This is a genomic window from Halomonas denitrificans (genome assembly GCA_019800895.1).
In the GTDB taxonomy this organism is placed as follows: Bacteria; Pseudomonadota; Gammaproteobacteria; order Xanthomonadales; family Wenzhouxiangellaceae.
Window position 1 is genome coordinate 690,801 of record JAHVKF010000002.1, and the last position, 57,226, is coordinate 748,026.

The 57,226-nt window shown below is 68.2% G+C and carries 51 protein-coding genes; 28 read left to right on the forward strand and 23 right to left on the reverse strand.

Features of this window, described 5'->3' with window-relative positions:
• Positions 1–141 precede the first annotated feature (141 nt).
• The 16 genes from KUV67_07070 to KUV67_07145 all read left to right on the forward strand — a co-directional run bounded on the left by KUV67_07070 (position 142) and on the right by KUV67_07145 (position 16,991).
• Positions 142–504, forward strand: a complete 363-nt coding sequence (locus tag KUV67_07070) for a GxxExxY protein (GenBank protein MBY6204638.1) — start codon at positions 142–144, stop codon at positions 502–504.
• 118 nt (positions 505–622) lie between these two features.
• On the forward strand, positions 623–1,546 hold the full coding sequence (gene oppB, locus KUV67_07075) for an oligopeptide ABC transporter permease OppB (protein MBY6204639.1): 924 nt from the start codon (positions 623–625) through the stop codon (positions 1,544–1,546).
• Between the two features lie 111 nt (positions 1,547–1,657).
• Entirely contained in the window at positions 1,658–2,524 is an 867-nt protein-coding gene (locus KUV67_07080; GenBank protein ID MBY6204640.1) for an ABC transporter permease subunit, read from the forward strand.
• Positions 2,525–2,684: 160 nt separating this feature from the next.
• Positions 2,685–3,686, forward strand: a complete 1,002-nt coding sequence (locus KUV67_07085) for an ABC transporter ATP-binding protein (protein MBY6204641.1) — start codon at positions 2,685–2,687, stop codon at positions 3,684–3,686.
• Complete coding sequence (locus KUV67_07090; protein MBY6204642.1) at positions 3,683–4,723, forward strand: ATP-binding cassette domain-containing protein; 1,041 nt, start codon at positions 3,683–3,685, stop codon at positions 4,721–4,723. The genes KUV67_07085 and KUV67_07090 overlap by 4 nt, the downstream gene beginning before the upstream one ends.
• A 79-nt stretch (positions 4,724–4,802) precedes the next feature.
• Complete coding sequence (locus KUV67_07095) at positions 4,803–5,381, forward strand: hypothetical protein (protein ID MBY6204643.1); 579 nt, start codon at positions 4,803–4,805, stop codon at positions 5,379–5,381.
• 95 nt (positions 5,382–5,476) lie between these two features.
• Complete coding sequence (locus tag KUV67_07100) at positions 5,477–6,292, forward strand: dienelactone hydrolase family protein (GenBank protein ID MBY6204644.1); 816 nt, start codon at positions 5,477–5,479, stop codon at positions 6,290–6,292.
• A gap of 89 nt (positions 6,293–6,381) precedes the next feature.
• Positions 6,382–6,711, forward strand: coding sequence for an antibiotic biosynthesis monooxygenase (locus tag KUV67_07105; GenBank protein MBY6204645.1), 330 nt, complete (start codon positions 6,382–6,384; stop codon positions 6,709–6,711).
• A gap of 64 nt (positions 6,712–6,775) precedes the next feature.
• On the forward strand, positions 6,776–7,780 hold the full coding sequence (locus tag KUV67_07110; GenBank protein MBY6204646.1) for a lyase: 1,005 nt from the start codon (positions 6,776–6,778) through the stop codon (positions 7,778–7,780).
• 138 nt (positions 7,781–7,918) lie between these two features.
• The gene (locus KUV67_07115) at positions 7,919–11,209 is read left to right on the forward strand and encodes a PDZ domain-containing protein (GenBank protein ID MBY6204647.1); all 3,291 of its coding nucleotides are present in this window, start codon (positions 7,919–7,921) and stop codon (positions 11,207–11,209) included.
• Between the two features lie 259 nt (positions 11,210–11,468).
• Positions 11,469–13,958, forward strand: coding sequence for an FG-GAP repeat protein (locus KUV67_07120; protein ID MBY6204648.1), 2,490 nt, complete (start codon positions 11,469–11,471; stop codon positions 13,956–13,958).
• Between the two features lie 471 nt (positions 13,959–14,429).
• On the forward strand, positions 14,430–14,651 hold the full coding sequence (locus tag KUV67_07125; protein MBY6204649.1) for a hypothetical protein: 222 nt from the start codon (positions 14,430–14,432) through the stop codon (positions 14,649–14,651).
• Positions 14,648–15,070: a type II toxin-antitoxin system VapC family toxin gene (locus KUV67_07130; GenBank protein ID MBY6204650.1), complete on the forward strand. Its 423-nt coding sequence runs from the start codon at positions 14,648–14,650 to the stop codon at positions 15,068–15,070. Before KUV67_07125 ends, KUV67_07130 begins: the two co-directional genes overlap by 4 nt.
• Complete coding sequence (gene yjjX / locus KUV67_07135; protein MBY6204651.1) at positions 15,067–15,633, forward strand: inosine/xanthosine triphosphatase; 567 nt, start codon at positions 15,067–15,069, stop codon at positions 15,631–15,633. The genes KUV67_07130 and yjjX overlap by 4 nt, the downstream gene beginning before the upstream one ends.
• A 59-nt stretch (positions 15,634–15,692) precedes the next feature.
• On the forward strand, positions 15,693–16,166 hold the full coding sequence (locus tag KUV67_07140) for a DUF4442 domain-containing protein (GenBank protein MBY6204652.1): 474 nt from the start codon (positions 15,693–15,695) through the stop codon (positions 16,164–16,166).
• A 6-nt stretch (positions 16,167–16,172) separates the two neighbouring features.
• The gene (locus KUV67_07145; protein ID MBY6204653.1) at positions 16,173–16,991 is read left to right on the forward strand and encodes a glucose 1-dehydrogenase; all 819 of its coding nucleotides are present in this window, start codon (positions 16,173–16,175) and stop codon (positions 16,989–16,991) included.
• 18 nt (positions 16,992–17,009) lie between these two features.
• Here KUV67_07145 and KUV67_07150 read toward each other — a convergent pair whose 3' ends face one another.
• Positions 17,010–18,344: an acyl-CoA thioesterase/BAAT N-terminal domain-containing protein gene (locus KUV67_07150; protein ID MBY6204654.1), complete on the reverse strand. Its 1,335-nt coding sequence runs from the start codon at positions 18,342–18,344 to the stop codon at positions 17,010–17,012.
• A gap of 189 nt (positions 18,345–18,533) precedes the next feature.
• On the opposite strand from KUV67_07150, the gene KUV67_07155 reads away from it, so the two are divergent.
• The 3 genes from KUV67_07155 (at position 18,534) to hflC (ending at position 23,972) form a co-directional block, all read left to right on the forward strand.
• Positions 18,534–21,833 carry a hypothetical protein gene (locus KUV67_07155; GenBank protein ID MBY6204655.1) on the forward strand — a complete coding sequence of 1,100 codons (3,300 nt, stop codon included), beginning with the start codon at positions 18,534–18,536 and terminating at the stop codon, positions 21,831–21,833.
• Positions 21,834–21,972: 139 nt separating this feature from the next.
• Positions 21,973–23,034, forward strand: coding sequence for an FtsH protease activity modulator HflK (hflK, locus tag KUV67_07160; protein MBY6204656.1), 1,062 nt, complete (start codon positions 21,973–21,975; stop codon positions 23,032–23,034).
• On the forward strand, positions 23,031–23,972 hold the full coding sequence (gene hflC / locus KUV67_07165) for a protease modulator HflC (protein ID MBY6204657.1): 942 nt from the start codon (positions 23,031–23,033) through the stop codon (positions 23,970–23,972). The genes hflK and hflC overlap by 4 nt, the downstream gene beginning before the upstream one ends.
• 52 nt (positions 23,973–24,024) lie before the next feature.
• On the opposite strand, the gene KUV67_07170 is transcribed toward hflC, so the two are convergent.
• Together KUV67_07170 and KUV67_07175 are read right to left on the reverse strand one after the other, a co-directional pair.
• Entirely contained in the window at positions 24,025–25,245 is a 1,221-nt protein-coding gene (locus KUV67_07170; GenBank protein MBY6204658.1) for a DUF418 domain-containing protein, read from the reverse strand.
• Positions 25,246–25,255: 10 nt separating this feature from the next.
• Positions 25,256–26,698: a M20 family metallopeptidase gene (locus KUV67_07175; protein MBY6204659.1), complete on the reverse strand. Its 1,443-nt coding sequence runs from the start codon at positions 26,696–26,698 to the stop codon at positions 25,256–25,258.
• Positions 26,699–26,759: 61 nt separating this feature from the next.
• On the opposite strand from KUV67_07175, the gene KUV67_07180 reads away from it, so the two are divergent.
• The 3 genes from KUV67_07180 (at position 26,760) to KUV67_07190 (ending at position 29,492) form a co-directional block, all read left to right on the forward strand.
• Positions 26,760–27,845, forward strand: a complete 1,086-nt coding sequence (locus KUV67_07180) for a hypothetical protein (GenBank protein MBY6204660.1) — start codon at positions 26,760–26,762, stop codon at positions 27,843–27,845.
• Between the two features lie 207 nt (positions 27,846–28,052).
• Positions 28,053–28,823 carry an EAL domain-containing protein gene (locus KUV67_07185; protein MBY6204661.1) on the forward strand — a complete coding sequence of 257 codons (771 nt, stop codon included), beginning with the start codon at positions 28,053–28,055 and terminating at the stop codon, positions 28,821–28,823.
• A gap of 114 nt (positions 28,824–28,937) precedes the next feature.
• On the forward strand, positions 28,938–29,492 hold the full coding sequence (locus tag KUV67_07190) for a phosphatase PAP2 family protein (GenBank protein MBY6204662.1): 555 nt from the start codon (positions 28,938–28,940) through the stop codon (positions 29,490–29,492).
• A 7-nt stretch (positions 29,493–29,499) separates the two neighbouring features.
• Here KUV67_07190 and KUV67_07195 read toward each other — a convergent pair whose 3' ends face one another.
• Genes KUV67_07195 through hisH form a run of 5 tightly spaced genes read right to left on the reverse strand, consistent with a single transcriptional unit; the run spans position 29,500 to position 33,265 of the window.
• A complete protein-coding gene (locus KUV67_07195; GenBank protein MBY6204663.1) occupies positions 29,500–30,120 on the reverse strand; it encodes a bifunctional phosphoribosyl-AMP cyclohydrolase/phosphoribosyl-ATP diphosphatase HisIE in 621 nt (206 codons plus the stop codon).
• Between the two features lie 48 nt (positions 30,121–30,168).
• Positions 30,169–31,128 carry an arsenosugar biosynthesis radical SAM protein ArsS gene (gene arsS, locus KUV67_07200; GenBank protein ID MBY6204664.1) on the reverse strand — a complete coding sequence of 320 codons (960 nt, stop codon included), beginning with the start codon at positions 31,126–31,128 and terminating at the stop codon, positions 30,169–30,171.
• 18 nt (positions 31,129–31,146) lie between these two features.
• Complete coding sequence (hisF, locus tag KUV67_07205; GenBank protein MBY6204665.1) at positions 31,147–31,923, reverse strand: imidazole glycerol phosphate synthase subunit HisF; 777 nt, start codon at positions 31,921–31,923, stop codon at positions 31,147–31,149.
• A 5-nt stretch (positions 31,924–31,928) separates the two neighbouring features.
• Positions 31,929–32,675, reverse strand: a complete 747-nt coding sequence (locus KUV67_07210; protein MBY6204666.1) for a 1-(5-phosphoribosyl)-5-((5-phosphoribosylamino)methylideneamino)imidazole-4-carboxamide isomerase — start codon at positions 32,673–32,675, stop codon at positions 31,929–31,931.
• Complete coding sequence (gene hisH / locus KUV67_07215) at positions 32,672–33,265, reverse strand: imidazole glycerol phosphate synthase subunit HisH (protein ID MBY6204667.1); 594 nt, start codon at positions 33,263–33,265, stop codon at positions 32,672–32,674. Before hisH ends, KUV67_07210 begins: the two co-directional genes overlap by 4 nt.
• An 80-nt stretch (positions 33,266–33,345) precedes the next feature.
• On the opposite strand from hisH, the gene KUV67_07220 reads away from it, so the two are divergent.
• Complete coding sequence (locus tag KUV67_07220; GenBank protein MBY6204668.1) at positions 33,346–33,504, forward strand: hypothetical protein; 159 nt, start codon at positions 33,346–33,348, stop codon at positions 33,502–33,504.
• A 164-nt stretch (positions 33,505–33,668) separates the two neighbouring features.
• Here the strand turns inward: KUV67_07220 and hisB are convergent, their stop codons facing one another.
• The 5 genes from hisB to KUV67_07245 are packed head-to-tail and all read right to left on the reverse strand — an operon-like array spanning position 33,669 to position 38,374.
• Positions 33,669–34,736: a bifunctional histidinol-phosphatase/imidazoleglycerol-phosphate dehydratase HisB gene (gene hisB / locus KUV67_07225; GenBank protein ID MBY6204669.1), complete on the reverse strand. Its 1,068-nt coding sequence runs from the start codon at positions 34,734–34,736 to the stop codon at positions 33,669–33,671.
• A complete protein-coding gene (hisC, locus tag KUV67_07230) occupies positions 34,733–35,827 on the reverse strand; it encodes a histidinol-phosphate transaminase (protein MBY6204670.1) in 1,095 nt (364 codons plus the stop codon). The genes hisB and hisC overlap by 4 nt, the downstream gene beginning before the upstream one ends.
• The gene (gene hisD / locus KUV67_07235) at positions 35,824–37,134 is read right to left on the reverse strand and encodes a histidinol dehydrogenase (protein MBY6204671.1); all 1,311 of its coding nucleotides are present in this window, start codon (positions 37,132–37,134) and stop codon (positions 35,824–35,826) included. Before hisD ends, hisC begins: the two co-directional genes overlap by 4 nt.
• Positions 37,131–38,030: an ATP phosphoribosyltransferase gene (gene hisG / locus KUV67_07240; protein ID MBY6204672.1), complete on the reverse strand. Its 900-nt coding sequence runs from the start codon at positions 38,028–38,030 to the stop codon at positions 37,131–37,133. The genes hisD and hisG overlap by 4 nt, the downstream gene beginning before the upstream one ends.
• Positions 38,027–38,374, reverse strand: a complete 348-nt coding sequence (locus KUV67_07245) for a trp operon repressor (GenBank protein MBY6204673.1) — start codon at positions 38,372–38,374, stop codon at positions 38,027–38,029. Before KUV67_07245 ends, hisG begins: the two co-directional genes overlap by 4 nt.
• A 321-nt stretch (positions 38,375–38,695) precedes the next feature.
• Here KUV67_07245 and KUV67_07250 point away from each other — a divergent pair, with 321 nt between their 5' ends.
• Positions 38,696–40,729 carry a sodium-translocating pyrophosphatase gene (locus KUV67_07250; GenBank protein MBY6204674.1) on the forward strand — a complete coding sequence of 678 codons (2,034 nt, stop codon included), beginning with the start codon at positions 38,696–38,698 and terminating at the stop codon, positions 40,727–40,729.
• Positions 40,730–41,118: 389 nt separating this feature from the next.
• Here the strand turns inward: KUV67_07250 and KUV67_07255 are convergent, their stop codons facing one another.
• From KUV67_07255 to KUV67_07270, 4 genes are all read right to left on the reverse strand, one after another.
• Entirely contained in the window at positions 41,119–41,712 is a 594-nt protein-coding gene (locus KUV67_07255; GenBank protein ID MBY6204675.1) for a TetR/AcrR family transcriptional regulator, read from the reverse strand.
• Positions 41,713–41,812: 100 nt separating this feature from the next.
• Entirely contained in the window at positions 41,813–44,377 is a 2,565-nt protein-coding gene (plsB, locus tag KUV67_07260; GenBank protein ID MBY6204676.1) for a glycerol-3-phosphate 1-O-acyltransferase PlsB, read from the reverse strand.
• 255 nt (positions 44,378–44,632) lie between these two features.
• Complete coding sequence (gene pyrF, locus KUV67_07265; protein ID MBY6204677.1) at positions 44,633–45,352, reverse strand: orotidine-5'-phosphate decarboxylase; 720 nt, start codon at positions 45,350–45,352, stop codon at positions 44,633–44,635.
• The gene (locus tag KUV67_07270; GenBank protein ID MBY6204678.1) at positions 45,330–46,205 is read right to left on the reverse strand and encodes an alpha/beta hydrolase; all 876 of its coding nucleotides are present in this window, start codon (positions 46,203–46,205) and stop codon (positions 45,330–45,332) included. Before KUV67_07270 ends, pyrF begins: the two co-directional genes overlap by 23 nt.
• 125 nt (positions 46,206–46,330) lie before the next feature.
• On the opposite strand from KUV67_07270, the gene KUV67_07275 reads away from it, so the two are divergent.
• Positions 46,331–46,729, forward strand: a complete 399-nt coding sequence (locus KUV67_07275) for a hypothetical protein (GenBank protein MBY6204679.1) — start codon at positions 46,331–46,333, stop codon at positions 46,727–46,729.
• A gap of 13 nt (positions 46,730–46,742) precedes the next feature.
• Here KUV67_07275 and uvrD read toward each other — a convergent pair whose 3' ends face one another.
• The 3 genes from uvrD to tyrS all read right to left on the reverse strand — a co-directional run bounded on the left by uvrD (position 46,743) and on the right by tyrS (position 51,989).
• The gene (uvrD, locus tag KUV67_07280) at positions 46,743–48,899 is read right to left on the reverse strand and encodes a DNA helicase II (protein ID MBY6204680.1); all 2,157 of its coding nucleotides are present in this window, start codon (positions 48,897–48,899) and stop codon (positions 46,743–46,745) included.
• A 355-nt stretch (positions 48,900–49,254) separates the two neighbouring features.
• A complete protein-coding gene (purD, locus tag KUV67_07285; GenBank protein ID MBY6204681.1) occupies positions 49,255–50,544 on the reverse strand; it encodes a phosphoribosylamine--glycine ligase in 1,290 nt (429 codons plus the stop codon).
• Between the two features lie 209 nt (positions 50,545–50,753).
• On the reverse strand, positions 50,754–51,989 hold the full coding sequence (tyrS, locus tag KUV67_07290) for a tyrosine--tRNA ligase (protein MBY6204682.1): 1,236 nt from the start codon (positions 51,987–51,989) through the stop codon (positions 50,754–50,756).
• Positions 51,990–52,144: 155 nt separating this feature from the next.
• Here tyrS and KUV67_07295 point away from each other — a divergent pair, with 155 nt between their 5' ends.
• Together KUV67_07295 and KUV67_07300 are read left to right on the forward strand one after the other, a co-directional pair.
• The gene (locus KUV67_07295) at positions 52,145–53,704 is read left to right on the forward strand and encodes a peptidoglycan DD-metalloendopeptidase family protein (GenBank protein MBY6204683.1); all 1,560 of its coding nucleotides are present in this window, start codon (positions 52,145–52,147) and stop codon (positions 53,702–53,704) included.
• A 38-nt stretch (positions 53,705–53,742) separates the two neighbouring features.
• Positions 53,743–54,825: an anhydro-N-acetylmuramic acid kinase gene (locus tag KUV67_07300; protein ID MBY6204684.1), complete on the forward strand. Its 1,083-nt coding sequence runs from the start codon at positions 53,743–53,745 to the stop codon at positions 54,823–54,825.
• 42 nt (positions 54,826–54,867) lie between these two features.
• Here KUV67_07300 and folK read toward each other — a convergent pair whose 3' ends face one another.
• Genes folK through tsaD form a run of 3 tightly spaced genes read right to left on the reverse strand, consistent with a single transcriptional unit; the run spans position 54,868 to position 56,780 of the window.
• The gene (gene folK / locus KUV67_07305) at positions 54,868–55,362 is read right to left on the reverse strand and encodes a 2-amino-4-hydroxy-6-hydroxymethyldihydropteridine diphosphokinase (protein ID MBY6204685.1); all 495 of its coding nucleotides are present in this window, start codon (positions 55,360–55,362) and stop codon (positions 54,868–54,870) included.
• Between the two features lie 33 nt (positions 55,363–55,395).
• Positions 55,396–55,755, reverse strand: coding sequence for a dihydroneopterin aldolase (folB, locus tag KUV67_07310; protein ID MBY6204686.1), 360 nt, complete (start codon positions 55,753–55,755; stop codon positions 55,396–55,398).
• Positions 55,756–55,769: 14 nt separating this feature from the next.
• Positions 55,770–56,780 carry a tRNA (adenosine(37)-N6)-threonylcarbamoyltransferase complex transferase subunit TsaD gene (gene tsaD, locus KUV67_07315; GenBank protein MBY6204687.1) on the reverse strand — a complete coding sequence of 337 codons (1,011 nt, stop codon included), beginning with the start codon at positions 56,778–56,780 and terminating at the stop codon, positions 55,770–55,772.
• Between the two features lie 63 nt (positions 56,781–56,843).
• Here tsaD and rpsU point away from each other — a divergent pair, with 63 nt between their 5' ends.
• Positions 56,844–57,059, forward strand: a complete 216-nt coding sequence (gene rpsU, locus KUV67_07320; protein ID MBY6204688.1) for a 30S ribosomal protein S21 — start codon at positions 56,844–56,846, stop codon at positions 57,057–57,059.
• Positions 57,060–57,226 lie beyond the last annotated feature (167 nt).

Here is a 57,226-nt window from a genome sequence, read left to right on the forward strand (position 1 = left end):
CGGCGTTTTCCTACGGGAAAAGTGGGAGATTTACGGATGCGGGGAAAGGCGGCCCTCGCGAAACTCGATCCGAATCAAGTCAACCCACCGAGTCATGCAATGGATGGGATGCCGTGAAGGCAGATCGAGCAATTGGCGGCTGTGATCCTGGACGAATCGCTGAAGCTCCACAGGGAATTGGGGCCAGGTCTACTGGAATCGATCTACGAAGTGCTGCTTGCAGATGCACTGAACGCTCGTGGCCTCGAGGTCGCCCGACAGAAAAGCATCGGCCTTTGTCACCGTGGCCGAAAGTTCAACGAGGCGTTCAGGGCGGATCTGATCGTGCAGCGCGCGATAATACTCGAGATCAAATCGATCGATGTGGTGCTGCCGACTCACAAAAAACAGTTGTTGACGTACCTGCGGTTGAGTCGACTCCAATTGGGGTTTCTTCTCAACTTCGGTGCAGCCTGGATGAGGGAGGGGATCACTCGTGTGGTCAACGGTCTTCCCGAGAGTTGACTGGAGTATTCTGGTTTAACAGCTCTGGTCTTTCTTCGCGCCTCTTTGCCCCATTGCGGCTTCGCGTCTATCCTCTGGAGGAACCCGGCATCCCGCCCGCACGGAGCGTCAGAAGTCGATGCTGAATTATTCGCTCAAGCGACTGGCCTCGGCGGTGCCGACGTTGCTGTTGCTGATCACGGCGGCGTTCTTCCTGATCCGGATCGCGCCGGGCGGGCCGTTCGATTCGGAGAAGGCGCTGCCGGCGGAGATCCAGGCGAATCTCGAGGCCAAGTACCAGCTCGACGATCCGCTGGTCATCCAGTACTTCCGCTATCTCGGCGACATCCTGCTGCTCGACTTCGGGCCGTCGTTCCACTACCGCGACTGGACGGTCAACGAGCTCATCGCCCAGGGCGCGCCCGTGTCGTTCACGCTCGGCGCGATCGCGCTTGTGCTCGCGGTGCTGTTCGGCACCACGATCGGGGTCTGGGCGGCGATGAAACAGAACTCCGCGGCCGACTACCTGACCATGTCGGTCGCGATGATCGGGATCTCCGTGCCCAACTTCGTGATGGCGCCGCTGCTGGTGCTCGCCTTCGCGATCGGCCTCGGCTGGCTGCCGGCCGGCGGCTGGGATGGAAGCCTGTCGCGCATGGTGCTGCCGTCGATCGCGCTCGCCCTGCCGATGATCGCCTACATCGCCCGGATAACGCGCGGCTCGATGATCGAAGTGCTCCATTCCGATTTCATCCGCACGGCGCGCGCCAAGGGACTGCCCGAGGGTGAAGTGCTGATCCGGCACGCGCTCAAGCCGGCGCTGCTGCCGGTCATCTCCTACCTCGGCCCGGCCGCGGCCGCGATCCTGACCGGCTCGGTGGTCATCGAGCGCATCTTCACCATCCCGGGCATCGGCAGCCATTTCGTCCAGGGCGCGCTGAACCGCGACTACACCCTGGTCATGGGCGTGGTGATCTTCTACGGCGTGCTGATCATCCTCCTGAACTACCTGGTCGACCTGGTCTACGCCTGGCTCGACCCGCGCATCCGCTACGACACCTGAACGGTGAGTGACTCGATGAGCGATGCGATGAACGATTCGATCTCCAGGAAGCGATCCGGCGCCGACCAGCCGAAGACGGCAACCGCCGAACCGGATGCCTTCGAGCAGGCGATGGACCGCCGCCCGGTCAAGGGCCGCTCGCTGTGGGTGGACGCCTGGCACCGCCTGAAGCGCAACAAGGCGGCGCTGGCCGGCGCGATCATCCTGGTCCTGATCGTGGTGCTCGTCACCGTCGGGCCGATGCTCAATCCCTGGGATCACGAGATTCCCGACTGGGACCACTACTCGACACCGCCGTCGCTGGAAACGGGCCACGTGATGGGCACCGATGCACTCGGGCGCGACCTGTTCGAGCGGGTCATGGTCGGCGGCCGGATCTCCCTGCTGGTCGGACTGGTCGCGACCCTGGTCTCGCTGCTGATCGGCGTGGCCTACGGCGCCACGGCGGGCTATCTCGGCGGGCGCGTCGACAACTGGATGATGCGCGCGGTCGATGCGATCTACGCATTGCCGTTCATGTTCTTCGTCATCCTCCTGATGGTGGTCTTCGGCCGCAACATCTTCCTGATCTTCGTTGCCATCGGCGCGGTCAACTGGCTGGACATGGCCCGGATCGTGCGCGGCCAGACGCTGAGCCTGAAGAACAAGGACTTCATCGAAGCCGCGCGCGCATCCGGCGCCACCGAGCGGCAGATCATCGTCAAGCACATCGTGCCCAACCTCCTCGGCGTGGTCGCGGTGTACGTGTCGCTGACCATCCCGCAGGTGATCCTGGTCGAGTCGTTCCTCAGCTTCCTCGGTCTCGGTGTGCAGGAGCCCCTGACCAGCTGGGGCGCGCTGGTCAACGAAGGAGCGCAGGAGCTCGAGACGGCGCCGTGGTCGCTGCTGTTCCCGGCCGCCTTCCTGGCCGCCACGCTGTTCGCCTTCAACTTCCTCGGGGATGGGCTGCGCGACGCCCTCGACCCGCGCGACCGATGAGGACGCTACTGCGCGAACGGCTGGCGGCGTCCGGCGGTAGTCGGATTGCTCCTGTGCACGCACGCACACTCCGGATCCTGCGTACAGCCCGCCCCGGACTCCGATCCGGGGGCGGCCACCGCCATCCGTCCGCTCCTCACGCGTCCCGGGGAGAGCAATAGTGGCGTTGCTCGAAGTCCGCGACCTGACCGTGTCCTTCGACACGCCCGATGGCGTCGTGCACGCCGTCAACGGGCTCAGCTTCGACCTGGAGCCGGGCCAGACCCTGGGCATCGTCGGCGAGTCCGGCTCGGGCAAGACCCAGACCGCGATGGCGATGATGGGCCTGCTGGCCGACAACGGTCATGCCTCCGGCTCCGTGAAGTTCCGAGGCCAGGAGCTGCTCGGCCTGTCGAAGTCCGAACAGACGCGCATCCGCGGCTCGAAGATCTCGATGATCTTCCAGGACCCGGTCAGCGCGCTGAACCCGTACATGTCGATCGGCGAGCAGCTGATCGAGGTGTTGACCCACCACCGCAACCTGAAGCGCAGGCCGGCTCGCGAACGCGCGGTCGAGATGCTGCGGCAGGTGCGGATCAGCGATCCGGAACGGCGCATGCGCCAGTTTCCGCACCAGCTTTCGGGCGGCATGTGCCAGCGCATCATGATCGCGATGGGCCTGCTCTGCCAGCCCGACCTGCTGATTGCCGACGAGCCGACCACCGCGCTCGACGTGACCGTCCAGTCGCAGATCAACCTGATGATGGGTGAGCTGACCGAAAAATCGTCCACCGCCATCGTCCTGATCACTCACGACCTGGGCGTCGTGGCCGGGCTGTGCGACAAGGTGCTGGTGATGTATGCCGGCGAGGTGATGGAGATGGCCGATGTCGAGCCGCTGTTCGCCGACCCGGCGCATCCCTACACCCAGGGCCTGCTGAATTCCGTGCCGCGCTTGGACCGCGAGGATTCGGGCATCCTGCGCGCCATCCCCGGCAACCCGCCGGACCTGGTCGACCTGCCGACCGGGTGCCCGTTCCGCGCCCGCTGCGACTTCGAATTCGATGCCTGCACCGAGCATCCACCGCTGGAATCGTTCGAGGACGACCGCTGGAAGCGGTGTTTCCTGAAGTATCGGCCGGTTCCGATCCGGGCAGCCGCCGAAGAGGAGGGTTCCGCATGAGCCGTGCGCCGGTCCTCCGCGTCGAAAACCTCGCGGTCCGCTTCGAAGTGTCCACCGGGACGGGGTGGTTCCGGCGCGAGACCGAGACCGTTCGCGCCGTCGACGGCGTCAGCTTCGATCTCGGCCCGGCCGAGACCCTGGGCATCGTCGGCGAGAGCGGTTGCGGAAAGTCGACGCTGGCCCGGGCCATTCTCGGCCTGGTCAAGCCGGCGGGTGGCCGCGTGCTGTGGCTGGGCGACAACCTGGTCGGCCTGGACGAGGACTCGATGCGCCGGAAGCGCCGGGAACTTCAGCTGATCTTCCAGGACCCGGCGGGTTCGCTGGACCCGCGCATGACGGTGGGCCAGATCGTCGGCGAACCCTTGCGCAACTTCTTCCCGTCGATGTCGCCGCTGCAGGTCCGGGAACGGGTCGCCGGCATCCTCAAGATGGTCGGCATCGCCCCAGAGCTGATCAACCGCTACTCGCACGAGTTCTCCGGCGGCCAGTGCCAGCGCATCGGCATTGCCCGCGCGCTGGTGGTCAACCCGCGCCTGGTGGTCTGCGACGAGCCGGTCTCCGCCCTGGACGTCTCGATCCAGGCCCAGATCGTGAACCTGCTGAAGGAACTGCAGAAGAAGTTGCAGCTGTCGCTGATCTTCATCGCCCACGACCTGTCCGTGGTCCAGCACGTGTCGGACCGGGTGCTGGTCATGTACCTCGGCAAGGTCATGGAAGTGGCCTCGCGCGAGCGCCTGTACCGGAACCCGCGTCACCCCTACACCCGCGCCCTGATCGAATCGGTGCCGATCCCCGACCCGGTGGCCGAGCGCGCGCGCCAGCGGCGGTCGCTCGGCGGCGAGGTGCCGTCGCCGACCGACCCGCCGTCGGGCTGCGTGTTCCGCACCCGCTGCCCCTACGCCACCGACGAATGCGCGAAGACCGAGCCGCCGCTGGAGACGCTGGACGACGGCAGCCAGGTCGCGTGCATCCGCCGCGACGTCGTGCCGACCGGCCGGGTCCTGCCGAAGCCGCCGGGCGACGACTGCGTCCGGTAGACCGAAGCCGCGGTGTCGGCTTTCCGGGCGACTTTCCGTATCGATCCTTGAAACCGAACGATCGACCCGGGAGGATTCCATGCTTCGCAGTACGAAATTGCGCACGACCCTGATCGCGGCCGCCGCTGCATCGACGCTGGCCGCTGCGCCGTTGACCGCCGACGAGTTCACGGAAACGCTCGACGCGGCGCTCGAGGCCTACGAGGCCGAGGACATCAACGCCGCGGCCGAGGAACTGGCCTACGCCTCCAGCCTCCTGCAGACGATGAAGGGCGAAGCCTTCGCCGAGCTGCTGCCCGATCCCCTGGACGGCTGGAGTCGCGAGATCGACATGGACGCCAACGCGGCGGCCGGCATGTTCGGCGGCGGCGTGAGCGCCACCGGCACCTATACGGGCGGTTCCGGCGAGGTCCGCATCCAGATGATGGCCGACAACCCGAGCGTGATGACCATGGCCGGCATGTACGCGAACCCGCAGATGCTGGCCAACATGGGTGAAGTGGTCCGCGTGAACCGCCAGAGCTTCGTCAACCAGAACGGCGAGCTGACCGGCGTGGTCGGCGGCCGGGTGCTGATCACCGTGGCCGGCAACGCCAGCCTGGACGACAAGAAGGCCTACCTCGAGGCGATGGACTTCCGAGCGATCGCGGGCCGCTGACTTCACGTCGATCGACGAACGGGGCCGGGCGGATCGCTGCCCGGCGCTCACGGGCCGGTCCTAGACTCGGAACGATCCCGCCACGAGGCCTGCCCATGAACGCCATCCGATCCTTCGCGTCCACCGTCACCGCGCTGCTCCTGCTCGCCTTCTCGTCGCCCCTTCACGCGCAGGAAGGCCGGCACGACGCGATGATGCGGGCGATCACCGGCAATGCCCCGCCGCCCGCCGGCGAGACCGTGAATTACTTTCCCGACGACCCGGCCACTGCCGGATACCTGGCTCTGCCGGACGGCGAAGGTCCGTTCCCGGCGGTGCTCCTGATCCACGAATGGAACGGCCTGGTGGACCGCGTGCGGCAGACCGCCGACGCGTTCGCCGACCAGGGGTACATCGCCCTGGCCGCCGACCTGTACTCGGGACGCACCGGCAGCGATCGCGAGGAGAACATGGAGCTGGTCCGCGAGGTGCGCGCGGCCGAGGCCACGATGGTGGCCAACCTCGACGCGGCGGTCGACTGGATCGAGGCCAACACGCCCGCGACCGGCAGGGTGGCCACGATCGGCTGGTGCTTCGGCGGCGGTATGGCGCTGTCCTATGCACTCGGCGGCGACGAACACGAGGGCACGGCGATCTTCTACGGCTCGCTGATCGACGACCCGGAGCAGATGAAGCACATCGGCCACGAGGTCTACGGCACCTTCGCCGCCAACGACCGCGGCATCCCGGTCGACGAGGTCGACGCCTTCGTCGATGCGTTGCGCGAGGCGGGCATCGACAGCGATGTGCACATCTACGACGAAGTCCGGCACGGCTTCTGGCTGCACGTGGACCGCGACCCGGAGACCAACCGCGAGCCGGCCGAGCACGCCTGGGAACGCTTGAAGGACTATCTCGGTCGCGTTCTCTGACGACGGTTCCCGTCCGCTTCCGGGCGGTCGTTCGCCGGCCGCAGGCACGGCGACCGGAACACCGGCCGCGAGGCGCGGTCGGAGGGTTCATGATGGCCGTTCTGATCGAGTTCCGCGTCCGGCCCGGGCAGGACGACGCGTTCCGCGCCGCCTGGACCGAGACCACCGATTACATCCGGGTCCACTTCGGCAGCCTGGGGTCGCGCCTGCACCGCGCCGGTGACCATCGTTACGTCGCCTACGCGCTGTGGCCCGACCGCGAGACCTACGATCGTGACCACGCGTGGAGCGAGTCCGGCCGCGCGATCCGCCAGCGCATGGCCGATACGCTGATCGACGGCCGGGGAACGGTGCTCGACCACCTCGACGTCGTCGTCGACCGGCTGGCCCCGATCGAACGCGGGGAACACGCCCACTGACCCGGCTCGATTCCGACGCCGCACGATCGACTGCAACGAACATCATCCGACAAGGAGGCACACGATGCGATTGATCCTGACCGCCGCACTGGCGGCCCTGGTGCCGGCCGCGGCCCTCGCCGACGAGCACGGTGACGTAGAGGGCCGGCACGCCGGCCTGCAGATCGAGGAATGGTCCGTCGAGTGGCAGAACACGCGGCCGCGCGATCCGTCCGTCACCGCCGACGGCAAGGTGTGGTTCGTCGGCCAGTCGGGCCATTACGCCGCCCGCTTCGACCCCGAGACCGAGACCTTCGAGCGCTTCGACCTGCCCGACGGTGCCGGGCCGCACACCATCTACGTGACCGACGACCAGGAAGTCTGGTACGCCGGCAACCGCGATGCCCACCTCGGGCGCATCGATCCGGAGACCGGCGGGATCACGCGCGTGGAGATGCCCGAGGAACTGAAGGACCCGCACACCATCGTCGAGGACGCCGAGGGGCGCCTGTGGTTCACGTCCCAGTGGGCGAACCACGTCGGCCGCTACGACCGGGATACGGGCGAGATCGCGCACGTGGCCGTGCCGACGGAAAACGCGCGGCCCTACGGCATCGACGTGGCCGACGACGGCACCGTCTGGGTCGTGCTGCTCGGCACCCATGCGCTGGCGAAGATCGATCCAGAGACGATGGCGATCGAGGAGATCGAGCTGCCTCGCGACGACGCCCGCCTGCGCCGGATCGCGATCACCGATCGCGGCGTCTGGTATTCGGATTACGCGCGCGGCTTCATCGGCGTGTACGACCCGGCCACCGGCGGGTTCGAGGAATGGCGGACCGATCTCGAGCACCGCGCCGGTCCGTACGCGTTGATCGCCGACGGCCAGGGCCGGATCTGGTACGTCGAGACCCATCCGGAACCGAACCGCTTCGTCGGCTTCGATCCGGCGACCGGGACCTTCATCGTCAACGAGCCCGTGCCCAGCGGCGGCGGCGCGGTGCGCCACATGGTCTTCGACGCCGACCGCAACGCCATCTGGTTCGGCACCGACACCAACAATCTCGGCCGGGCCGACCTGCCGGAGTAGGCGCGGCACCCGGCCTTCTGGCACATCCGGCAACGACGCTCCGGGCGTATTCTCGGAGCGTTTTTCGTTTTTCAGTAGAAACCACCGTTTCGAACGCCCGGTGATCGCCGGGGTCCGGGACGCCAACCGGAGAAACCGATGCGACGCTTCACCGCACGCGCCGGCGCCGTCGCGCTGGCCCTGGCCGCGCTTCCGCTGGCCGTCCAATCCAACGCCGAGCCGACCCGCCTGCTGCGCGCGCCGGACCTGTCCGACGACCACCTCGTGTTCATGTACGCCGGCGACCTGTGGCTGGCCGACCGCGACGGCACCGACCCGCGACGCCTGACCACGCACCCGGCCGAGGAAACCCGCCCCCGCTTCTCCCCGGACGGCTCGAAGATCGCTTTCCAGGCCGAGTACGACGGCCAGGTCGATGTCTACGTCATCGACACCGCCGGCGGCCAGCCGAAGCGCCTGACCTGGCACCCGGCCGACGACGAGCTCGTCGACTGGGCGCCGGACGGCTCGGCGGTGGCCTTCGTCTCGGACCGCGAGACCGACCACGGCCGCTCCGGCCAGCTGTACCACGTGTCGATCGACGGCGGCTTCCCGGTCAAGCAGATGGAGGCGCGGTTCTTCCGCGGCGCCTACGACGCATCCGGCGAGCGCCTGGCCTACATCGACCACGGCGCGGGCTACAACGGCCTGTTCGGCGGCACCGCCGGCTGGCAGGGCTACCGCGGCGGCACGACGCCGTCGATCCGGATCCTGGACATCGACGAGCAGCGCGTCGTCGACATCCCCGGCGACCGCGTGACCGACTTCGACCCGATGTGGATCGACGGCGACGTGTTCTTCGTCTCCGACCGCGAGGACGAGCGCTTCAACGTGTTCCGCTTCGACCCGGATTCCGCCCGGGTCTCGCAGGTCACCTTCGAATCGACCTGGGACGTCCGCGCCGCGAATGCCCACGACGGCACGCTGGTCTACGAGGCCGGCGGCGAGCTCCGCACCCTGGAAGTCGGTTCCGGCGAATCGACCACCCTGGCGATCGCGCTGAACCCGGACCTGCCGCAGCTCCGAGGCGGCTGGACTTCCGTGGCCGGCACGATCCAGGGCATCGACATTTCGCCGACGGGCCAGCGCGCCATCATCACCGCGCGCGGCGATGTCTTCACGATTCCCGCCGACAAGGGCCCGACGCGCAACCTGACGGCCTCCCAGGGCCAGCGCGAGTATCCGGGCCTGTGGTCACCGGACGGCAAGCAGGTCGCCTGGATCGTCGAGTCGCTCGACGGGCAGACGCTGGTGGTTGCCGACCAGTTCGGCGAGAACGCCGCCGAATACGCGCTCGGCCCGGACTACTACACGCTGCAGGCCTGGCACGCCGAAAGCGGACGGATCGTGTTCAGCGACAACCACCTCGGCCTGCACGCGATCGACCTGGACGGCGGCGCCATCACCCGGATCGCCACCAACGAGCGACGCGCCGGCTACGACGTCGCGTTCTCGCCCGACGGCCGCTGGCTGGCCCACACGCTGGAGCAGCCGAACTATCACGCCGACCTGGTCGTGCACGACTTCGACTCCGGCGAATCGACCGTGATCAGCAACGGCATGGCCGATGTCGCCTCGCCGGCCTTCTCGCCGGACGGCAAGGTGCTGTACTTCGCCGCTTCCACCAACTCCGGTCCGATCCAGGTCGGCCTGAACATGACCAGCCAGGAGCGTCCTTACCGGGCCGGCCTGTACGCGGCGGTGCTGACCGCGGACGGCGACTCGCCGCTGGCCCCGCGCTCGGACGACGAGCCGATGTCGGACGAGGACGAAGGCAACGGCGATGAAGAGGACGGCGGCAAGGACGAGGAAGAGACCACGCCGGAAACGGTCATCGATTTCGACGGCCTCGAGCGCCGCATCGTCGGCCTGCCGGTCGCCGAGGGCAACTACGGCCAGCTCCAGGTCGCCGGCGACGGCAGCCTGTTCTACATCGAAGCCCCGCAGCCGGGCAGCAGCAACGAGCCGCCGGGCGCGAACTGGGGCGAGGACAACGTGCTCCATCGCTTCGACTTCGAAGAGCGCGAGGCGGCCGGCGTCGCCACCGGCGTGCGCAACTTCCGCATCGCCGCCGGCGGCAAGCACATGATCCTGCAGCAGGCCGGCAACGGCCTGGCGATTGCAGAAGTCGGCGAGGAACTGAAACCGGAAGCGCTCGACACCTCGGGCCTGCGCATGGATCTCGATCCGCGCGCCGAGTGGGCGCAGATCTTCGACGAAGGCTGGCGCATGCAGCAGCAGTATTTCTATGCCGACAACCTGCACGGCGCCGACTGGGACGCGATCTACGACCGCTACCGCCCGCTGGTCGACCACGTCGGCCGGCGCGAGGACCTGAACGACCTGATGGTCGAGATGATCGCCGAGCTGCAGGCCGGCCACAACCGGGTCGGCGGCGGCGACGTCTATCGCGGCCAGGACCCCGATACGGGCCTGCTCGGCGCCAACTTCACCGTCGACGGCGATCGCTACCGGATCGAGAAGATCTATTCCGGCGAATCCTGGAACCCGTTCCTGCGCGGCCCGCTGGCCGAGCCCGGCAACGAGGCGCGCGAAGGCGAATACATCCTCGCCGTCAACGGCCAGGACCTGACCGCCGACGACAACCTGTTCGAGCGGCTGCAGAACACCGCCGGCGAGCAGGTCGTGCTCACCGTCGGTCCGCGAGCCAATGGTCGCGACGCGCGGGACATCACCGTGACGCCGTCGGATTCGGAGGGCGCACTCCGGCTCTGGAACTGGATCGAGACCAACCGCCGGGCCGTCGACGAGGCGACCGACGGACGGGTCGGCTACATCTACCTGCCGAACACCGCAGGCGCCGGCTACACCTTCTTCAACCGCTACTTCTTTGCCCAGCTCGACAAGGAGGCGGTCATCATCGACGAGCGCTCCAACGGCGGCGGCCAGGCGGCGAACTACATCGTCGAAGTGCTCAGCCGCAAGCACCTGTCGAGCTGGGTGGACCGCGACGGCACGCCGTACCGCACGCCGGCCGGCGCGCTGCACGGCCCGAAGGTGATGCTGATCGACCAGGACGCCGGTTCCGGCGGCGACTACCTGCCCTACGCGTTCCGGAACTTGAGCATCGGCAAGCTGATCGGCACCCGCACCTGGGGCGGCCTGATCGGCATCTTCGCCAATCCGCCCCTGGTCGACGGCGGCGTCATGACCGTGCCCTTCTTCCGCTTCGTCGACACCTCCGGCGAATGGAGCATCGAGAACGAGGGCGTGGCGCCCGACATCGAGGTCGAACTCGACCCCATCGCTACCAACAACGGCCGCGACACGCAGCTGGAGCGCGCGATCGAACAGGTGCTGACGGAACTCGAGACCTACGACTCCCCCGTCCCGCCGATCCCGGCGCTGCCGACGGAGCTGGGCGAGTAGGTCCCTCTTCAGACTCGAACAAGACCCCAGACGCCCCGGCCTTCCGGGGCGTTTCCATGAAAAGTCGGAATGGTTCTAGGAATTCGTCGTCACAGGTCCAATGTTTGATCGTCCGGCCCTCTTCAGCGTCCAGGCTTTTGGCACTTGATCCCGGAAGGGCATCACGGTGGGTAGTTGAGTTTGCGATGGCGGTCCTTTTCGACGAGGTCAGGCCTGTATGCTCGTGCGAGTCACGATTCCCGGTCTGGAATCTGAATTGGTGAATTTGAAGAGCAATGGAATGCAACGAGCAGCTTCAATTCTCGCGAGAGGAAAAGTCTCGATCTTCGCGCTTTTGGCAACCCTGGCTTCACTCGGCTCCCCTACGGCAACCATCGAGGCTTCGTCCGGGCGTTCCGAAAGCGTTCGAGCGAATGACCCCAGAGCAGTCATCACCGGACCGGCGGAACTGTCGACCGCTATTTTGGAAGCCAGATTGCGGCCTCGCCCGGAAGGCATCGGGTGGGATGATGACGCCCGGTTCGGCCAGGCGATTGCCGTCGACGGAAACCGAGCAGTGGTTGGTGGTCCGAGTTTGGCTGGACGCGGCGCGGCGGTGGTATTCGAGTACTCGTCCGGAACGTGGGAGGAAACGGCAATACTCCGGGTCCCTGTAGATAGCCTGGGCGAGTTCGGCTATTCCGTAGCCTTGCAGGGTGACCGGATTCTGGTGGGTGCACCCGGTGAGCAGGCGGTCGGTGCAGCCTATGTCTTCGAGTTCGACGGCGCCAGATGGCAGAACCGAGCGCGGCTCCTTGCGCCTACCCAGTCGACTTCCGATCGATTCGGATCGTCGGTCAGTCTGTCCGATGACATTGCCGTCGTGGGCTCCGAAGGCTTTGATGGCCAGTCCGCTGACTCGGGAGCTGTGTATGTCTTTCGTTACGATGGCGAACGATGGGTCGATACTGCCCGGCTCGATCCGGTCGGGATCGCGACGCCGACGGCATTCGGCAGATCGGTCAGTAGTTCAGGAGCTCAGATCGTCGTTGGAGCAGGTGGATTCGCTCAGCTTTTCCGGTTCAATGGAGATGCGTGGCAGTTTTCCGATAGCCTTGCGCCCAGTGGAAATACGGCAGGAAGCGACTACGGATTCGCCGTGGCCTTGGACGGAAATCATGCAATTGTCTCGGCGCCCTTCGATAGCGAGTCGGAAATCCTGTCCGGAGCGGCATACCTGTTCATCGACGCCGGTGCAGGCTGGCTCGAGCAGGCCAAGTTGCAGCCGAGCGATCCGGAGCCGGGAAAGGCCTTCGGTTCGTCGGTCGACCTCCTTTCTGGTCGCGCCCTGATCGGCACGTTCAATGACAGCGCGAACGGACCGGAGTCCGGTGCGGCTTATATTTTCGAATCCGACGGACCGGATTGGTCGGAAACGGTCAAGCTGATCCCACTTGCCGGCGAATCCTATGGCGAAGCCGGATTCGCGGTCGGACTCGGAGCAATCCATGCGTTCGTAGGGGCCAGACTCGAGGATTTCGGTGCAGATAACGCAGGGTCAGCGCACGTATTCTCACTCGTCGAAGGGAGCTGGGATCAACGCCAGCGCCTGGTTCCGGCAGAAGGTGCCGTCGGTGATTTGTTCGGTCTCTCCGTTGGCCTCTCGGGCTCTCACATGGTTGTCGGTGCGCCCGGCGACGACGACCGGGGTCAAGACTCGGGCGCTGCCTACGTCTTCTTCCTTCGTGACGGTATCTGGCAAGAAGAGGCGAAGCTTCTTGCTGCCGATGGCGCAGCCGGAGAAATGTTCGGAGCCTCGGTAAGTGTCTCTGGCACTCGCATCGTGATCGGAACAAGGAACAACCAAACGGCCGCGGGTTCGGCATACGTTTTCGATCACGATGGCTCGAGTTGGAATCAATCGGCCAAGCTTGTCTCCAGCGACGGCGGCGTAGGGGAGTTCGGCTTTTCGGTTCACTTGGCAGGAGACCGAGCCCTGGTCGGCGCTCCCTCGTACGATACCTCGATTGTTAACATGGGCGCGGCCTATGTCTTCGAGTGGATCAATGGCTCTTGGGTGCAGACTGCGAAGTTGATCAGCGAGGACGAAAATGCACGGGCGATGGGCCAATCGGTCTTCCTTGCTGATGATGGCGCCGTGCTCGGCGCCCCGTGGAGTCGATCCTCGGTGACATCTCAAGCGGTCGGCGCCGCGTACCTCTTCGAATTCGATGGGCAGGAATGGGTTGAGGTGGCCGGGTTCGAGCCGTCCGATGCACCAAGGTTCTCGGATTTCGGATTCTCCGTGGCGAAGCAGGAGGACCGAATCGTCATCGGAGCCATAGACGATAGCGTAGACAGCTTCGGCGACGGGTCGGCGTACATTTTCGCGTTCGATGGTTCCGCGTGGTCGGAAGAGACCAAGCTGGTTGCGAGTGAGAGTCAGTATCGAGCCGCGTTCGGGTCCAGTGTCGGACTCGACCAGGGCCGCATTCTTGTCGGCGCGTCAGGACGAGGGTCGTCGTCAGGCACTGGAGAAATCCACGTCTTCTCCTTGACAGGGACAGGCTGGGAAGAATCCGCGAGATTTCGACCGAACCCCGAGACGGTGCTGCGCAACTTCGGGACATCGATGCGTGTCGATGGCGAGCGGCTTGCGGTCGGCGCTACCGGTGACAATGCCAATGGGACCTTGTCAGGATCGGCCTGGATTCTGGATATTGGTGTCGTGTTCCACGATCAATTCGAACCATCAACGTCCTTACAGTGAATGCGCCGGCGATGAACACACTGGAAGCGGCTTGCTCGCTCATTGCTCGAGAGGCATGGCTCAGCTGCGGCGCGGCCGCTAACGGCAGCTGAACACAGTGACCCTCCCGCCGCGAGTTCTTAGCCTGTCTCGATAAAGAATAGCCATGGCTGCCATTCGGGGTCCCTCAACTCCAGTGGAGCGCGCAATCGAACAGGTTGCGACGGAGATCCAGACCTACGGCTCCCCATCCCGGCGCTGCCGACGGAGATGGGCGAGTAGGTTCGCTGAATCCCTGAAGTCAATCCCAGACGCCCCGCTTCCGTCCGGGGCGTTATCGCCTGCGACACCGCCGGATCGCGCCGACCCTGCCGAACGCCCTTGCGGTTCCGGCGGAGACCGCCCATACTGGAATCAGATAGTCTGATTTTTGGCAGCCGGATGGTGATCAAACGAATCACGGCCACCGAACTCGCCCGGAATCTCAGTTCCGTGCTGGACCGGGTGCGAGAAACCGGTGAGGAGTACGTGGTCGAGCGCAGCAAGCAGCCGGTGGCGCACCTCTCTGCACGCCCGGGGCACATGACGGCCGCCGAGGCGCTCGCCGATCTTCACGAGTCGCTGAACCCCGAGGCGGCTGAAGATTGGGAGGCCGATGCGCGGCGCGGCGACTCGATTCTGTCGGACGAACTCTCGGATCCGTGGGCGTCTTGATCGATACCTGCATCTGGATCGACGTCGAGCAGGGCCGCCTGGCCCCGTCCGACGTCTCGCAGGTTACGGGTGACCGGCCGGTCTACCTGTCGCCGGTCACCCTGGCCGAGCTGCGGCTCGGCGCGGAACTGGCGCAGGATCCGGGCGTTCGCCAGAAGCGGATGCGGACCTGGCGCAAGATGACGCGTAAACCCGTCATCCCGATCGACGCCGGGACAGCCGAAGTGTTCGGCGAGCTTGCTGCGCATCTTGCGGCAGGCGGGAAGCGACGCCATCGAACCCGGGTGCAGGATCTTTGGATCGCCAGCCAGGCGGTACACCACGGGCTGGATCTGCTGACCCGCAATGGCCGGGACTTCCGCGACATTCCCGGGTTGGACCTGATCGATCTGACGGACGCAGCGGAGTCCGGTGCGTGAGCGCTGCATCCGGATCGCCTGTCCGGCTGGTCGTGGCCTCGGCCAACCCCGTCAAGCTACGCGCGGTCGAAGCCGGCGTTCGCGCCGCAATGCCCGACGATGAAGTCGCGATCGATTCCGTTCCCGTCGATTCCGGTGTCTCGGAGCAGCCCGCGACCGATGTCGAGACCGTGCTCGGTGCGGAGAATCGGGCCCGGGCGGCGCGCGATGCGAGGCCCGAGGGCGACTACTGGTTCGGGGTCGAAGGCGGGGTCCAGGACTCGTCCCGGGGCATGCTGACCTTCGCCTGGATCGTGGTGGTCGATCGAGCCGGCCGGGTCGGCCGGGCGCGCAGCGCGGCCTTCGTGCTGCCGGAGGCCGTGGCCGAGAAGGTACGGGGCGGGATGGAGCTGGGCCACGCCGACGACGAGGTGTTCGGGCGCACCGACTCGAAGCGCCGCGACGGCGCGATCGGCCTGCTGACCGGCGGCGCGCTGGACCGGGCCGGCCTGTACGCGCCGGCGGTGACGGCGGCGATGATCCCGTTCCTCAACCCCGAGCTGTACCCGGTCGGCGACGGCTGACCCCTGCCGCGTCCGATCCGTCTGCGGCAGAATGGGACGTTGACCCTCGGAGTTCCGTCATGGCCGAATCGAACTACCTGTTGCGCCTGTTCCACCGCGTCACCAAATGGCCGGCCGGGCACTGGATCTTCTCGAAGCTGTTCGCGGCCAAGGCGCCGTACTTCGGTTCGATCTCGCCGCGGGTGACCGAATTGCGGCCGAATTACTGCGAGGTGCGGTTCCGCAAGCGCAGGAAGGTCCACAACCACATCGGAACGGTTCACGTCATCGCCATCTGCAACGCCCTGGAAATGGCGATGGGCGCGATGGCCGAAGCCAGTATCCCGAAGCACCTGCGATGGATTCCCAAGGGCATGTCGCTGGACTACACGGCCAAGGCGACCACCGACATCCGAGCGGTGGCCGAGACCCGGCCCGAAGACTGGAAGGCCGGCGACCTGCCGGTAAAGGTCACCGCGTACCGGGAGGACGGCGAGGTCGTGGTCCGGGGCACGATCCTGCTCTACATCTCCGAAAAACCGAAGAAGGACTGACCCTCGATGAGCGCTTCAGGACAACGGCTCGAAGGCAAGGTCGCGCTGGTCACCGGCGCCGCGCAGGGCATCGGCGAGGCCATCGCCCGCGCCTTCGCCGCCGAGGGCGCATTCGTCTACGTCTCCGATCTCGACGAGACCGACGCGCGTCGCGTGGCGGATGAGATCGGCGAGAACGCCGAGGCGATGGCGCTCGATGTCCGCAGCCCTCCCGACTGGGCATCGGCGATGGATCGTGTCCTCGAAGCGCACGGCAAACTGAACATCGTCGTCAACAACGCCGGCATCACCGGCCTGGAACACGGCGCGAAGCACGACCCCGAGCACGCGTCGCTGGAGGACTGGCACGAGGTCCATCGAACCAACCTCGACGGCCTGTTCCTCGGCTGCCGGGCGGCGATCCGGGCGATGCGGACAAGCGGTTCGGCCGGCGCGATCATCAACATGTCGTCGCGCTCGGGCATGGTCGGCATCCCGCGCGCGGCGGCCTATGCGTCGTCGAAGGCGGCGGTGCGCAACCACACGAAGACCGTCGCGCTGTACTGCGCGGAAGAAGGCCTGCCGATCCGCTGCAATTCGATCAACCCCGCCGCGATCCTGACCCCGATCTGGGAGCCGATGCTCGGCGACGGCCCCGCGCGCGAAGCGGCGATGAAGGCGATCGTCGCCGACTGCCCGATGAAGCGTTTCGGCACGCCGGAGGAGGTGGCCGCGGTGGCCGTGATGCTCGCCTCCGACGAGGCGGCGTACATCAACGGCACGGAAATCGTCATCGACGGCGGCATCCTGGCCGGCGCGACGGCCACACCGGCGCCGCCGGACTGACGGAGCGCGTGGCGTCGGCTATTCGGGCTTCAGGTGCCGCTCGAAGAACGCCAGCTGCGCCGACCAGCCCGCCTGGCGGGCCAGCACGGAGGCTTCGCGGGTCGGCCGCTGCGGCGGGCCGCTGAGACCGTGGCCTGCTTCGGCGAAGATCAGCGTCTCGGTGGGCAGGCCCGCGTCGGCCCGGGTCGCGGCGATGCGTGCGGCCATCTCCGCCGACGGCCAGACCGCGTCCTGGCCGCCGCCGAGCAGGAACACCGGTTCGTCGATGTCCTCGACCCGGATGCGTGCGGCGTCGACGCGATCCGGGTGGGCCGCCCGCCCCTCGGCGTGCGGCACGCGCATCTCGACTCGCTCGCCACTGTCTTCGGGTGCGAAGGCACGGCCCATTTCGACGTACGGCACGAACGGCAACGACTCGCCGTTCCATGCGAAGCCGGACACCGGCTCCTCGCCTCCGGCGCCCCAGCCTTCCCAGACCACGTCGCTCGGCACGATCGCGGCGACCGCGGCGAAGCCGTCGATGCGACCGGCGGCGATCAGGACGAATTCCGCGCCCTTCGACACACCGAGCAGGCCGATCCGGTCGGCGTCGATGTCGGGGCGGGCGCGGAGCGCATCGCGCACGCCGATCAGCTTGTCCACGGGCAGGTCGGCAAAGGCCCGGGGAAGGCCGGGAACGGCCTGGGGCTGGTCGCCCCAGGCGGGCGAATAGTACGGGTAGCCGACCGCCGCGTAGCCGCGGGCGGCCCAGGTCGGCGCCATGGCGCGGGCGGCCGAGTCGCCGCCCTCGGACCCGCCGAGGAGAACGATCGCCGGCAGCGGGTCCTCGCCCGGAGAACGCAGCACGAAGGCACCGGGGAACGCCTCGTCCAGCGGCGTTTCGACCAGTGGATCCGGCGAGGCGGTCACGACCAGGTCGGCCGACGCAAGGAGGCCTTCGCCGGAATCCAGCACCTCGATCCGGACGGCGTCTTCGGCGAGGTCGGCCGGCGCGGGGCCCTCGGTGCTGCGCATCGACCAGAACAGGGCATCGCCATCGGCACGTTGCCAGGCGCCGTCGATGGGCGCATCCATCGCCAGGTCGACGGTGCCCCCGGCATCGGCGCGGAAGGTCGCGGCGCTCTGCCACGCGGTCGACGCGTCGCGGCTGCGGGTCGCCCGGACCCGCACGAGGTCGCCGGGCGTCACCCCTTCGACCTCGACACCGACCGGGTCGCCGAGGCGGGCCGGGTTGGCCGAGAACTGCAGCCGTGGCTCCGATGGATCCGGCGTCGGCGTCGCGGCGCAGCTGACCAGGGCCGACAGGGCAAGGAGCAACGGAAGCAGGCAGAGGGGAATCGTCGGTCGGGTCATGGCAATCGCTCGCGTGCGGGTCGGGTCACGGGTCGAAGCATGCCCCAGACGCGTCGTCGAGGCATCCCCGCATCGCCGCGGGGCCGAAGCGGCATGACCGATGGCTCATGGCTCGGAGATACGGCAGTGCTAGGCTGTCGCGGCTGCCCGTCCTGCCGGCGGGCCCCGAAACGATCCAGGAGACCCGTCATGCACGATCGATCCGCCCGACTTCGCCTGCTGCTGGGGCTTGTCCTCTCAAGCCTCCTCTCGCTGCCCCTGGCCGCCCAGGAGGACGCCGAAAGCGGCGAGGTCTCGCTCGAGCAGCGGCTCGCCGGCCTGGAGCTTCGCACCGTCGGCCCGGCCTTCATGTCGGGGCGCATCGCCGATATCGCGATCCATCCCGAGGACGAGTCGACCTGGTACGTCGCGGTCGGACCGGGCGGAGTCTGGAAGACCACCAACTCGGGCACGACCTGGCAGACCCTGTTCGACGGCCAGTCGTCCTACTCGATCGGATCGATCGCGATCGACCCGAACGAGCCCGACACGGTCTGGGTCGGCACCGGCGAGAACGTCGGCGGCCGCCACGTCGGCTACGGCGACGGCATCTACGTCTCGCACGACGGTGGGCAGTCCTGGGCCAACAAGGGCCTGGCAGACTCCGAGCACATCAGCACCATCGTGATCCACCCCGAGGACGGCGACACGGTCTGGGTCGCGGTGCAGGGCCCGCTCTGGTCGTCCGGCGGCGAGCGGGGCCTGTACATGACCACCGACGGCGGCGAGACCTGGGAGCGCACCCTGGTCGGCGACGAGGGGGACGACGTCTGGACCGGGGTGACCGACGTGGTCATCGACCCGACCGATCCGGATGTGCTGTACGCGGCGACCTGGCAGCGGCACCGCACGGTGGCGGCCTACGTCGGTGGGGGTCCGAACTCGGGCGTGCACAAATCGACCGACGGCGGGCGCACGTGGACGAAGCTGGCGGGCGGCCTGCCCGGCGGCAACCTCGGCAAGATCGGCCTGGCCGTGTCGCCGCAGGACCCGGACGTGGTCTACGCCGCGATCGAGACGAACCGCCGGGACGGCGGCATCTGGCGGTCGACGAACGCCGGGGCGTCGTGGACGAAGATGTCCGACATGGTGGCCGGCGGCACGGGGCCGCACTACTACCAGGAGCTGTACGCCAGCCCGCACGCCTTCGACCGGATCTACCTGATGGACGTCCAGGCGCGTGTGTCGCATGACGGCGGCGCCACCTGGGTCGTCATCGACAAGGAATCGAAGCACGTCGACAACCACGCCATGGCCTTCCGGGCGAGCGACCCGGACTACATGCTGTGGGGCTCCGACGGCGGCCTGTACGAGACCTTCGACCACGCCGAGACCTGGCGCTATATCGACAACCTGCCGGTGACCCAGTACTACAAGGTCGCGGTCGACGACGCCGAGCCCTTCTACACGATCTACGGCGGCACCCAGGACAACAACACCCAGGGCGGCCCGTCGCAGACCGACAACGTCCACGGCATCCGCAACGCCGACTGGTACGTGGTGCTGTTCGGCGACGGCCACCAGCCGGCAACCGAGCCCGGCAACCCGGACATCATGTACGCCCATTGGCAGCAGGGGAACCTGGTCCGGGTCGACCGGACCACCGGCGAGGTGGTCTACATCCAGCCTCAGCCCGAACCCGGCGACCCGGCCGAGCGCTTCAACTGGGATGCGCCGATCCTGGTCAGCCCGCACGAGCCGACCACGATCTTCCACGCCTCGCAACGCGTCTGGCGCTCCGACGACCGCGGTGATTCCTGGCGGCCGATCTCGGGCGACCTGACCCGCGACCAGCAGCGCATCGAACTCGACGTGATGGGTCGCCAGTGGAGCTGGGACGCGCCCTGGGACATGTTCGCCATGTCGAACTACAACACGATCACCTCGCTGGCCCAGTCGCCGATCGACGAGAACATCCTCTACGCCGGCACCGACGACGGCCTGATCCAGGTCACCGCCGACGGCGGCGAGACCTGGCGCGAGATCGAGGCCGGCGACCTGCCGGGCGTGCCGGAAACGGCCTTCGTCAACGACATCAAGGCCGACCTGTTCGACGCCGATACGGTGTACGTCGCGCTGGACAATCACAAGTACGGTGATTTCGAGCCGTACCTGCTGAAGTCCACGGACCGCGGCCGGCGGTGGCGTTCGATCGGCGACGACCTGCCCGATCGGCACCTGGTGTGGCGAGTGGTCCAGGACCACGTGGACCCGGAGCTGATGTTCGCCGGCACCGAGTTCGGCGTGTTCGTCACGCTCGACGGCGGTGCGGCCTGGCACGAGCTGACCGGCAACGCGCCGACGATTCCCTATCGCGACCTGGTCATCCAGCGCCGCGAGAACGACCTGGTCGGCGCGACCTTCGGCCGCGGCTTCTGGATCCTCGACGACTACAGCCCGCTGCGCGAGCTCGATGACGAGGCCCTGAGCGCCGAGGCGGTCCTGTTCGAGCCGGCCGATGCGTGGTGGTACATCCAGCGCGGCGTGCTCGGCTTCAACCGGAAGGGCTCCCAGGGCGACAGCCTGTACACCGCCGAGAACCCGCCCTTCGGTGCCGTGTTCACCTACCACCTCGCCGAGACCTACAAGACCGACGAACAGCTGCGTCAGGAACGCGAGAAGCCGATGATCGCCGAACGCGAGGACGTTCCCTTCCCGGGCTGGGACGCGCTGGAAGAGGAGGTCCGGCAGCCCGAGCCGGCGATCCTGCTGACCGTGCGCGACGCCGACGGCAACGTGGTCCGCCGGCTCGAAGGGCCGGCAACGCGGGGTTTCCACCGGGTGGCCTGGGACCTGACCATGCCGTCGCCGATGGCGATCGGCGCCGACGGCGGCTGGGGCACAGGCGGCGGCTTCATGGTCGCGCCGGGCACCTACAGCGTCGAACTGGCCAAGCGGATCGACGGCACGGTCTCGCCGCTGGCCGGTCCGGAATCCTTCGACGTGGTCCGGATGCGCGAAGGTGCACTGGAAGGCGCCGAGCCGGAAGAAACGGCAGCGTTCTGGAAGCGGCTGGCCGAAATGCAGCGCAGGACCACGGCTGCCGGCCAGGTGATCCGCGAGGCGCGCGAGAAGATCGACGCGATGGGCCAGGCCCTGCAGCGCAGCCAGGCCCCCGGCGGCGATCTCGACCGCCAGCTCTACCGTGTCGACCAGGCGCTCTACGAGATCGCCGAACAGCTGCAGGGCAAGGAGACCATGAACGAGGTCGGAGAGCTGCAGCCGCCGACGGTCGGCCAGCGGATGTTCGTCGCGATGATGGGGACCGGCCGCTCGACCTACGGCCCGACGCCGACCCACCGTCGGTCGCTGGAGATCGCCGAGAGCGAGTTCGCCGAGGTCCGCGCCGAGCTGGAGCGCCTCGTCGAGGAGCGGATCCCGGCGCTCGAGCGCGAGCTGGAGGCCGCGGGCGCACCGTGGACCACCGGCGCATCGATCCCCGGCGGCTGACGAAGCATCGATCCATCGACGCTGCCGGATCCGCTTCGGGTCCGGCAGCGAACCTTCCGCGGCGAGCCGCCCTGCGGATCGAGCCGGCGGATGCCACGCCGGCGCTAGACTTCCTGGTCCATCTTCTGGAGTTTCCGACGTGACCCGATCCACTTCGAACAATGGCCGAGGCCGCGGCGACGCGATCGACCTGAAGGCGCTGATGAAGCGCCGCCGGGGCGGCCCGCCGATCAAACCGATCCTGGGCGCCGCCGTCGCGGTGCTGGTCCTCTGGGGCGCGCTGTCGGCGTTCTACACGGTCCAGCCCGAAGAGCGGGCCGTGGTCAAGCGCTTCGGCGACGTCATCGCCATCACCGATCCCGGCCTGCACTTCAAGCTGCCCTTCGGCATCGACGACGTGCAGTTCGTCGCCACCGAGCGCGTCCTCAAGCAGGAATTCGGCTTCCGCACGGAGGGAACGCGGGCCGGCGGCCGGACCAACTACTCGAGCCAGCAGTTCGAGGACGAATCGCTGATGCTGACCGGCGACCTGAACGTGATCGACGTCGAGTGGGTGGTCCAGTACCGGATCAACGATCCGATCAAGTTCCTCTACGAGATGCGCGAGCCGACCGAGACCCTGCGCGATATCGCCGAGTCGGTGATGCGGCGCGTGGTCGGCAACCGCCTCGGTTCCGCCGTGCTGACCGTCGGCCGGGTGGAGATCCAGGCCCAGGCCGCCGAGGAGATCCAGGCCATCATGAACCAGTACGACGCCGGCATCGACATCATCACCGTGGAGCTGCAGGACGTGGTCCCGCCGCCGGCGGTGCAGCCGGCCTTCAACGAGGTCAACGAGGCCCGCCAGGAGCGCGAGCGGATGATCAACGAGGCCCAGAAGCGGGTCAACCAGGAGATTCCCCGGGCCGAGGGCGAGGCGATCCGCGCGATCGCCGAGGCCGAAGGCTACGCCACCGAGCGGGTCAACCGCGCGCTCGGCGAGACGGCCCGCTTCACCGCGGTGCTCGAGCAGTACCGCCAGGCCCCGGAAGTCACCCGGTCGCGCCTGTACCTGGAGACCTTGAACCAGGTCCTGCCGACGATCGGCCAGGTGCTGGTCGTGCAGGATGGCCAGGCCTCGCCGCTGCCGCTGCTCGACGTCAATCGCGAAGCGGCCGGCGCCGCCCGCGCCGTGAACCGCGCCAACGGAGGCCAGCCATGAGAATCGCCCTGATCGCCATCCTGGCCGTCGTGCTGATCGTCGCCGGCCGCACCATGCTCTGGACCCTAGACGAGTCGCAGCAGGCGATCATCGTCCAGTTCGGCGAGCCGATCGGCGACGTGATCGACGACCCCGGCCTCCACGTCAAGCTGCCCTGGCAGCAGGTGCGCTTCTTCGACAAGCGCCTGCTGGGCTGGGACGGCGACGTCACCCAGATCCCCACGCTCGGCCGCGAGTTCATCCTGGTCGACACCACGGCCCGCTGGCGGATTTCCGATCCGCTGCAGTTCCTGCGTTCCGTGCGCGACGAGCGCGGCGCGCGCACGCGCCTGGACGACATCATCGATTCGGTGGTCCGCGACATGGTGTCCTCGACCCAGCTCGAGGAAATCATCCGTTCGCGCGACTGGAACGTCGACCTCGACGCGATCGACGACCCGGTGCTCGTCGAGCGCGACGACGTCGTCCTCGACGAGCGGCCGAAGCTGGGCCGCGAGCTGCTCGAGCAGGAGATCCTGACCCGCGCGCGTCGCCTGATGCCGGAACTGGGCATCGAGCTCGCCGACGTCCGGATCAAGCGCGTCAACTACATCGACTCGGTGCGACGCCAGGTCGAAAGCAGGATGATCGCCGAGCGCCAGTCGATCGCCGAGCGCTTCCGCGCCGAGGGCCAGGGCCGCAGCCAGGAGATCCTCGGCGAGATGCAGCGCGAACTGCGCCGGATCCGATCCGAGGCCGCGCGCGAAGCGGAGCAGATTCGCGGCGACGCGGACGCCGAGGCGACGCGCATCTACGGCGTCGCGTTCGGCGAGGACCCGGAGTTCTATTCGTTCTTCCGGACCCTGGAAAGCTACCGCGCGCTGGGCCCCAATTCGACGCTGATGCTCCGCGCCGACTCGGACTTCTTCCGCTACCTCGAGCAGTCGCAGGCCGACTGAGCCCGGTACGGCCGGTCCTCGGGGCCGGCCGTTGCCCGTCGCGACGCGTCGTTCAGCGCCGTATCGGCGGTCGCTGGCCGTAGGTCCAGGCGCGCCAAAGCCACTCGGCCGGGCCGAAGTGGAACCGGGCCAGCCACCAGCGGCTGAACGCCACCTGCAGGCCGAAGAAGACGATCGCCAGGAGCAGCATCGCCGCCCGGGGCACCTGGCCCCACATGCCCAGGCCGTAGCCGTAGAACACCAGCGTCCAGACCAGCGACTGGCACAGGTAGTTGGTCAGCGCCATCCGGCCGGCCGGAGCCAGGAAGGCGAGCCGGTGCGCGTTCGGTACCACGAGCGACAGGTAGCCGAGCGACAGCAGCAGCGCACCCACCGTCGCGGCGGTCGTCCCGAGCGCCAGCTCCAGCGACGGGACGAACATCCCCAGCCCCTCGAGCCGCCACGCCGCGTAGGCCGCCAGCGGCAGGCCGCCGACCAGGCCGAGTACGCGCCAGCGCCGGAAGAAGCCGGCGTGATCCGCCGGCCGGTCCAGCGGTCCGGCCGCCAGCAACCATCGGCCGAGCAGGAAGTAGCCCAGCACCGGCGGAATCCAGAACAGGAAACTCGAAAGGGAAAACTCCAGGTCGCGGATCCGCTGGACGACGTTCTCCGCGTAGCTTCCGCCGGCGTTGATGCGCGCCGCCTCGGCGGCCAGGGTCTCGATCTCGGCTTCCGCCTCGCGGATCTCCGCGAGCGTCGATTCGCCGCCGTCGGGGGCGTGGGCGGCCGCGGTGATGCCGGCCAGGCCGATCCAGATCATCAGCATCGGCACGGCGATCAGGCCCAGGGCCCATTTCCACAGGCGCCGGACCGGCGTGCGGCGGAACAGCAGCAGCATGACGAAGGCGGTGAGCGCGTAGACCAGCAGCACGTCGCCGGACCAGACCAGCAGCGCGTGGGCGAGCCCGAAGCCGAGCAGGCCGATCAAGCGCTTGACGTAGCGTCCCGTGCCGCCACCGCCGGCCTCGTCGGCACGCATCATCATCAGCGCGAATCCGACGCCGAACAGCATCGAGAACAAGGAGTAGAACTTGCCCTCGGCCAGCCACTGGACCAGGAAGGCGACCAGCGCGTGGATGCCGCTCGGCGTCGCCTCTTCGGCGAGCGCGATCGAGACGATCGGCCGGCTGAAGTACTCGAAGTTGACCAGCAGGATGCCGAACAGCGCAAAGCCGCGGAGCACGTCGAGATGGATCTTGCGCTCGGCGGAGGGGGTGGGGCGATCGAGGGTCATCGAGTGTTCCTCAGGCGGCGGCGCGCTCGGTGCGGCGCTCGGCGTGGGCGTCGAGGATCATGGCCACGGCCAGCGTCAGGCGGCGGGCGTAGTCCAGGTGCAGGAACTCGTTCGGTCCGTGCGCGTTCGACTTCGGGCCGAGCACGCCGGTGATCAGGAACTGCGCGTCGGGAAACGATTCGCCGAGCATCGCCATGAACGGAATCGTGCCGCCTTCCCCCATGTACATCGCCGGCCGGCCGAACACCGACTGCGAAGCCGCCTGGCAGGCGTCGTCGAGCCAGTCGGCGACCTCCGGTGCGTTCCAGCCGGTTGCCGCGGCCTCGGGCTCGAAGGTCACGCGTGCGCCGTAGGGTGGGTCGTCTTCCAGCGCGGTCTTCAGCGCCAGCGTCGCGGCGTCGCCGTCGACGGTCGGCGGCAGGCGGAGCGAGAGCTTCAGCGCCGTGCCCGGCCGCAGCACGTTTCCGGCCGAATCCAGGGCAGGCAGGCCGCCGGCACCGGTGACCGACAGGGCCGCCTTCCAGTTGCGGTTCAGCAGGCGCTCGAGCGGCGAACCCCCGGCCGGCCCGGCGCCGTCGACCCACGGGTAGGCGGTGTGGACCTCGTCGCCGAGCACCTCGGCGACCGCCGCGAGCTGCTGCCGGCGCTGCTCGGGAATCTCGGCCTGCATCTCGGCCAGCACGATCTCCCCGGTGCCCTCGTCCTCGATCCGCGAAAGCAACTGCCGGGCGATCCGGAAGCTGGACGGCACGATGCCGGACGCGTAGCCCGAATGCACGCCCTCGTTCAGGATGTCCACCTGCAGGGTTCCGGCGGCCATGCCCCGGAGCGAGGTCGTCACCCAGAGCTGCTCGTAGTTGCCGGCGCCGGAGTCGAGGCAGACCACCAGCGAGGGTTCGCCGATCCGGTCGGACAGGTGGGCGATGTAGGCGGGCAGATCGTAGCTGCCCGATTCCTCGCAGGCCTCGATCAGCAGCACGAAGCGCGCGTGCCGCCGGCCCTGCTCCTTGAGCGCGCGGATCGCGGCCAGCGAACTGTAGGCCGCGTAACCGTCGTCGGCCCCGCCCCGGCCATACAGCTTGCCGTCGCGGATCACCGGTTTCCAAGGGCCGAGGTCGTCGTCCCAGCCGGTCATCTCCGGCTGCTTGTCGAGGTGGCCGTAGAGCAGCACCGTGTCCGGGTCGTCCTGGCCGCCGTGCGAACCAGGCACCTCCATGTAGATGACCGGCGTTCGTCCCTCGAGCCGAACGACCTCGACCTGCAGCCCGTCGACGGGTTGTTCTCGGCACCAGCGCGCAATGTGGTCCACCGCGGCATCGATGTGGCCGTGTTCTTCCCAGTCGGCGTCGAAATGGGGGGACTTGGCGGGAATGCGGACGTAATCGACCAGTTCGGGGGTGATGCTGTCCTTCCAGAGCGGGTCGATCGTTTCTCGTGCCTTGTCGAGGTCCATGGCGATCTCGCTCGCGGGTGCGCGTCCGGGGTCGGTTCCGATGCTAGCCGATTCTCGCTCGATGAGCATCGGCCGGAACGCTGCGGTCGACTCGTCCACGACGTCTCGTGCCACGGCCCCGACCCGTTGCCGGTATGCTCTCGGCACGAAGGCGGCCCCGGACTCCCGGCCTGCGCCGTATCCCATCCCGCGCCTGCTCGAGGACTCGACCATCGACTCGACCATCGACGACCTGCCGAACCTGTCGGTCCGACCGGAGCGGACCGAGGGCGCCGTGCTCTCGATCGACCTCGACGGCTCCCCCCACCCCGCCGGCCCGGGGCTGGAGTGGCTGGGCGGAGACTTCGCCCACGAGGCCTGGATGAACGCCGGCGACCAGGTGTATGCCATCGTTCTCGGTGAACCCGACGATCCTGCGGACGATGCGGCCGAACCGGCCGAGCGCCTGTATCGCCGCCTGATCGAGCAGCTGCGGGAGGCCGACGATGCCTACCCGCTGCGGTTGTGGAACTATTTCCCGGCGATCAACGAAGGCCTCGACGACGCCGAACGCTATCGGCGCTTCTGCGTCGGGCGAGGTCGCGCGCTGGAGGCCGCCGGCCTGGCCGATGCCCGAATGTGCGCCGCCACCGCGATCGGCGGCGAGCTCGATCGACAGGGGCCGGTGATGCAGCTGGTCGCGCTGGTGGGTCGCCGGCCGGGCATCTCGATCGAGAACCCCCGCCAGGTCAGCGCCTGGAACTACCCGCGCTCCTACGGCCCCCGTCAGCCGGCCTTCGCGCGCGCGACCGCCGTGCCGCTGGCCGGTTCGCGCACCGCGCTGCTGATCTCCGGGACCGCCAGCGTCGTCGGACACGCGACCGCGCACCCGGGCGACGTGCTGGCCCAGACCGACGAGGCGGCCAGCAACCTGCAGTCGCTGCTGCGCAATGCGGCGGCGACGCTCGACCAGCCGGCGCTGGCGGACTTCGGTCCGGGCAGTCTGGCGCGCGTCTACGTCCGCCACGCGGCCGACTGGCCGTCGGTCCGGTCCCGGTTGAAGGCGCGCTGGCCGGAACTCGCGCTCTGCGGCCTGCGCGGCGACGTCTGCCGGCGGGACCTGCTGGTCGAGATCGAAGCCTGGCACCCGGGGGGCAGCCCCGCCTGATCGGTTGGCGCGCTGCGTCGTCTACGGTCCTCCCGGGGCGGCTTTCGGCGCATCGTCGCTTGCCCGCTTCCCGGAGCCCTTCGCCTTTGCTCGCGCCGAGCGTGACGCATGCCACGAATTCAATGACTTGGCACGCCTCTTGAATGTTGTACTGCATCGGGCGGTCGATCCAGCGACCGTCGCCACGAATCGAGAGCGAGGTGGACGATGCTGCACAACCCATCGAACGGATCGAAGGACCGGGGCGCCGAGAGCGCGGACGAACGACCGGCCCAGTTCAGCTTTGCCTTCCAGCCGATCGTCGACCTCGAAACCGGCGAAGTGATCGGTCAGGAAGCGCTGGTCCGCGGCAATTTCGGCGAGGCCGCCGACACGGTGCTCCAGACCATCCGTGCGGAAATCCGTGAACTCTACGACCAGGCGTGCCGCAAGCGCGCGCTGGAGATCGCCGGGCGGCTCGGCATCGACGTGCCGCTGCACCTGAACTGTGCCGGCGTGACGCCGGCCAACCTCGAGCAGGTGCTGAAGGATACGGTGACGCTGGCCCGCCACTACCGCGTCGACCCCGGTTCCCTGGTGTTCGAATTCGGCCGCCTGGAGCCATTGGGCTCGCCGCGCGAACTCAACGACGTGCGCGAACGTTGCGATTCGGCCGGCATCCAGGTGCTGGCCGACAACTTCGGCTCCAGCGAAGTGGGGCTGAAGCGGTTGGTGGTGTTCCGGCCCCAGTGGTTGAAGCTCGACCGCAACCTGGTCGACCGGATCCACTGCAGCGAACGACGCCAGGCCCTGGTGCACGGCGTGCTGGCCACCTGTCGGATGCTCGGCATCGAGGTCATCGCCAGCGGCGTCGAACTCGACGATGAAGTCGACTGGCTGCGCGGAGCCGGCGTGCGCTATGCCCAGGGCTTCCTGTTCAGCCGTCCGGCCTTCGAGTCGCTGCCCCGCGTTCAGCCGCCCGCTCGACTGAGCGCCTGAGCCGCGGCGGGAGACGAACGAATCCGGAGCCGCTCGACGCAGGCTCCGTCATCGGCGCGTCAGCGCGATGCAACGCAATTGTCGTAATCGCGCGCTAGCTTCGTCGGCATGGAGATGCCTTTCGCCAATGCCGTCCAGCGCGGCTTCGCCCGGATCGACCGGGCCGAACAGCGAATCTGCCTGCGCCTGAACGGATACTCGACCCGGCCGGGCGTCCGCGCGTTCTTCGCCGCGGTCAGCCGGGTCGGCGACGGGGCCGCCTGGTACGCGTTGATGGTCGTGCTTTCGCTGACCCAGGGCCGCTACGGAGTCCGGGCCGCGCTGGCGATGGGCCTGACCGCCCTGGTCGGGCTGGCGATCTACAAGCTGCTGAAGCAGCGCCTGGTCCGCGAGCGGCCGTACTTCACGCACCGAGCCATCCGGGTCGGCTGCGCGCCGCTGGACCGCTACAGCTTTCCGTCCGGCCACACGCTGCAAGCAGTGATCTTCACGCTGATCGCCGTGGCCTGGTTCCCGGCCCTGGCGGCCGTCCTGGTGCCGCTGGCGCTGCTGATCGCGCTGTCGCGGGTCGTGCTGGGCCTTCACTACCCGACCGACGTCCTGGTCGGGGCCGCGCTGGGCTGGGGTCTGGCATCGGCTGCGCTCGCCGTGGCCCCGCCGGTCAGCTGAGCCCGGTTCAGCCGCGGTGGCGGGCCTCCAGGGTCGCCAGCACTTCATCCATTCCCACGCCCGAGGCTGCCAGAACCACCTGCAGGTGGTAGAGGAGGTCGGCGCTTTCCTCGACGAGCTCCTCGCGGTCGCCCGCGGTCGCGGCGAGCGCGACCTCGACCCCCTCCTCGCCGACCTTCTGGGCGCATCGCTTGACCCCGCGATCGAGCAGTCGCGCGGTATAGCTCGACGCCGGATCGGCCCCCACCCGGGAAGCGATCACGCGCTCGAGTTCGCCCAGGAACGCCAGCGGCGGAAGGCATTCGTCGCCGAAGCAGGTCGCGGTTCCCGTGTGGCAGGTCGGGCCGTGCGGCCGGGCCCGGACCAGCAGCGTGTCGCGGTCGCAGTCCAGCCGGACGTCGACCAGGTCCAGCGCGTTGCCCGAGGTCTCGCCCTTGGTCCAGAGCCGCTGCTTGCTGCGCGAGAAGAAGGTCACGCGGCCTGAATCGCGACTCGCCGCCAGCGCCTCGTCATTCATGTACCCGAGCATCAGGACGCGACCGGAGTCGGCGTCCTGCACGATCGCGGGCAGCAGGCCGTCGCCCTTGTCCCAGTCCGGGGTCGCGGAATCGGCGGGGTCGATGTTCATGGTCGGATCCATTCGGGTCGGGTTCGTTCGGGTGGGGCGGAGAGCGGGTCAGGTCAGTGCACCCCCGCAGCTCGACCCCTGGCCGGCGGTGCAGCCGTAGCAGTGGTCGGCCACGGCGATCGCGCGCGGCGGTTCGTCGAGATCGAGGAGGTCGGCCAGCGTCGGGCGACTGCTGTCCTTGCCGAGCGGCAGGCCGAGCATCTGGTTGAAGTCGCAGTCGTACAGGCGGCCGCGGTAGTCGACGCTGATCAGGTCCCGGCACATCACGGCGTCCAGGTTCTCGCGCCGATAGCTGTTCTTCAGCAGCGTCATGTAGTCCTCGAAGCGGCCCTTGGAGAGCAGGATCGCGCCGAAGCGCTTGATCGGCATGTTCGCCAGCGTGAACAGGTGGTCGAAGTGCAGATCGAACTCGTCCGCGAGCAGCCGCTTGTACTCGAACTCGAGCGCGTTCTGGTCCGGCGGCAGGGTGGCGCCCAGCGGGTTGTACACGAGATTCAGGACGCGGTCCGGATCGCCCTTGCCGTAGCCCAGACCATTGAGCGTCTTGAGCGCAGCGATCGAGGCCTCGAACACGCCGTTGCCGCGCTGCGCATCGACGTTCTCCTTCGAATAGCACGGTAGAGAGGCCACGACCTCGACATCGTGCTCGGCCAGGAACGGACCGACCCAGTCGTAGCCCGGCTCTTCCATGATGGTCGGATTCAACCGGTCCATGACGCGGACGCCGCGATGGCGCGCCTGCTCGACCAGCCAGCGGAACTCCGGGTTCATCTCGGGCGAGCCGCCGGTCAGGTCCAGCGTTCCGATCCCGAACCGGTCGACGACCGCGAGGGCGGTCGCCATGGTCGCCCGGTCCATCAGTTCCGTGCGGTTCGGGCCCGCGTTGACGTGGCAGTGGATGCAGGCCAGGTTGCACAGGTAGCCCAGGTTCATCTGCAGCGTGTCGAGGCGCCGCCGGCGGATCGGCGGAAAGTCGGTGTTCTCGAGCAGCGGAAAGGTGTCGCGCATGGGTACGGTCTCCGGGCCTCAGCGCCGCGTTCGGACGCCGCGGTCGGCCAGCCAGTGCTTCAGGGACGGGATCGGAATCTGTCCCGAGTGGAACACGGTGGCCGCCAGTGCGCCGTCGACATCGGCCCGCTCGAAGGCTTCGAGAAAGTGCTCGGCTGCGCCGGCGCCGCCGGAGGCGATCAGCGGCACGTCGCAGATGCGCCGAATGTCGGCCAATTGATCGATATCGTAGCCGGTTCTGACGCCATCGGCGTCCATGCAGTTGAGCACGATCTCGCCGGCACCCAGCGCCTGGACCTGCTCGACCCAGTCGCGCGTGTCGAGATCCGGGTCGGTCATGGCATCGGGGTTGCCGGTGTTGGCCCGCAGCCGGTAGGCGGTCCGGCCGTCGATGGTTTCGCGGATCGAGTCCACGCCGATGACCACGCACTGGCTGCCGAAGGCGTCGGCCAGCTCCGCCACCAGCCCGGGGCGGGCCAGGGCCGGCGAATTGACCGAGATCTTGTCGGCCCCGGCGTGCAGCACGGCCCGGGCCCGGGCAACGTCGCGGATGCCGCCGGCCACGGTGAACGGGATGTCGATCGCCTCGGCCACCCGTTCGACCCAGCCCACCTCGACGCTCCGGCCCTCGGGGCTGGCGGTGATGTCGTAGAACACCAGCTCGTCGGCGCCCTGGTCGCGGTAGGCCTCGGCGCGTTCCAGGATGTCGCCCATGTCGACGTGGTCGCGGAACTTCACGCCCTTGACGACCCGCCCGGCACGCACGTCCAGGCACGGGATGATGCGCACGGCCACCCCGCTCACGAAGCTGTCCCCGTCAGCGGACCGGCCAGCAGGTCCAGCGGCACGCGGCCTTCGAGCAGGGCCCGGCCGACGATGCAGCCGGCCACGCCGGTGGCCGCGGCAGCCTCGAGGTGGGTCGGGTCGCCGACGCCGCCGGAGGCCTGGATGCGGAGGTCCGGATAGCGGTCGGCGAGGTCCGCATACAGCTCGGTGCTCGGGCCGGCAAGCATCCCGTCGCGGGTGATGTCGGTGCACAGCAGGTGGACCAGGCCGCCCACGCACAGCTGCTCCAGCAACGTGAACAGGTCCGTTTCGCCGGCTTCGGTCCAGCCGGCCGCCTGGGGAATCCACCGTCCGTCGTCGGTGGGTCGGACGTCGAGGCCGGCAACGATTCGATCGGCGCCGTAGCGATCGATCCACTCGACGACGCGTTCGGGTTCGCGCACGCAGAGGCTGCCGAGCACGACCCGGTCGATGCCGGCGTCGAGCCGGCGCGCCAGGTCGTCTTCGCTGCGTACGCCGCCGCCGGCCTGGACCGGGATATCCAGGGCTCCGGTGATTTCGGTGATCACGGCCAGGTTGCCCGCGCCCCCTTCGAGGGCCGCGTCCAGGTCGACGAGATGCAGCAGTCTCGCTCCGGCGTCCCGATAGGCGCGGGCCTGGCCGACCGGAGAGAGCGCGTAGCGGGTTTCCCGGTCGTAGTCGCCCTGCTGCAGGCGGACCACGCCGCCGTCGCGCAGGTCGAGTGCGGGGATGACGATCATGAGTCGAGAAAATTCCTCAGCAACTGGCGGCCCGGTCCGGCGGACTTCTCGGGATGGAACTGACAGGCCGCGAAGTTCCGGTGGCGAACGATGGCCGCGAAGCGTTCGCCGTGCTCGCTCGACGCCACGCAGGGCGGCCCGTCGGCGGATGCCGCGTAGCCGTGCACGAAATAGAACCACGCGTCGCTGTCGATGCCCCGGGACAGCGGATCGTCGCGCCGCCAGTCGAGCTGGTTCCAGCCCATGTGCGGCAGGCGCAGACCGTCGCCGCCGGCCAGCCTGCGGACTCGACCGGGAATCAGGCCGAGGCACTCGGCGTCGCCTTCCTCGGAGCGCTCGAACAGCAGCTGCAGCCCCAGGCAGATGCCCAGCACCGGCTGCTCGAGGCCGCGGATCACCTCGACCAGGCCCGCGTCGCGCAGGGCCCCCATCGCCCAGGCCGCCGCGCCGACGCCGGGCAGGATGACTCGCGATGCGCCGCGGATGGTGGCCGCGTCGCTGGTCAGCACGGCCTCGGCGCCGATCCGGTTCAGCGCCTGGACCACCGAGCCGAGATTGGCCCCGCCCGAGTCGATCACCGCGAGCGTCACCGGCTTGCTCCTGCCGCGGAAAAGCAATTGGAACCGCGGATGGACGCAGATGGACGCGGATAAGAGCAAGAATCTTCTAGATGATTGGCGCCAAGGCGCAAAGGCGCGAAGAGAAAAGCGAATTCACTGGTAGACCCTGCGTGTTCGCGATGGCGAGCACTCTGCATCGCTTTGCATTCATCCGTGGTCGGCGATTTGCGCTTGAAATCGGCAATGAAACCGAAGATGAACGCAGATGAACGCAGACAAGAGCGAAAAAGCTCTAGATGATGAGCGCAAAGACGCGAAGGCGCGACGAGAAGCGAGAAGGACGGGGGGCGACGAGCCGATTGTCCTTCACGCGATCTCATCTGCGTCCATCTGCGTCCATCTGCGGTCAATGTTTTCGTCTTGAGTATGCCCATCAGAGCATGCCCTTGGTCGAGGGCATGCCGCCCTGGCCGCGGGCCAGCGCCGGGCGCAGGGCGCGGCCGACGGCCTTGAAGCAGCCTTCGACCATGTGGTGCGTGTTCTCCCCGGTGATCTTCAGGTGGATCGCGCAGCGCAGCGCCTGGGCCAGCGACTGGAAGAAGTGCTGGACCATTTCCGTGTGCAGGCCGCCGACCGACTCGCGCGGAAACGCGCCGTCGAGGACGAAGGCCGGCCGTCCGGACAGGTCGATCGCCGCGCTGGCCAGCGATTCGTCCATCGGCAACGTGAAGCCGTAGCGGCCGATGCCGTGCCGGTCGCCGAGCGCTTCGTCGAGGGCCTGGCCCAAGGCCAGCGCGCAGTCCTCGACCGTGTGGTGTTCGTCGATGTGCAGATCGCCGTCGCAAGCCAGCTTCAGCGAGAAGCCGCCGTGGGCGGCCAGCTGGTCGAGCATGTGGTCGAAGAAGCCGATGCCGGTGCGATTCTCGACCGGCCCCGTGGCGTCGAGGTCGACGGCCACGCGGATCGCGGTCTCGTTGGTCCGGCGCTCGGACGTGGCGACGCGCGGCGCGTCGATCAGGGCGGTTGCGATCTCCGCCCAGGATTTTCCGCCCGGGCCGACGCGAAAGCCCGCGATGCCCATGTTCTCGGCCAGCTGGAGGTCGGTCTCGCGGTCGCCGATCACCGCCGAGCGACGGCGGTCCAGGTCCGGGTCGCGCAGGTAGTCCAGCAGCATGCCGACGCCGGGCTTGCGGGTCGGTGCGAAGTCGTCCGGGAAGGAGCGGTCGATGTGGATCGCGTCGAAGTCGATTCCCTGCGAACTCAGAATCTGGAGCAGCAGTTCGTGCGGGCCACGGAAGTCGGCTTCCGGAAACGCGTCGGTGCCCAGGCCGTCCTGGTTGCTGACCATCACGAAGCGATAGCCGTCGGCCTTGAGCTTCAGCAGCGCGGGGATCACCCCCGTCATCAGCCGGAACTTCTCATAGCTGTCGATCTGCTCGTCGGCCGGCTCTTCGATGAGGCAGCCGTCGCGGTCGATGAACAGGATCTTCCGGGTACTCATGGTGGCGTTTCCGTCCGTTGATTTGCCGGGCGCCAGCGGCCCAGGAATTCGATCAGGGCATCGTTTTCGGCCGGCGCGCCAACGCTGATCCGGACACAGTTGTCCAGGCCCGGCTGGGCCGACTGGTTGCGCAACCGGATGCCGGCGTCGGCCGCGGCCTCGATCAGGGCCGCGGCGTCGGGCACGCGAACGAGCACGAAGTTGGCCTCGCCCGGCCACATGGCGGAGATCCAGTCCGTCTTGCGCAGGGACTCGACCAGCCGCTGCTTTTCGTCGGCCAGCGTCGCCAGCGACTTCGCCTGCGCGGCCAGTGCATCCGGTGTCAGCGCGGAAAGCGCCGTATTCACTGTCGGCGTGGGCAGCGGGTACGGCGCGATGATGCGGCGCAGCAGGCCGATGACGGCCGGGTCCGCGATGACCGAACCCAGGCGGCAGCCGGCCAGCGAATGGGCCTTGGACAGGGTGCGCAGCACGACGAGGTTGCCGTGCCGGCGCATTCGCCGGGTGAAGGACGGCGCTGCCTGGAACTCGACGTAGGCCTCGTCGACCACGACCAGGCCGCGCCCGTCCATCGCCCGGCAGACCGAATCGACGAGTTCGGGAGTCAGGGTGTTCCCCGTGGGATTGTTCGGCGAACACAGGAAGGCGATCTTGCAGCCAGCGGCCCGCTCGACCAGGTCAGCGGGGGGCTCGAAGTCTCCCTCCTGCTCGACCAGCGGCGCCTCGACCACCGTCGCGCCCTGGACCTGCGCCGAAAGCGCGTACATGCCGAAGCACGGCGGCATGACCAACACCGGATCGCCGGGTGCACAGAAGACGCGGATCAGCAGGTCGATGCCCTCGTCGCTGCCGCGCGTGATCAGCAGGCGGTCCTCGTCGACTTCGTACATCTCGGCCAGGCGACGGCGCAGGACCGGCGGCTGCGGCTCCGGGTAGCGGTTCAACCCCTGGCCCGGGTCGCCCGGTGAGGGAAACGGGTTCTCGTTCGCGTTCAGCAGGATGCCCGCCGAATCGGCCAGCGCCCTCGCCGACGCATACGGGGTCAGCGCACGGATCTCGGGGCGGGCCAAGGCGTCGAAGTCCGTGGTCATGCGTCGCGCTCCCGAGCGTCCGGCTGCAGGGCGTCGAGCCGCACCGTGATCGCTAACCGGTGCGCATCGAGCCGCTCGTGCGCCGCCAGGCGCGCGCCGGGCGGGCCCAGCGTGCGCAGGCCCTCGGGGCTGGCCGTCTGGACCGTCATCCGGCGCAGGAAATCGGCCACCCCCAGGCCGCTGTGCGTGCGCGCCCAGCCGCCGGTCGGCAGCGTGTGGTTGGTGCCCGAGATGTAGTCGCCGAGCGATTCCGGCGTGTGGTGGCCGACGAACACCGATCCGGCCGTGGTGATCCGCGCCGCCTGCGCATCGGCGTCCCCGGTCGCGATGATCAGGTGTTCCGGGGCGTAGAGCTCGCTGACCTCGATCGCGGCGTTCATGTCCTCTACGACGATGATCGCTGCATGTTCGAGGGCTTTTCGCGTCACTTCGGCGCGCGGGAGCGTTTCCAGGCGCTGCGCGACGGCGTCGGGCACGGCGTTAGCCAGCGCGGCGCTGTCGGTGACCAGCAGGACCTGCGAATCCGGACCGTGCTCGGCCTGGCTGAGCAGGTCCAGCGCGACCCAGTCCGGGTTCGCGCTCGCGTCGGCCAGCACCATGACTTCCGAGGGGCCGGCCGGCAGGTCCTGGGCCGCGCCGTCGACGTCGAGCGCGACCTGGCGCTTGGCCTCGGCGACGAAGCGGTTGCCGGGGCCGTAGAGCTTGGCGCAGGCCGGCACGGATTCGGTCCCGTAGGCCATCGCGGCGATCGCCTGTGCGCCTCCGGCCACCAGCACCTTGTCCAGCCCGAGCCTGGCCGCCACCGCCAGCACTGCGTCGTCGGCCCGCCCCTCGAGGTTCGGCGGCGTGCTCAGGACGATCCGGCGGCAGCCGGCGAGCCGCGCAGGGACCAGCAGCATGATGGCCGTCGACGGCAGCGGCGCGGAGCCGGCCGGAACGTACAGGCCGACCGGACTCAACGGCACGTAGCGCATTGCGCATCGAACGCCCGGCGCGGTCTCGATCGCGTAATCGGACGGCCGGCCTGCGGCATGGAACGCATGCACGGTCTCGATGGCCCGGTCGATCGCCGCCTCGAGCTCCGGGTCGAGCGGCGCCCGCGATTCCACCGGCTGCCAGAGCTCGACGGATTCGACCCCGTCGAAGCGGCGCGTGCAGTTCTGGAGCGCCGCGTCACCGCCGGCCCGGACCTCGCCGATGATGTCCGCGACGGCGCGGGTCAGCTCGGCATCGGTCTCCAGCCGCGGCCGTCGCAGCAGGTCCGCGCGCTCGCCCGCGTCCAGCGTGGTCCAGTCGACGATTCTCATGCGAGCATCTTCTCGACCGGCAGCACCAGGATGGCCGAGGCGCCGGCCTGCTTGAGTTCTTCCAGGTGCTCCCAGAACACCTGCTCGGTGCACAGGGCGTGGATCGCGACGCGGCCGGGCTGGCCTTCCAGTGGCAGGATCGTCGGGGTTTCGGCGCCGGGCAGGACCTCCGAGATCCGGTCGATGCGCTCGCGCGGGGCGTGCAGCATCACGTACTTGGTTTCGCGCGCGGTCTGCACCCCCTGGATGCGCTGGACCAGCTTGTCGAGCAGGGCCTGCTGTTCGTTGTCCAGCGTCGATGCGCCGCGGTAGAGCGCGGCCTGGCTTTCGAGCACCGTCGCCACGGCCTTCAGGTGGTTGGCGCGCAGCGTGGTGCCGGTCGACACCAGATCGACGATCGCCTCGGCGGTGCCGAGACTGGGCGCGATCTCGACGGCCCCGTTGAGCGTCACGATGTCCGCGGAAACGCCGTTTTCCTGCAGCCATCGTGCCGTCAACTGCGGATAACTCGTTGCGATCCTGCGGCCTTCGAGCTGCTTCGGGCCGGTGTAGTCCTGGTCTTCCGGCAGCGCCAGCATCAAGCGGCAGTGGCCGAACTCGAGCGGTGCCAGCGTGTCCAGGGCGGCGCCGGGCCTGCGCTGCGCGGCCTCGAGCTCCTTCTCGGCGGCGACGTTCTCTCCGACGATGCCGAGTTCACAGACCCCCTCGAGCAGCAGCCGGGGAATGTCGTCGTCGCGCACCAGCAGCAGGTCGACCGGCAGGTTGCGTCCGTACCAGAACAGCTTGTCCTTGCTGCGCGCGAAGTGCAGGCCGGCGCGTTCGAGCAGCTTCAGCGAGGACTCGGACAGACGCCCGGACTTCTGGATCGCGATCTTGAGGCGGCGTTCGGTGTTCATGCGTTCGGGTCTCCCGGCGAGGACGGGGCGGGGGCGTCTTCGCCCTGCAGGCGGTTCAGGGCCAACCGGTAGCCACCGTGGCCCATTTCGAGGAAGCGGGCGACCCGACCGATGGTGGTGACGCTGACGCCGGTTCGCTCGTGGATCTCCCGATACGGAAGGCCCGCGTCGAGGAGCTGGACGACGCGCCAGCGGTCGACCAGGGCTTCGAGCTCGGCGGGCGTGGTCAGATCGCGCAGCAGCGAGCGGACCTCGTCCGGCGTCCGCATCGCATTGAATGCTTCGGCCAGGCTGTTCCGGGCGGCGCGGTTGGCCTTCAGGTGCTGTTCGTCGAGTTGTTTCATGGCGGGTCTGGCGCGCGATCGCGCCGGCTGGCTCGGTAGTTGTCCAGCATACTAGCACACTGGCGTATTAACGCGTTATCACATTATCACGCCGGCCCCATCCGCCCCGCCGGGCGCCGAAAAATCCACCGCCGCCGGGGCGGACGGGGGACGTCGCTGGGCGAAGTTTGCCCTGCGGCAGCGGAAACGGCTAGAATGCAGCGATTTTGTGCCCGCCATGGGGGACTCCCCGGGCGCGCCGATTCCGCGAAGCCTCTCTCGATGCGCAGCTTCGAGCCGCGCGAATCGATCCTTTGAACCCAATCGCAACCTAAAACAAGTCTGGGAGACAACATGGACATGAGTCTGATCCCGCCGGCGCTCGGCATCGTCGGGCTGATCACGGCATTCGTCATCTTCACCGCGATGATGCGCTATCCGGTCATGGACGGTAAGCCGGCCGAAATCGCCAAGCTGATCCAGGATGGCGCCATGGCCTTCATGCGTCGCGAGATTCTCATGATCGGCGGTTCGGTCGCGGTGCTGTTCATCGCGCTGGCCTTCTCCGGCCTCGGCATCGAGACCGCGATCTCGTTCCTGGTCGGTGCGTTCTGTTCGGCGATCGCCGGCTACTTCGGCATGATCGCCGCGACCCGCGCCAACGTCCGCACGACCTCGGCCGCGCACAACTTCGGCACCGATCGCGCGCTGACCGTCGCCTTCTACGGCGGCTCCGTGATGGGCCTGGTGCTCGCCTCGCTCGGCCTGCTCGGTCTGGGTACGCTTTACCTGATCTTCGGCACCGACCCGGAGACCGCGCACCGCATCCACGGCTTCGGCATGGGCGCCGGCGTGGTCGCGCTGTTCTATCGCGTCGGTGGCGGCATCTTCACCAAGTCCGCCGACGTCGGCGCCGACCTGGTCGGCAAGGTCGAAGCCGGAATCCCGGAAGACGATCCCCGCAACCCGGGCGTGATCGCGGACAACGTCGGCGACAACGTCGGCGACGTGGCCGGCATGGGCTCGGACATCTTCGAGTCGTACTGCGGTGCGATGATCGCCTCGGTCGCGCTGGCCACCGTGATGGTCAAGCAGGCCGGCGGCGCGGCAATCGTTCCGGGCATGGGTCCGGGCGAGGCGCTGATGGGCCTGCCGCTGCTGCTGGCCTCGCTCGGCCTGGTCTGCTCGATCCTGGCGATCGGCCTGGTCCGCATGTCGGCCGGCAAGAGCCCGGAAGTCGCCCTGCGCATCGGGACGATCTCCGCGGCCGCCGGCTTCGTCGCCCTGGCCTGGTTCCTGATCGGCTACCTGGACATCCAGTCCGGGGTCTGGATCGCGACCATCGTCGGCGCGGTCGGGGGCGTGATCATCGGCCTGTCGACCGAGTACTACACGGCCGCCAAGCCGATCCGCGAGATCGCCAAGTCCGGTGAGACGGGTCCTGCGACCGTGATCATCTCCGGCCTGGCGACCGGCATGCAGTCGGTGCTGATTCCGATCCTGACGATCTGCGCGATGATCTTCGTCGCCAACGCCCAGGCCGAGCTGTACGGCGTCGGCATCGCCGCGGTCTCGATGCTGGCCACCGTCGGCATGACCATGGCGATTGACGCCTACGGACCGGTTGCCGACAACGCCGGCGGAATCGCCGAAATGGCCGGACTCGGCGAGGACACCCGCAAGATCACCGACTCGCTCGACGAGCTCGGCAACACCACCGCGGCCATCGGCAAGGGCTTCGCGATCGGCGCTGCGGCGCTGGCCGCGCTGACCATCATCTCGGCCTACATCGCGGAGATCCAGCACGACATGACCGACTTCGTGCTGGCGATTTCCGATCCGATGGTTCTGATCGGCATGTTCATCGGCGGACTGTTCCCGTTCATCGTCGCGTCGATCACGATGACGGCCGTCGGCGCCGCAGCGTTCGAGATGATCACCGAGATTCGCCGCCAGTTCCGCGAGATCCCCGGCTTGCTGGAAGGCAACGCCACGCCGGATGCGGCCCGCTGCGTCGACATCGCCACGACCTCGGCGATCAAGCGGATGCTGCTGCCGGCGGCCCTCGCCGTGCTGGGACCGGTGGCCGTCGGCTTCGGCCTGGGCCCGGAAGCGCTGGGCGGCATGCTCGGCGGTGCGCTGATCTCCGCGGTCCTGCTGGCGCTGACCATGGCCAACGCCGGTGGCGCCTGGGACAACGCCAAGAAGCACGTCGAGAAGGGCAACTTCGGCGGCAAGGGTTCCGAGACCCACAAGGCGAACGTGGTCGGCGACACGGTCGGCGACCCGCTGAAGGACACCTCGGGCCCGTCGATGAACATCCTCATCAACGTGATGGCCATCGTCAGCCTCGTGATCGCGCCCCTGCTCCACTGATCGGCGCCATCAGGCAGTACGAAAAGCGCGGCCCCGGGCCGCGCTTTTTTTGCCCTTGTGCAGCAACTTCAAGAGGATGGACGCGAAGGCGCAAAGGAGCAAAGGGCGCAAGAAAAACGACAGGACATGGAAAAGGCCTGTCTTGAGGACGGCGCAGAGTACGCTTCAGTGATTCCGGCGACTCCGACCCATCAGGGATCAAGCGGAATCGGCAGCGAAAGTGCAGAGCCCAGCAAGCCGCTCGATCCGGTGAAAGAACCTCGGTGACTGCATCCCTTGCAGGGTTATTTCGCAGCCTTCGCTTCTTTGCGCCTTCGCGTCCATCCTCTCGAGAACCGTGCCCGATGGATCGCAGGAACCGCCGAAACGCGCGGCAGGGAGAAGCAGATTCAGCGCGGGGTGAGGAGGGTGTCGATGGCGTGGCGGACGTAGGCTTCGAATTCGTCGGTGCCGCGCTCGGGTGCCATGCCACGGGTCTGGAGCTGGATGTAGCCGACGTAGCTGGTGTAGGTCAGCCGGGCCCGATGTCGGGCGGCTTCGTCGTCCAGGCCGAGTTCGCGGAACGCCTTGGCCAGATAATCGAGCCGACGCTTCGTGATCCGTTCGAGCATGGGCTTGACGCGCGGGTCGTCGCTGGCAGCGCACAGGGCGGCGTGGATCTGGTGGCTCCGGTTCTGCCGCGATGTACGGAGGATGAACTCGGCGAGCCGCTCCGCCGCCGGCAGATCGGAGTCCAGCGAGCGCGCCAGCGATTCGTTGTCCTGCCGTTCCCAGCGTGCCAGCGCCTGTTCGAGCAGCTGGTCGCGCTTCGGGAAGTGCCAGTAGAAGCTGCCCTTGGTGATGCCGAGGCGACGCGCCAGCGGTTCGACGCCGAGCCCGCCCAGGCCCTTTTCCGCGATCAGGTCGAGCGCCGCCTGTTCCCAATCGGCCGCCGTAAGGGTGGTTCGCTCGCTGGCCGGTACTGCCGGAGTGACTGCGCTCATGGCGCCATTCTAGCAGTGCACCGGACACTGCGGCGGTGCGCGCCGAGCGTGATCATCGCGCGTGGCGAACGGGCGGCACGGTCGATGCCTGCCCGGGCGATCAGGCGGATGCGGATCCGCCCGTCTTCGCGCTCGGCTCCGCGGCTTTCGCGCGCCGCTTCTCGAGCTCCAGGACCCGCGGCGTCATCTGGATGATCGTGTGCCGGACTTCCTTGTCGAGCACCAGCTTGGCATCGCGTGCAAAGGTTTCCAGCCTGCGGTCGAAGGTCAGGTTGCCGCCCTCGTCGCGACCCAGCACCTGGATGTCCTGCAGCGACTCGATGAACTGCTTGAAGAGAGTCCGATCGGAGAACTCCGGCGCGTCGAACTCGTGCAGCATCGAAATACGCTGTGCCGAAAGCGTGCACAGCTGTTCGAGCTGTTGACGGCTGAGCTTGCCCGAGCCGTTCTTCGCCAGCACGGCAATCGTGATGTAGTAGCGCTCGAAGGTCTGCAGCATCGTGTTGCCGAGCAGGCGCAGGTAGTAGGTCTGGTCCGAACCGCCCGGCGTGCGCTGGAGATAGTCGCCGCTCATGCCCAGGAGGCCCTGGCGGACCAGTGCGTCGGTGCAGCGCTGGATGATCACCGGGACTTCTTCCGGCGCCCAGGGCAGGAACAGTTCCTTCTTCAGGAACGGGTAGACCGCCTCGCTGAGTCGCCGGACCCGGGTCTTCCGCACCCGGAGGTTGTTGAGGAAGCAGCAGGCGATCCACGCAGGCATCGCCAGCAGGTGCGCAATGTTGTTGCGGAAGTAGGTCAGCAGGACGGCGTTGCGCGGCTCGACCTTGATGATGTCGCCGAGCTCGTGCGCGTGCCGCTCGATGATGCCGAGGTCGAGACCGTATTCGATGACCTGTCCCGGCGTCAGTTCGGTGATCGTGATCCGGTCCGAGTAGGCGGTCATCCGGATCAGCCGCTGGTAGACGCCGATCATCGCTTCGAGGTCGTCCTGGTCCAGGGCGTGCTTGCGCGTGGCCAGCAGTGCCGCGGCCAGGAGGTTGACCGGGTTGACGTGCGCGGCCTTGTTGATGTTGACGATGATGCCGTCGGCCAGCTCGTTGACCACCTTCGGCAACCATTCGGGCTTGGCGTCGGGGTCGTAGTCCTGGTCGGCCCAGTCGGGACAGTGCCGGTCGAGCAGCGGACTGAGCCGGATCGGCTCGCCGAAGCTTACCTGGACCTGGCCGTAGTTCTTGCGCAGGATGTTGATCACGTTGCGGAAGTCGGAGAGGGACTCCGGCTTCTTCTCGCGCCCCGACAGTTCGGAGATGTAGGAGCTGCCCTCGGCAAGTCGCTCGTAGCCGATGTAGACGGGCTGGAAGAGCACCGGCCGCTTGCGGCTGCGCAGGAAGGCCCGGACCGTGATCGACAGCATGCCTGCGCGCGGTGGAAGCGAACGCCCGGTCCTCGACCGCGTGCCCTCGATGAAGTACTCCAGCGCCACGCCCTTGTCGAGAATGGTCGCCACGTACTCGTTGAAGACCGCCGAGTACAGCGGTTGGGCCCTGAACGAGCGCCGCAGGAAGAATGCGCCGCCGAAGCGCAGGAAGCGGCCGACGATGGGCAGGTTGAGATTGATGCCGGCCGCGATGTGCGGGGGCACGAAGCCTCGCCGGTAGAGAATGAACGACAGCAGCATGTAATCGATGTGGCTGCGGTGGCAGGGCACGTACACGATCTCGTGACCCTGCTGGGCGTCGCGGAACTGGCCGAAATGGAACACCTCGACGCCGCGGTAGATCCGGTTCCAGAACCAGGCCAGGAGGCGCTCGGCGATGCGCACGAAGGAATAGGAGTAGTCTGCCGCGATCTCGCGCGCGTACTTTCGCGCCTCGGCCTCGGCCTTGTGGATTTCGATGTTGTCGCGCTTGGCCTTCTGGGCGATCGCGTGGCGAACGCTGTCGGCGTGGACCACCCGGTCGACCAGCGTTCGGCGGTGCGAACGATCGGGGCCGATCGCCGAGGTGCGGACGCGCTTGAAGTGCACCCGGAGCAGGCGGCTGATGCGGCGCAGGTCCATCTCGGCGCCCTGGCCTTCGCGAGCGATCTCGGCCAGCGACACGGGCTTGCCGAACTGGACAAAGGTCGCCCGGCCGTTGATCACGGTGGTCAGCAGGCGGCGCAGCCGGCCGCCGACGTCCCAGTTCTCGGAAAACAGGATCTTGGCGATCGACTGCTCCTTGTCCGGCGCGCGCCCGATCAGCACCGACACCGGGACGATCCGGACGTCGTCGATCCGTTCGTCGTCGACCGCTTCGATCAGTTCCTTGAGCATGAGCGAATGGCGCCGCCGCACCGGGCGGCGAACCAGCAGCCCCTTGTGGCGCCGGCTCGCGCCGTAGCTGCGCGGCAGATCGACCCCGTCGTGGTGGAACTCGCGGTCGAGCCGAGGCCAGCCGCGATCGATGCAGATCTGCTCGGTGATCAGCAGCGAGGTCAGCGCGTAGGTGTCGAGAATGTAGAAAGTCGGCTTGCCGTCGTCGAGATCGAGCTCGTCGACGTCTTCCGGAAGCACCGTGGCCCGTACCCACCAATGCAGGACGCGTCGCCACAGCGCGCGCCACCACTGACCGAGCGCGAGCAGGGTCTGGCCGGGAACGCGGCGGTGGGCGGGGACGGGAGGCATCGCGGGTCTGGCGGTTGCGAACGGGGCGCAAGTTTACCACCCGGTCCCGGGGTCGGACCCGGGGCAAAAAAAGAGGCAGGACGAGAGCGTCCTGCCTGCAAACCGGTCGGAACCGGATTCATCCCCACGTGATCATGGCGACACGCTTGTTGGATGTTGTTGTCGCTTGCTGTCGGGTCGCGGCGACGACTCGACGCGCAGAAATAATAACCTGAGGCCGCCTTTGAATGCAATACCTTGGGAAACAGGGCTAAATTATTGATTATCAGCGCCTATTGCCGCACGAATCTGCGTCTGGATGGCTTCGGCCGCTGCCGCGGGGTCCTCGGCATCGCGGATCGGACGGCCGACCACGATGTAGTCGGCCCCGTTGGCGAAGGCCTGCGCGACTCCGAGCGTGCGCTTCTGATCGTCGGTGTTGGCGACCGGACGAATTCCCGGGCAGACCACGACCAGGGCCGGGTCGGTCCCGGCGCGCAGGGCCGGGGCCTCGAGGCCCGACGACACCACGCCGTCGCAGCCCAGCGCCAGCGCGCGTCGGGCGCGCGAGAGCACGAGGTCGGCAACGTCGCAGTCGAACCCCAGGGCGTCGAGGTCGCCCTGGTCCAGGCTGGTCAGCGCAGTGACCGCCAGGATGCGGGCCGCGCCCTTGTTCGCGGCGGCCTCGGCCAGCATCGCGTCCTGTCCGTGGACCGTGATGAAATCGACCCCTCGTCGCGCCAGCTGGGCGACGGCCCGGCCGACGGTGGCCGGAACGTCGAACAGCTTGAGGTCGGCGAACACCCGTTTGCCGGCAGCGTTCAACTCGTCGGCCAGTTCGAAGTAGGCGCCCGACAGGAACAACTCGAGACCCAGCTTGTAGTGGCTGACGTGGTCGCCGAGCGCTCGAATCAATGCTCGCGCGCGCTCCGCATCGGGGACGTCCAGGGCGAAGATCAGTCGTTCGTGGTCGTCAATGGCCGGTGTCGTGGACATGGATGTGATCCTTGATTCGTCGGGAAACGGCGTCGGGTTGCTGCATGTGGACGTGGTGGCCGCCCTCGATTTCGACCAGGTGCAGATTCCGCACGGCGGCGGCTCTGCGCTCCATCAGGCCGGCGGGCAGCAGGCGCGATCGCGGCGTCGCGAGCACGCAGAGGGTCGGCGCATCGATCGCGGCCAGCAGGTCCAGCACCTGGGCTTCCGTGTATCGCTGGGTCGAAGGCCAGGTCAGCCGTTGGTCGTGGCGCCATTGCCAGCCGCCGTCGACCTCGTCGAGCCCGCGCTCGGCCAGGCGCTCGGCGGCCGCGCGCGGAAGATCCGAGTTCCGGACCCGTGCGTCCACGGCCGATGCGCGGTCCGGATGGACGCGGCGCGGCCGCTCGCGCGCCGTACGAACCGCCTTGCGCCAGTTCCCGGCCGTTCGATCGCTGGGCGCGGTCAGCGGTCCCAGGCCTTCGACCACGCTCAGCGATCGCACGCGCTCGGGGCACGCAGCCGCAGTGACCGAGGCCACGGCCCCGCCCAGCGAGTGCCCCAGCAGGTGGGCGTCGTCCCAGCCCAGCGCGTCGAGTGCGCCGAGGACGTCGAACACGTAGTCGTCGAAGTGATATCGAGCCGCGGGCGGACGCGGCGGCGACGCGCCGTGGCCCGGGAAATCGATGCAGACCACCTCGATTCCGTCCAGGCCGTCGAGCGCTGCGCGCCACGTCAATGCGTTGTCGAGCCAGCCGTGCAGGGCCAGCACGCGCGGGGCACCCGACGTCGACGCGGCGGGAACCGCGCGCAGGCCGGCAAGCCGTGCACCGGTCGCCGGCAGGGTCAGTTCAACGGGGGCGACGCGGGTCATCGGCAGGGACGCGGCAGCATGGACAGGTCGGGCGACAATGCAGTAGTGTAGCGGGTCCGGGGCGGCATCCGAGACGGTATCGGCCCGCCGCGACCGCGACCGAGAGACGGGGTGGGAGTCCCAGCATGACCAAGCGTGATACGGACGATATCTTCGAGCCTGGCGTGACCGACGAGCAGCGCGAGGCGGCCGAGAAGATGCTAGGCGGACTGAGTTTCGGCACCTTCGTCGAGCAGCGCTCGCTGGAAGGCGAGTTCCGGTCCGGTCTGCTGATTCCGCTGGACGGCTCGGAGCCCATCGAAGTCGCCGTCTCGCCGGAGATCGACGAAGACATCAAGGAGCGGGTGGTCCTGTGCAGACAGGCGCTCCGCGCCATGCCGAAGGTCCAGCTCGTCGTCCAGCGGGCGGGCCGGAAGCTCAAGATCGTCGGTCGCCTGTCGAACAGCGTCCCGGGTCGGCGCGCGGAGGATCGCAAGCACAATCCGCCGATCCAGGTCGCGCGCTTCTACGAACGCGGCGTCTGAGAGTCGCTTCGGCTCAGGCGATGCGCTCCAGCCCCGCGTAGCCTGCGACGAGCCATTTCGGGCCGGCCTCGTCGAAGTTGATCTGGATCCGGGCGTTCTCGCCCTGGCCTTCCACGGAGAGCACGGTCCCGGCGCCGAACTTGGCGTGCTGGACGCGGCTGCCCAGCCCGGGCAGATTGCCGCCGCCGTCCCGCGGTGCGCGCGCCTGGCTGACCTGCATGCGCGGCCGCACGTCCTCGACCAGATCGGGCGGCAGCTCGTTGAGGAAACGCGACGGTCGGCCGAACATCGTCTGCCCGTGCAGGCGCCGCGACTCGGCGTGGGTCAGGTACAGCAGTTCCATCGCCCGGGTCATGCCGACGTAGGCCAGCCGTCGTTCCTCGGACAGGCGCCCGGGCTCCTCGGCCGACTTCTGGTGCGGGAACAGGCCCTCCTCCATTCCGGCCATGAACACCATCGGAAACTCCAGGCCCTTGGCCGAGTGCAGGGTCATCAGCTGGACGCAGTCCTGCCACTTCTCGGCCTGGTGCTCGCCGGCTTCGAGTGCGGCCTGGGTCAGGAAGGAGGCGGTCGGACTCAGGCCGGCCTGCTCGTCCTCCATCGATTGCTCGAAGTTCTCGGCCGCCCGGATCAGTTCGTCGAGGTTCTCCTGCCGCGCTTCGGCCCGGTCGGCGGGCTCCCGCGCCAGGTAGTGCTGGATCAACTCGGTGCGCTTGAGGATCCGGTGCATGATGCCGCCGAGATCGGTCTGTTCAGCGTCCCGGGTCAGCGCGCGGATCAGCTCGACGAAGGCGCCCAGTGCGTTGCGCGCCCGGCCGCCGAGGGCGCCGGCGCCGAGCTGCCGCTCGACCGTGTCCCATAGCGAGCGGCCCTCGGCGCGCGCGGCATCGCGCAGGCCGGCCACCGTGCGTTCGCCGATGCCGCGGGCCGGTACGTTGACCACCCGCTCGAACGCGGCGTCATCGTCCGGGTTGTGGACCATTCGCAGGTAGCCGAGCGCATCCTTGATCTCGGCGCGCTCGAAGAAGCGCAGCCCACCGTAGACGCGGTAGGGAATGTCGGCGCGAAGCAGCGCCTGCTCGAAGATCCGCGACTGCGCATTGGAGCGGTACAGCACGGCGATTTCGGAGGCCCTGCGACCGGATTCCAGCCAGTCCTGGACGCGGCCGACGATGAACTCGGCCTCTTCGTCTTCGTTGTAGGCGGAGAACACCCGGATCGGCTCGCCCTGCTCTCCGTCGGTCCACAGGTTCTTGCCCATCCGGTCGTCGTTGTGGTCGATGACCCGGTTGGCCGCCTCCAGGATGGTTCTGGTCGAGCGATAATTCTGCTCCAGCCGCACGACCTCGGGCTCGAAATCGCGCGCGAAGTGCTGCACGTTCTCGACCCGGGCGCCGCGCCAGCCGTAGATCGACTGATCGTCGTCCCCGACCACGAACAGGCGGGAGTCCGAGCCGCCGGCCAACAGCCGTACGAGCGCGTACTGCAGCGTGTTGGTGTCCTGGAACTCGTCGATCATCACGTGGCCGAAGCGACCCTGGTAGTAGGTCAGGCGGGCCGGGTTGTCGCGCAGCAGTTCGACGGTGCGCAGCATCAGCTCGGCGAAGTCGACCAGGCCGGAGCGCTCGCAGGCGGCCTGGTAGGTCCGGTAGACCTCGACCATCTGTGCGGTCAGCGGGTTGCCGCCCGGATCGATGTGGTCCGGACGGACGCCGTCGTCCTTGCGCGCGTTGATGAACCCCTGGACCACGCGAGGCGGGTACTCCCCCTCGTCGAGCTGCATTTCCCGGATCGTGCGCCGGACCAGGCGGTACTGATCGTCGGAATCGAGGATCTGGAAGGTCGGATTGAGGCCTGCCTCCGCCGCATGCATCCGGAGGATCCGGTGGCAGATGCCGTGAAACGTGCCGATCCACAGGCCCGAGGCCGGGATGTTCAGCAGCTCTTCGACCCGGCCGCGCATCTCGCTGGCCGCCTTGTTGGTGAACGTCACGGCGAGGATCGACATCGGCGAGGCGTGCTCGACCTGGATCACCCAGGCGATCCGGTGAACCAGGACCCGCGTCTTGCCCGATCCGGCCCCGGCAAGGACCAGGCAATGCGGCGCCCCGACCGTCACCGCCTGGCGCTGCGCATCGTTCAACTGATCGAGAATGTGGGAAACGTCCATCGGGGTCTGCAATTCGGGATCGGGGGAGAAAACCGCGGAAGAATCGGGGAAACCGAAGATGAACGCAGATTAACGCAGATCAAACAGCGGCACCTGCATTCGAGGGTTTTCACCGGCGACCTTACGCGGCGATCGTGGTCGGACGTCGATCCCTGAAGAAAAAAGCGCGTGAGAACTCCGGGATCCAGCGCCGCCCCACTGCTCTGAATGCCAACCTTGAGCGGCTTCCCGGCCTCCGCATTGCGCGTTCGATCGAATGGTCGGACCGGGCACGCCATCGATCGGCGTTGGCGCATCGGGGGATGGCAAGCAGCTTCGCCTGTCTTTATCTGCGTCTATCTGCGTTCATCTGCGGTCAATGCTCGGTTTCTTCGTGCTTCAGCGCGCGGTGGCCGATGTCGGTGCGCCAGTAGGCGTTGGCGAAGCCGATCCGGGGCAGCCAGCGGTAGACCTCGGCCTGGGCCTGGGCGATCGAGTCGCCGATCGCGGTGACGCAGAGCACGCGGCCGCCGGCCGTCGTCGGCCGGCCGTCCTCGAGCCGGGTGCCGGCGTGGAAGACCTTCAGTTCGTTCGGGAAGTCGCTGTCGAGGCCGGTGATCGGGTCGCCCTTCCGGTAGTCCGACGGGTAGCCCCCGGCCGCCATCACCACTCCGACCGTCGGGCGCGGATCCCATTCGAGTTCGACCTTCCCGAGCGAGCCGTCCAGTGCGGCGAGAAGAGTTTCGGCGAGGTCGGACTTCAGCCGCATCATCACCGGCTGGGTTTCCGGGTCGCCCATGCGGACATTGAATTCGAGCACCTTGGCGCCGGAGCGGGTGACCATCAAGCCTGCGTAGAGGAAGCCGGTGAACGGGTGGCCGTCGGCGACCATGCCTTCGGCGGTCGGCCGGATGATCGTATCCATGACCTGGTGCTCGAGCGCCTCGGTGATCACCGGGGCCGGCGAACAGGCGCCCATGCCGCCCGTGTTCGGTCCCAGATCGCCGTCGTCGCGCTGCTTGTGGTCCTGGCTGGTCGCCAGGGGCACGATCTCGGTGCCGTCGACCAGCGCGATGAAACTGGCTTCTTCGCCGAGCAGGAATTCCTCGATCACCACGCGCCGCCCGGCGTCGCCGAACGCATCGCCGGAGAGCATGTCCTCGAGCGTGGCCTCGACCGTGTCGAGGTCCTCGGCGATGACCACGCCCTTTCCGGCGGCCAGGCCGTCGGCCTTGAGCACCAGCGGAAGCACATGGCCGCGAGCGAAGTCCATGCCGGCCTCGACGGTTTCGACGACGATCCAGTCGGCGGTCGGAATCCGGTGTCGCGACAGGAACTCCTTGGCGAAGGCCTTGGACGATTCGAGCTGCGCTGCAGCGGCGCTCGGGCCGAAGCACTTCAGGCCCTCACCCCGGAAGCGATCGACCACGCCGGCGGCCAGCGGCGCCTCCGGGCCGACCACGGTCAGGCCGACGTCGCGCGACCGGGCCAGTGCCACCAGGCCGTCGAGATCGTCGACCGCGACGTCGACGTTCTCGACACCGCGTTCGATCGCCGTACCCCCGTTCCCGGGTGCGACCAGGACCGTCTCGACGCGCTCGGACTGCGCCAGCTTCCACGCCAGCGCGTGTTCGCGCCCGCCGGATCCGATGACCAGGACGTTCATGGGTTGGTTCTCGCGGGGTGGCTCCAGGGGCGATTCTAACGGTTCGGAACGACCGGACCGGGGGGAGGGTCAGGAACCGGGGAAAGGGGCTAGTGAAAAACGGCCAGTGAAAACGGCCAGGAGAGAGGGGTGGTGCTTGGGATCGACGTCGTTCACCCGCCGCTGGTCCCTGCCCCTGGTCCCCAGCCCCTGGCCCCTCCCCCTAGTCGCTAGTCCCTCGCCCCGATCCGGACCTGCGCGAACTTGCGCTTGCCGACCTGCAGCAGGCCGGTGAATCCCTCGGGCAGCATCAGGCCGCGATCGGACACCTTTTCTCCGTCGATCCTGACCGCCCCCTGCTGGATCATGCGGAACGCCTCGGAGTTCGAGCCGGTCAGGCCGGCTGCGGTCAACGCCGCGGCGATGCCGAGCTCGCCATCGTCGCCGGCGGCCAGTTCGGTTTCGGGCAGGTCGTCGGGCAGCTGGCTGTCGCGGAAGCGGGCCAGGAATGCATCGCGGGCGGCTTCGCCGGTACCGGCCCCGTGGAACCGGTCGACGATCTCGATCGCCAGCTCGAATTTCACGTCGCGCGGATTCCGGCCCTCGTCGATTCCGGTCTTCAGCGCATCGATCTCGCCGGTCGGTCGGAAGCTGAGCAGCTCGAAGTACCGCCACATGAGGTCGTCGGAGATGCTCATGAGCTTGCCGAACATCTCGTCGGCCGGGTCGTTGATGCCGATGTAGTTGTCCAGCGACTTCGACATCTTCTGGACCCCATCGGTGCCTTCCAGCAGGGGCCAGGTGATGATGATCTGCGGCTTCTGGCCCGCCTGGGACTGCAGCTGCCGACCGACCAGGAGATTGAACTTCTGGTCCGTGCCGCCCATTTCGATGTCGGCTTCGAGAGCGACCGAATCGTGGCCCTGGACCAGCGGGTACAGGAACTCGTGGATCGCGATCGGCTGACCGCCCCGGTAGCGCTTTTCGAAATCGTCCCGCTCGAGCATCCGGGCCACGGTGTGCCGGGCCGCCAGGCGGATCATGTCGGCCGAGGACATCTCGCCGAACCACTCGGAGTTGAACCGCAGCTCGGTCCTGTCGCGGTCGAGCACCTTGAACACCTGATCCGCATAGGTGCGGGCATTGGCCCGGATCTGGTCTTCGGTCAGCGGCTTGCGGGTGACGTTCTTTCCCGTGGGATCGCCGATCATGCCGGTGAAGTCGCCGATCAGGAAGATCACGACGTGCCCGGCGTCCTGGAACCGGCGCATCGCGTTGAGAATCACCGTGTGGCCCAGGTGGAGGTCCGGCGCCGTAGGGTCGAAACCGACCTTGACGCGCAAGGGGCGACCGGTGCCCAGCCGCTCGGCCAGTTCTTCCGGGTGGATGATCTCCGCGGCGCCGCGGGTCAGTTCGGCCATCAGTTCGGCAGTCGATTCGTCGACCGGGTCGGAAGTCTCGGACATGGCAGGGTGGCCCTTCTCGGGCGCGCATCGGCAGGCTGGACCACAGTGTAGCGACCCCTCCCGCCTTCCGGGCGATCCGATTGACGGAATCACGGGCGGCCGGTACTGTATCCAAGGTTTACCTTCTGCCCACCTGCATGCCCCGAAACGCTCCCATGGCTTCCCGCAAGACCCCGCCGCGTGCCCGCGGCGAACGTCGCTCCAACGGAGGTCGAAGGGTGGCCGCGCTACGCGCCGACGTCGTACAGCGGCTCCGCGCCACCGCCGGGCCGCTGCTGGCGCGGCCGCGCGTGCGGCTCGGCCTGTTCGCCGGTCTGGCCGTGACGCTGCTCGTCGTATTGGGTGTGCAAGGGAGCGGCATCGACGCTCCGCCCGAGATCGATCGCCCGGCGCTTGTTCTCGACGAGGTGGTGCGTGTCGAGCCCGAGGGGTCGGCCGCGGTCGAGGCTGGGGGCGCGCAGGACACTCCCGTGGATGGGCGCGACGCGCTGCCGCTCGAGGTGGTTCCGGCCGATCAGGCGCCGGCCTGGGACTACGTCCAGGTGGCCTCCGGCGATACGCTGGACCTCATTTTCCGTCGCATGGGGCTGCCGCCGGCCCTGCTCCACCGGATCGTGACGCTGGACGAGCACGGCGCCGGGCTGGCCGACCTGCGTCCCGGCGACGAGCTGGCCTTCGATATCGACGAGGACGGCGCGTTTCGCGCGCTGCGCGCCGAGAAGGACGACGAGACCTGGCTGTACTTCGAGCTCGAAAAGGTCGATGCCCACGTGGCCGAGGCCGACCCCGCCGGCAGCGACCTGGTGCTCGTCAGCCGGCTCGAACCGCGCGACCTCGACGTCCGGACCGTCGAGATCGAAGCCGAGATCACCTCTTCGCTGTTCGCCGCCGGCAAGAACGCCGGCCTGTCGGACAACATGATCCTGCGCCTGGCCAACATCTTCGGCTGGGATATCGACTTCGCGCTGGACATTCGCAGAGGTGATCGCTTCGCGCTGGTGTTCGAGGAAATCTACCGGGACGGGCAGTTCCTGCGCCAGGGCGCGATCCTGGCGGCCCGCTTCGTCAATCGCGGCGAGACCTTCCAGGCGATCCGCTTCGACGCCGGAGACGGCCCGGACTACTACTCGCCCGACGGTCGCCCGATGCGCAAGGCCTTCCTGCGCGCGCCGATCAACTTCACCCGGGTCTCGTCGAACTACAACCCGCGCCGCCTGCATCCGGTGACCCGACGGATCCGCCCGCACAACGGCACCGATTACGCCGCACCCACCGGCACGCCGATCTGGGCCGCCGGCGACGGCACCGTGATCGAGGCCGGCTACTCGCGACCCAACGGCAACTACATCTTCATCCAGCACGGCAACCACATCGTGACCCGTTACCTGCACCTGTCGCGCAAGCGGGTCAACCGGGGCGACCGGGTCCGCCAGGGCCAGGTCATCGGCAACGTCGGGTCGACCGGCCTGGCGACCGGCCCGCACCTGCACTACGAGTTCCTGGTCAACGGCCGACACCGCGATCCGCGCCGGGTCGACCTGCCCGAGGCCACGCCCCTGTCCGAGGAGTTGCTGCCGAGCTTCCGCGCGCACGCCGCACCCTATCTGGCGCAGCTCGATCGGCTCGTTCCCGACGCGGGCGTGATGCTCGCCTCGGCCGGAGACGGCGGCTGCGCCGAGCGCGATGCGGGGTGCCGGTCCGGCAACGCGCCGTGAGCGCCCCGGCCTTCCTGGGCCTCATTTCCGGAACCAGCATGGACGGCATCGATGCCGTCGCGGTGCGCTTCGATGGGCGGTCGACGGACCTGCGGGCCGAACTGCTGGCGGGCCGTACGCTGGCCTATCCCGAAGGCCTGCGTGCGGATCTCGACGCGCTGCGAGCCGACCCCGATGCCTTTCCGGCGGCACGTCTGGCCGCGCTGGACGCGGCGGTGGGCGATGCGTTCGCGAACGCGGCCGAAGCGCTGGTCGCCGAGAGCGGCCTGGCCCGTTCCGCAATCCGTGCGATCGGCAGTCATGGACAGACCGTGTTGCACCGGCCCGATGCAGATCGTCCGCACACGGTCCAGGTCGGCGACCCGTCGCGGATCGCGGCGGCGCTCGGGGTCGATGTGATCGCCGACCTGCGACGCGCCGATGTGGCCGCGGGCGGCCAGGGCGCGCCGCTCGCGCCGCTCCTCCATCGCGCACTGCTGCACCGCCCCGGTGAACGGCGCGCGGTGGTGAACCTCGGTGGGATCGCCAACGTCACCCGGCTCGACGCCGACGGTGCAGTCTCGGGCTTCGACACCGGCCCGGCCAGTTGTTTTCTCGATGACTGGTACCGTGCTCACCACCCTTGCGGCGCCCGCTTCGACGAGGGCGGCGCGTGGGCTTCCGGCGGGAGGGTCGACGAGGCGCTGCTGGCGCGCCTCCTCGACGACCCGTATTTCCACCGCACGCCGCCGAAGAGCACCGGTATCGAATACTTCAGCCCGGCGTGGCTCCGTGCTCGGCTGCCCGCGGATGCCGAACGCCGCCCGGCCGACATCCAGGCGACGCTGGCCGAGTTCTCGGCCGCCAGCCTGGCCGCCGCACTGGCCGAGATCGCGCCCGAGCGCATCCTGGTCTGCGGCGGCGGCGTGCACAACCCGGACCTCATCGGTCGCGTGCGCCAGCGGCTGGCGTCGGACGTGGAGCTGGAGTCGACCACGCGCCACGGCCTGAACGCGGATTTCGTCGAGGCCACGCTGGTGGCCTGGCTGGCGCGCGAATTCGTCGAGGGCCGGCCGGTCGATACGCCGCCGATCACCGGCGCCGGACGGCCGGTTCGCCTCGGCGCGCTGTATCCCGGGTAAGCCGCGCGGGCTTCGCCGCGAATCGCCCGCCGGGCCTCGACGTCAGTCCAGTGGGTCGTCGTCGACCAGGCTGCGGTCCCCCTCGAACGCCCGCCAGTGCTCTGCGAAGGTTCGGCCCGTCGACGGGTGTGCGAGATCCGGCGCCAGGTCGGCCAGCGGCTTCAGGACGTGGGCGTACTTCAGGATTTCTCCGCGCGGCAGGACCAGATCGCCGAACCGGCCCGTCCGCTGGCCGTAGAGCAGGACGTCGATGTCGAGGGTCCGGTCGGCGAATTTCGGCAGGTCGCGGCGGCGGCCGTGGCGGTCTTCCAGGTCGGTCAACCAGGCTTTCAGCGCGGCGGGCTCGAGGTCGGTGCTCAGGCGGCAGCAGGCGTTGAGGAAGTCCTCGCCGTCGAAGCCGACCGCCTCGGATCGGTAGACCGGCGAGCATTCGACCCGGCCGAATCGGTCGCGGAGCTCGGCCAGGCCGGCCGCCAGGTTGCGCCGGGCATCGACGTTGCTGCCGAGCCCCAGGTAGACCGTTTCGGCGTCGGTCACGCGTGCCTCCGGGGTAAGAAGTCCAGGTTCGGGTCAGTCGGGTCGGCGGCCGCGCTCGATCATCACGCCGACCGACTTCGAGCCGGTCACAGCGCCCGGCTTGTCCAGGCGCAGCGTCAGCCAGGGAACATCGAACTCGTCGAGGATGATCCCGGCACAGCGCTCGGCCAGCGTCTCGACCAGGTAGAAGCTGCTCTGGCCGACGAACGCGATCAGCCGCTTCGAGACCGCCTTGTAATCGAGTGTATCGTCGATCGAATCGGTGCGTGCGGCAGCGGCGATGTCGGCGGCCATTTCGACGTTGAGAACGACTTTCTGTCGAATTTCCCGTTCCCAGTCGTAGATGCCCACGACGGTCTCGACTTCCAGGTCCTGGATGAATACGCGGTCCATGCGGCGTGCTCCTGTCAAAGCGGGGGAAGGTCGTCCAGCGGCCAGCGCGGACGGACCGCGATGTCGCCGGCGCGTCCGGCCTCGTTCCTGCGGAACCAGCCGGCCAGCGCGATCATCGCGCCGTTGTCGGTGCACAGCGCGAGCGGCGGATAGTAGACGCGCCCCGGCAGCGCCGCGTCGAGGGCGGCCCGCAGGCGCCGGTTGGCGCTGACCCCGCCGGCCACGACCAGCCGCTCGAGGCGCGTGGCCTTCAGTGCCCGCCGGCACTTGATCGCGAGGGTCTCGACCACCGCGCGCTCGAAGCCGGCCGCGATGTCGGCGCGGGTCGCCGGATCGTCGGCCTCGCGCTCGATCAGCAGCCGCGTGTGGGTCTTGAGCCCGGAGAAGCTGAAGTCCAGCCCCGGCCGGTCGGTCATCGGCCGCGGAAAGGCGAAGCGATCGGGGTCGCCTGCCTCGGCCAGGCGCGCGACTTCGGGACCGCCGGGGTAGCCGAGTTCGAGCAGGCGGGCGGTCTTGTCGAAGGCCTCGCCGGCCGCATCGTCGAGGGTCTCGCCGAGCAAGCGGTACGCACCCGGCGCGCGCACCTCGATCAACAGCGTGTGGCCGCCGGAGACCAGCAGCGCGACGAAGGGAAACTCGGGCGGGTCGGGCTCCAGCAGCGGCGAGAGCAGGTGGCCCTCCATGTGGTGGACGCGGATCGTCGGCCGGTCGATGCCGCGCGCGTAGCCCTCGGCGACCGCGCTGGCGACCAGTAGCGCCCCGGCCAGCCCCGGCCCGGCGGTGTAGGCCACCGCGTCGATCGAGTCGGGCCCCAGGGCCGCCCGATCCAGCACCTGGCGGATCATCGGCGCCAGCTTTCGGACGTGGTCCCGCGAGGCCAGTTCGGGCACCACGCCGCCGTAGCGCGCATGCTCCAGCTGGGTATGGACCGCGTCGGAAACGATGCCCTCCCCGTGCCGGTAGACCGCCACCGCGGTTTCGTCGCAGGACGTCTCGATGCCGAGAACGGTAGAAAGGCTTTGCATTGCAGCATGGTACCGCGATATACTGGCGAACTCTGCCAATTTCTCAAGGTTGTGTGATTCGTAATGCCTAGCGTCAAAGTCAAGGAAAACGAGCCGTTCGAGTACGCCCTGCGCCGCTTCAAGCGTTCCTGCGAGAAGGCCGGTGTGGTGGCCGAAACCCGTCGGCGCGAGTTCTTCGAGAAGCCGACCCAGGAGCGCAAGCGCAAGAAGGCCGCTGCGGTCAAGCGGCACCTGCGGAAGCTGTCCCGAGACGTGACGAACCGCAAGCGCCTGTACTGAAACGGCGCCTCGTCGCCCCGGCGCGCGCTTCGTCGCCCCGGGACCTGCTCACGCACTGATCGTGCGCTCCGCGGTTCCCGGCGCTCCTGCAGCCCACGCCGGAACGACGATTCATCCGTCTCCCGCGGTCGCCGCGTACATCGTCGATGGCGAAAGGTCGACGGCGA

Bases quoted from the DNA above. Each gene is read 5' to 3' on its own strand.
- oppB (MBY6204639.1), top strand. From the start codon at position 623: ATGCTGAATTATTCGCTCAAGCGACTGGCCTCGGCGGTGCCGACGTTG.
- KUV67_07080 (MBY6204640.1), top strand. From the start codon at position 1,658: ATGGACCGCCGCCCGGTCAAGGGCCGCTCGCTGTGGGTGGACGCCTGG.
- KUV67_07090 (MBY6204642.1), top strand. From the start codon at position 3,683: ATGAGCCGTGCGCCGGTCCTCCGCGTCGAAAACCTCGCGGTCCGCTTC.
- KUV67_07095 (MBY6204643.1), top strand. From the start codon at position 4,803: ATGCTTCGCAGTACGAAATTGCGCACGACCCTGATCGCGGCCGCCGCT.
- KUV67_07100 (MBY6204644.1), top strand. From the start codon at position 5,477: ATGAACGCCATCCGATCCTTCGCGTCCACCGTCACCGCGCTGCTCCTG.
- KUV67_07105 (MBY6204645.1), top strand. From the start codon at position 6,382: ATGATGGCCGTTCTGATCGAGTTCCGCGTCCGGCCCGGGCAGGACGAC.
- KUV67_07110 (MBY6204646.1), top strand. From the start codon at position 6,776: ATGCGATTGATCCTGACCGCCGCACTGGCGGCCCTGGTGCCGGCCGCG.
- KUV67_07115 (MBY6204647.1), top strand. From the start codon at position 7,919: ATGCGACGCTTCACCGCACGCGCCGGCGCCGTCGCGCTGGCCCTGGCC.
- KUV67_07140 (MBY6204652.1), top strand. From the start codon at position 15,693: ATGGCCGAATCGAACTACCTGTTGCGCCTGTTCCACCGCGTCACCAAA.
- KUV67_07145 (MBY6204653.1), top strand. From the start codon at position 16,173: ATGAGCGCTTCAGGACAACGGCTCGAAGGCAAGGTCGCGCTGGTCACC.
- KUV67_07150 (MBY6204654.1), bottom strand. From the start codon at position 18,344: ATGACCCGACCGACGATTCCCCTCTGCCTGCTTCCGTTGCTCCTTGCC.
- KUV67_07155 (MBY6204655.1), top strand. From the start codon at position 18,534: ATGCACGATCGATCCGCCCGACTTCGCCTGCTGCTGGGGCTTGTCCTC.
- hflC (MBY6204657.1), top strand. From the start codon at position 23,031: ATGAGAATCGCCCTGATCGCCATCCTGGCCGTCGTGCTGATCGTCGCC.
- KUV67_07170 (MBY6204658.1), bottom strand. From the start codon at position 25,245: ATGACCCTCGATCGCCCCACCCCCTCCGCCGAGCGCAAGATCCATCTC.
- KUV67_07175 (MBY6204659.1), bottom strand. From the start codon at position 26,698: ATGGACCTCGACAAGGCACGAGAAACGATCGACCCGCTCTGGAAGGAC.
- KUV67_07180 (MBY6204660.1), top strand. From the start codon at position 26,760: ATGAGCATCGGCCGGAACGCTGCGGTCGACTCGTCCACGACGTCTCGT.
- KUV67_07185 (MBY6204661.1), top strand. From the start codon at position 28,053: ATGCTGCACAACCCATCGAACGGATCGAAGGACCGGGGCGCCGAGAGC.
- KUV67_07190 (MBY6204662.1), top strand. From the start codon at position 28,938: ATGCCTTTCGCCAATGCCGTCCAGCGCGGCTTCGCCCGGATCGACCGG.
- KUV67_07195 (MBY6204663.1), bottom strand. From the start codon at position 30,120: ATGAACATCGACCCCGCCGATTCCGCGACCCCGGACTGGGACAAGGGC.
- arsS (MBY6204664.1), bottom strand. From the start codon at position 31,128: ATGCGCGACACCTTTCCGCTGCTCGAGAACACCGACTTTCCGCCGATC.
- KUV67_07210 (MBY6204666.1), bottom strand. From the start codon at position 32,675: ATGATCGTCATCCCCGCACTCGACCTGCGCGACGGCGGCGTGGTCCGC.
- KUV67_07220 (MBY6204668.1), top strand. From the start codon at position 33,346: ATGATTGGCGCCAAGGCGCAAAGGCGCGAAGAGAAAAGCGAATTCACT.
- hisB (MBY6204669.1), bottom strand. From the start codon at position 34,736: ATGAGTACCCGGAAGATCCTGTTCATCGACCGCGACGGCTGCCTCATC.
- hisC (MBY6204670.1), bottom strand. From the start codon at position 35,827: ATGACCACGGACTTCGACGCCTTGGCCCGCCCCGAGATCCGTGCGCTG.
- hisD (MBY6204671.1), bottom strand. From the start codon at position 37,134: ATGAGAATCGTCGACTGGACCACGCTGGACGCGGGCGAGCGCGCGGAC.
- hisG (MBY6204672.1), bottom strand. From the start codon at position 38,030: ATGAACACCGAACGCCGCCTCAAGATCGCGATCCAGAAGTCCGGGCGT.
- KUV67_07245 (MBY6204673.1), bottom strand. From the start codon at position 38,374: ATGAAACAACTCGACGAACAGCACCTGAAGGCCAACCGCGCCGCCCGG.
- KUV67_07255 (MBY6204675.1), bottom strand. From the start codon at position 41,712: ATGAGCGCAGTCACTCCGGCAGTACCGGCCAGCGAGCGAACCACCCTT.
- plsB (MBY6204676.1), bottom strand. From the start codon at position 44,377: ATGCCTCCCGTCCCCGCCCACCGCCGCGTTCCCGGCCAGACCCTGCTC.
- pyrF (MBY6204677.1), bottom strand. From the start codon at position 45,352: ATGTCCACGACACCGGCCATTGACGACCACGAACGACTGATCTTCGCC.
- KUV67_07270 (MBY6204678.1), bottom strand. From the start codon at position 46,205: ATGACCCGCGTCGCCCCCGTTGAACTGACCCTGCCGGCGACCGGTGCA.
- KUV67_07275 (MBY6204679.1), top strand. From the start codon at position 46,331: ATGACCAAGCGTGATACGGACGATATCTTCGAGCCTGGCGTGACCGAC.
- uvrD (MBY6204680.1), bottom strand. From the start codon at position 48,899: ATGGACGTTTCCCACATTCTCGATCAGTTGAACGATGCGCAGCGCCAG.
- purD (MBY6204681.1), bottom strand. From the start codon at position 50,544: ATGAACGTCCTGGTCATCGGATCCGGCGGGCGCGAACACGCGCTGGCG.
- tyrS (MBY6204682.1), bottom strand. From the start codon at position 51,989: ATGTCCGAGACTTCCGACCCGGTCGACGAATCGACTGCCGAACTGATG.
- KUV67_07295 (MBY6204683.1), top strand. From the start codon at position 52,145: ATGGCTTCCCGCAAGACCCCGCCGCGTGCCCGCGGCGAACGTCGCTCC.
- KUV67_07300 (MBY6204684.1), top strand. From the start codon at position 53,743: ATGGACGGCATCGATGCCGTCGCGGTGCGCTTCGATGGGCGGTCGACG.
- folB (MBY6204686.1), bottom strand. From the start codon at position 55,755: ATGGACCGCGTATTCATCCAGGACCTGGAAGTCGAGACCGTCGTGGGC.
- tsaD (MBY6204687.1), bottom strand. From the start codon at position 56,780: ATGCAAAGCCTTTCTACCGTTCTCGGCATCGAGACGTCCTGCGACGAA.
- rpsU (MBY6204688.1), top strand. From the start codon at position 56,844: ATGCCTAGCGTCAAAGTCAAGGAAAACGAGCCGTTCGAGTACGCCCTG.